The organism is Prevotella sp. RM4 (genome assembly GCF_000701965.1).
GTDB classification, from domain to species: Bacteria; Bacteroidota; Bacteroidia; order Bacteroidales; family Bacteroidaceae; genus Prevotella; species Prevotella ruminicola.
On record NZ_JNKG01000010.1, the window covers coordinates 1 to 57,671 of the forward strand.

49 protein-coding genes (1 of these 49 running past the window's edge) are annotated in these 57,671 nt (G+C 49.2%); 29 read left to right on the top strand and 20 right to left on the bottom strand.

Annotated elements, in window-relative coordinates:
* The coding region (locus T499_RS14865; RefSeq protein WP_033150820.1) for a restriction endonuclease at positions 1 to 2,576 on the top strand (2,576 nt) is incomplete at its 5' end.
* A 339-nt stretch (positions 2,577 to 2,915) separates the two neighbouring features.
* Here T499_RS14865 and T499_RS0109645 read toward each other — a convergent pair.
* Together T499_RS0109645 and T499_RS0109650 are read right to left on the bottom strand one after the other, a co-directional pair.
* A complete protein-coding gene (locus T499_RS0109645) occupies positions 2,916 to 3,323 on the bottom strand; it encodes a hypothetical protein (RefSeq protein WP_013064418.1) in 408 nt (135 codons plus the stop codon).
* 75 nt (positions 3,324 to 3,398) lie between these two features.
* Entirely contained in the window at positions 3,399 to 3,581 is a 183-nt protein-coding gene (locus T499_RS0109650; RefSeq protein WP_033150821.1) for a type II toxin-antitoxin system HicA family toxin, read from the bottom strand.
* Positions 3,582 to 4,032: 451 nt separating this feature from the next.
* Between T499_RS0109650 and T499_RS0109655 the strand changes: the two genes are divergently transcribed.
* From T499_RS0109655 to T499_RS0109685, 7 genes are all read left to right on the top strand, one after another.
* The gene (locus T499_RS0109655; RefSeq protein WP_033150822.1) at positions 4,033 to 4,896 is read left to right on the top strand and encodes a hypothetical protein; all 864 of its coding nucleotides are present in this window, start codon (positions 4,033 to 4,035) and stop codon (positions 4,894 to 4,896) included.
* Positions 4,897 to 5,078: 182 nt separating this feature from the next.
* Positions 5,079 to 5,558 (top strand): hypothetical protein, encoded by a 480-nt coding sequence (locus T499_RS0109660; RefSeq protein WP_033150823.1) that lies wholly within the window; start codon positions 5,079 to 5,081, stop codon positions 5,556 to 5,558.
* 222 nt (positions 5,559 to 5,780) lie between these two features.
* On the top strand, positions 5,781 to 6,128 hold the full coding sequence (locus tag T499_RS0109665) for a phage antirepressor KilAC domain-containing protein (RefSeq protein ID WP_084163070.1): 348 nt from the start codon (positions 5,781 to 5,783) through the stop codon (positions 6,126 to 6,128).
* A gap of 41 nt (positions 6,129 to 6,169) precedes the next feature.
* Complete coding sequence (locus T499_RS14690; RefSeq protein WP_198021282.1) at positions 6,170 to 6,481, top strand: hypothetical protein; 312 nt, start codon at positions 6,170 to 6,172, stop codon at positions 6,479 to 6,481.
* Positions 6,482 to 6,549: 68 nt separating this feature from the next.
* Positions 6,550 to 6,894: a hypothetical protein gene (locus T499_RS0109675; protein WP_157054587.1), complete on the top strand. Its 345-nt coding sequence runs from the start codon at positions 6,550 to 6,552 to the stop codon at positions 6,892 to 6,894.
* A gap of 74 nt (positions 6,895 to 6,968) precedes the next feature.
* Positions 6,969 to 9,413, top strand: a complete 2,445-nt coding sequence (locus T499_RS14485) for a BT4734/BF3469 family protein (protein ID WP_198021283.1) — start codon at positions 6,969 to 6,971, stop codon at positions 9,411 to 9,413.
* Between the two features lie 59 nt (positions 9,414 to 9,472).
* A complete protein-coding gene (locus T499_RS0109685) occupies positions 9,473 to 9,922 on the top strand; it encodes a YcbK family protein (RefSeq protein ID WP_033150828.1) in 450 nt (149 codons plus the stop codon).
* Positions 9,923 to 9,935: 13 nt separating this feature from the next.
* Here T499_RS0109685 and T499_RS14245 read toward each other — a convergent pair whose 3' ends face one another.
* Positions 9,936 to 11,126, bottom strand: a complete 1,191-nt coding sequence (locus T499_RS14245) for an STAS domain-containing protein (RefSeq protein ID WP_052173611.1) — start codon at positions 11,124 to 11,126, stop codon at positions 9,936 to 9,938.
* A 106-nt stretch (positions 11,127 to 11,232) separates the two neighbouring features.
* Here T499_RS14245 and T499_RS0109695 point away from each other — a divergent pair, with 106 nt between their 5' ends.
* The 5 genes from T499_RS0109695 to T499_RS0109715 all read left to right on the top strand — a co-directional run bounded on the left by T499_RS0109695 (position 11,233) and on the right by T499_RS0109715 (position 17,322).
* The gene (locus T499_RS0109695; protein WP_033150829.1) at positions 11,233 to 12,822 is read left to right on the top strand and encodes an NAD(P)/FAD-dependent oxidoreductase; all 1,590 of its coding nucleotides are present in this window, start codon (positions 11,233 to 11,235) and stop codon (positions 12,820 to 12,822) included.
* 149 nt (positions 12,823 to 12,971) lie between these two features.
* Complete coding sequence (locus tag T499_RS0109700; RefSeq protein WP_033150830.1) at positions 12,972 to 13,592, top strand: cytidylate kinase-like family protein; 621 nt, start codon at positions 12,972 to 12,974, stop codon at positions 13,590 to 13,592.
* Between the two features lie 91 nt (positions 13,593 to 13,683).
* On the top strand, positions 13,684 to 16,146 hold the full coding sequence (pheT, locus tag T499_RS0109705; RefSeq protein ID WP_033150831.1) for a phenylalanine--tRNA ligase subunit beta: 2,463 nt from the start codon (positions 13,684 to 13,686) through the stop codon (positions 16,144 to 16,146).
* 36 nt (positions 16,147 to 16,182) lie between these two features.
* On the top strand, positions 16,183 to 16,548 hold the full coding sequence (locus tag T499_RS0109710) for a four helix bundle protein (protein WP_013063777.1): 366 nt from the start codon (positions 16,183 to 16,185) through the stop codon (positions 16,546 to 16,548).
* A 36-nt stretch (positions 16,549 to 16,584) separates the two neighbouring features.
* Entirely contained in the window at positions 16,585 to 17,322 is a 738-nt protein-coding gene (locus tag T499_RS0109715) for a YebC/PmpR family DNA-binding transcriptional regulator (RefSeq protein WP_013065643.1), read from the top strand.
* Between the two features lie 39 nt (positions 17,323 to 17,361).
* Here the strand turns inward: T499_RS0109715 and T499_RS0109720 are convergent, their stop codons facing one another.
* Entirely contained in the window at positions 17,362 to 17,748 is a 387-nt protein-coding gene (locus T499_RS0109720; protein ID WP_033150832.1) for a hypothetical protein, read from the bottom strand.
* A 102-nt stretch (positions 17,749 to 17,850) separates the two neighbouring features.
* Between T499_RS0109720 and lepA the strand changes: the two genes are divergently transcribed.
* Both lepA and T499_RS0109730 read left to right on the top strand, forming a co-directional pair.
* Positions 17,851 to 19,632, top strand: a complete 1,782-nt coding sequence (gene lepA / locus T499_RS0109725; RefSeq protein WP_013064625.1) for a translation elongation factor 4 — start codon at positions 17,851 to 17,853, stop codon at positions 19,630 to 19,632.
* A gap of 16 nt (positions 19,633 to 19,648) precedes the next feature.
* A complete protein-coding gene (locus tag T499_RS0109730) occupies positions 19,649 to 20,248 on the top strand; it encodes a Crp/Fnr family transcriptional regulator (protein ID WP_033150833.1) in 600 nt (199 codons plus the stop codon).
* Positions 20,249 to 20,260: 12 nt separating this feature from the next.
* Here T499_RS0109730 and T499_RS0109735 read toward each other — a convergent pair whose 3' ends face one another.
* Positions 20,261 to 21,697, bottom strand: coding sequence for an ATP-binding cassette domain-containing protein (locus T499_RS0109735; RefSeq protein WP_033150834.1), 1,437 nt, complete (start codon positions 21,695 to 21,697; stop codon positions 20,261 to 20,263).
* Complete coding sequence (gene ruvC / locus T499_RS0109740) at positions 21,694 to 22,263, bottom strand: crossover junction endodeoxyribonuclease RuvC (RefSeq protein WP_013064900.1); 570 nt, start codon at positions 22,261 to 22,263, stop codon at positions 21,694 to 21,696. The genes T499_RS0109735 and ruvC overlap by 4 nt, the downstream gene beginning before the upstream one ends.
* Before the next feature lie 103 nt (positions 22,264 to 22,366).
* Here ruvC and T499_RS0109745 point away from each other — a divergent pair, with 103 nt between their 5' ends.
* Complete coding sequence (locus T499_RS0109745) at positions 22,367 to 23,311, top strand: D-alanyl-D-alanine carboxypeptidase family protein (protein WP_049769075.1); 945 nt, start codon at positions 22,367 to 22,369, stop codon at positions 23,309 to 23,311.
* Here the strand turns inward: T499_RS0109745 and T499_RS0109750 are convergent.
* Genes T499_RS0109750 through T499_RS13930 form a run of 3 tightly spaced genes read right to left on the bottom strand, consistent with a single transcriptional unit; the run spans position 23,298 to position 27,014 of the window.
* Complete coding sequence (locus T499_RS0109750) at positions 23,298 to 23,945, bottom strand: M15 family metallopeptidase (RefSeq protein ID WP_013065384.1); 648 nt, start codon at positions 23,943 to 23,945, stop codon at positions 23,298 to 23,300. The two genes, T499_RS0109745 and T499_RS0109750, sit on opposite strands and share 14 nt — an antisense overlap.
* A 9-nt stretch (positions 23,946 to 23,954) precedes the next feature.
* Positions 23,955 to 26,144, bottom strand: a complete 2,190-nt coding sequence (locus T499_RS0109755; protein ID WP_091858200.1) for a sodium-translocating pyrophosphatase — start codon at positions 26,142 to 26,144, stop codon at positions 23,955 to 23,957.
* Positions 26,145 to 26,189: 45 nt separating this feature from the next.
* Positions 26,190 to 27,014, bottom strand: coding sequence for a hypothetical protein (locus T499_RS13930; protein ID WP_049769076.1), 825 nt, complete (start codon positions 27,012 to 27,014; stop codon positions 26,190 to 26,192).
* Positions 27,015 to 27,123: 109 nt separating this feature from the next.
* On the opposite strand from T499_RS13930, the gene T499_RS0109765 reads away from it, so the two are divergent.
* The 3 genes from T499_RS0109765 to dnaB are packed head-to-tail and all read left to right on the top strand — an operon-like array spanning position 27,124 to position 30,565.
* Positions 27,124 to 28,398 carry a replication-associated recombination protein A gene (locus T499_RS0109765; protein ID WP_033150835.1) on the top strand — a complete coding sequence of 425 codons (1,275 nt, stop codon included), beginning with the start codon at positions 27,124 to 27,126 and terminating at the stop codon, positions 28,396 to 28,398.
* 7 nt (positions 28,399 to 28,405) lie between these two features.
* Entirely contained in the window at positions 28,406 to 29,020 is a 615-nt protein-coding gene (locus tag T499_RS0109770; protein WP_013063344.1) for a trimeric intracellular cation channel family protein, read from the top strand.
* Between the two features lie 36 nt (positions 29,021 to 29,056).
* Positions 29,057 to 30,565, top strand: a complete 1,509-nt coding sequence (gene dnaB / locus T499_RS0109775; protein WP_013065678.1) for a replicative DNA helicase — start codon at positions 29,057 to 29,059, stop codon at positions 30,563 to 30,565.
* A gap of 3 nt (positions 30,566 to 30,568) precedes the next feature.
* On the opposite strand, the gene T499_RS0109780 is transcribed toward dnaB, so the two are convergent.
* The 5 genes from T499_RS0109780 to dnaN are packed head-to-tail and all read right to left on the bottom strand — an operon-like array spanning position 30,569 to position 36,867.
* Positions 30,569 to 32,230: a hypothetical protein gene (locus T499_RS0109780; protein WP_033150837.1), complete on the bottom strand. Its 1,662-nt coding sequence runs from the start codon at positions 32,228 to 32,230 to the stop codon at positions 30,569 to 30,571.
* A 37-nt stretch (positions 32,231 to 32,267) separates the two neighbouring features.
* Entirely contained in the window at positions 32,268 to 33,926 is a 1,659-nt protein-coding gene (gene recN / locus T499_RS0109785) for a DNA repair protein RecN (RefSeq protein ID WP_033150838.1), read from the bottom strand.
* A gap of 38 nt (positions 33,927 to 33,964) precedes the next feature.
* Positions 33,965 to 34,870 (bottom strand): type IX secretion system protein PorD, encoded by a 906-nt coding sequence (locus T499_RS0109790; protein ID WP_033150839.1) that lies wholly within the window; start codon positions 34,868 to 34,870, stop codon positions 33,965 to 33,967.
* Positions 34,867 to 35,724, bottom strand: coding sequence for a 3'-5' exonuclease (locus T499_RS0109795; RefSeq protein WP_033150840.1), 858 nt, complete (start codon positions 35,722 to 35,724; stop codon positions 34,867 to 34,869). The genes T499_RS0109790 and T499_RS0109795 overlap by 4 nt, the downstream gene beginning before the upstream one ends.
* 18 nt (positions 35,725 to 35,742) lie before the next feature.
* Positions 35,743 to 36,867 (bottom strand): DNA polymerase III subunit beta, encoded by a 1,125-nt coding sequence (gene dnaN, locus T499_RS0109800; protein ID WP_013064994.1) that lies wholly within the window; start codon positions 36,865 to 36,867, stop codon positions 35,743 to 35,745.
* A gap of 167 nt (positions 36,868 to 37,034) precedes the next feature.
* Here dnaN and T499_RS0109805 point away from each other — a divergent pair, with 167 nt between their 5' ends.
* Positions 37,035 to 37,418 carry a DUF3127 domain-containing protein gene (locus T499_RS0109805; RefSeq protein WP_033150841.1) on the top strand — a complete coding sequence of 128 codons (384 nt, stop codon included), beginning with the start codon at positions 37,035 to 37,037 and terminating at the stop codon, positions 37,416 to 37,418.
* Between the two features lie 267 nt (positions 37,419 to 37,685).
* Here the strand turns inward: T499_RS0109805 and T499_RS0109810 are convergent, their stop codons facing one another.
* A complete protein-coding gene (locus T499_RS0109810; RefSeq protein ID WP_033150842.1) occupies positions 37,686 to 38,396 on the bottom strand; it encodes a tRNA1(Val) (adenine(37)-N6)-methyltransferase in 711 nt (236 codons plus the stop codon).
* Between the two features lie 102 nt (positions 38,397 to 38,498).
* On the opposite strand from T499_RS0109810, the gene lon reads away from it, so the two are divergent.
* The 8 genes from lon to T499_RS0109850 all read left to right on the top strand — a co-directional run bounded on the left by lon (position 38,499) and on the right by T499_RS0109850 (position 50,326).
* A complete protein-coding gene (lon, locus tag T499_RS0109815; RefSeq protein WP_033150843.1) occupies positions 38,499 to 40,955 on the top strand; it encodes an endopeptidase La in 2,457 nt (818 codons plus the stop codon).
* Positions 40,956 to 42,098 carry a tRNA guanosine(34) transglycosylase Tgt gene (tgt, locus tag T499_RS0109820; RefSeq protein WP_033150844.1) on the top strand — a complete coding sequence of 381 codons (1,143 nt, stop codon included), beginning with the start codon at positions 40,956 to 40,958 and terminating at the stop codon, positions 42,096 to 42,098.
* Entirely contained in the window at positions 42,095 to 43,276 is a 1,182-nt protein-coding gene (locus tag T499_RS0109825) for an LptF/LptG family permease (RefSeq protein WP_013063248.1), read from the top strand. Before tgt ends, T499_RS0109825 begins: the two co-directional genes overlap by 4 nt.
* Before the next feature lie 20 nt (positions 43,277 to 43,296).
* Positions 43,297 to 44,634, top strand: coding sequence for a DEAD/DEAH box helicase (locus T499_RS13935; RefSeq protein ID WP_232221088.1), 1,338 nt, complete (start codon positions 43,297 to 43,299; stop codon positions 44,632 to 44,634).
* Positions 44,635 to 44,654: 20 nt separating this feature from the next.
* Positions 44,655 to 45,488: a 4-(cytidine 5'-diphospho)-2-C-methyl-D-erythritol kinase gene (gene ispE, locus T499_RS0109835; RefSeq protein WP_033150845.1), complete on the top strand. Its 834-nt coding sequence runs from the start codon at positions 44,655 to 44,657 to the stop codon at positions 45,486 to 45,488.
* A gap of 11 nt (positions 45,489 to 45,499) precedes the next feature.
* A complete protein-coding gene (gene galE, locus T499_RS0109840) occupies positions 45,500 to 46,540 on the top strand; it encodes a UDP-glucose 4-epimerase GalE (protein WP_013063716.1) in 1,041 nt (346 codons plus the stop codon).
* A gap of 796 nt (positions 46,541 to 47,336) precedes the next feature.
* Positions 47,337 to 48,281 (top strand): ABC transporter substrate-binding protein, encoded by a 945-nt coding sequence (locus T499_RS0109845; protein WP_033150846.1) that lies wholly within the window; start codon positions 47,337 to 47,339, stop codon positions 48,279 to 48,281.
* Positions 48,278 to 50,326 (top strand): SpoIIE family protein phosphatase, encoded by a 2,049-nt coding sequence (locus T499_RS0109850; RefSeq protein ID WP_033150847.1) that lies wholly within the window; start codon positions 48,278 to 48,280, stop codon positions 50,324 to 50,326. The genes T499_RS0109845 and T499_RS0109850 overlap by 4 nt, the downstream gene beginning before the upstream one ends.
* Before the next feature lie 650 nt (positions 50,327 to 50,976).
* On the opposite strand, the gene T499_RS0109855 is transcribed toward T499_RS0109850, so the two are convergent.
* The 4 genes from T499_RS0109855 to T499_RS0109870 all read right to left on the bottom strand — a co-directional run bounded on the left by T499_RS0109855 (position 50,977) and on the right by T499_RS0109870 (position 54,058).
* Positions 50,977 to 52,254 (bottom strand): NCS2 family permease, encoded by a 1,278-nt coding sequence (locus T499_RS0109855; protein ID WP_033150848.1) that lies wholly within the window; start codon positions 52,252 to 52,254, stop codon positions 50,977 to 50,979.
* The gene (locus T499_RS0109860) at positions 52,251 to 53,357 is read right to left on the bottom strand and encodes a sensor histidine kinase (RefSeq protein ID WP_052173615.1); all 1,107 of its coding nucleotides are present in this window, start codon (positions 53,355 to 53,357) and stop codon (positions 52,251 to 52,253) included. Before T499_RS0109860 ends, T499_RS0109855 begins: the two co-directional genes overlap by 4 nt.
* A gap of 69 nt (positions 53,358 to 53,426) precedes the next feature.
* Positions 53,427 to 53,852, bottom strand: coding sequence for a hypothetical protein (locus T499_RS0109865; protein WP_013064964.1), 426 nt, complete (start codon positions 53,850 to 53,852; stop codon positions 53,427 to 53,429).
* Positions 53,849 to 54,058 carry a hypothetical protein gene (locus T499_RS0109870; RefSeq protein WP_033150849.1) on the bottom strand — a complete coding sequence of 70 codons (210 nt, stop codon included), beginning with the start codon at positions 54,056 to 54,058 and terminating at the stop codon, positions 53,849 to 53,851. The genes T499_RS0109865 and T499_RS0109870 overlap by 4 nt, the downstream gene beginning before the upstream one ends.
* A 413-nt stretch (positions 54,059 to 54,471) precedes the next feature.
* On the opposite strand from T499_RS0109870, the gene T499_RS0109875 reads away from it, so the two are divergent.
* On the top strand, positions 54,472 to 57,240 hold the full coding sequence (locus tag T499_RS0109875) for a toprim domain-containing protein (RefSeq protein WP_033150850.1): 2,769 nt from the start codon (positions 54,472 to 54,474) through the stop codon (positions 57,238 to 57,240).
* A gap of 384 nt (positions 57,241 to 57,624) precedes the next feature.
* On the opposite strand, the gene T499_RS0109880 is transcribed toward T499_RS0109875, so the two are convergent.
* A protein-coding gene (locus T499_RS0109880; protein WP_033150851.1) for a type II toxin-antitoxin system RelE/ParE family toxin crosses the window boundary here: on the bottom strand, positions 57,625 to 57,671 show its 3' portion. Its footprint extends 274 nt past the window's final position; only the last 47 of its 321 coding nucleotides appear in the window; its start codon lies off the right edge, out of view — the gene reads right to left on this strand; the stop codon is at positions 57,625 to 57,627.

Sequence of the window (57,671 nt, forward strand, 5' to 3'; positions counted from 1 at the left end):
CTCGCTTTTTTATCTATAACAGCTCGAACCTGACGCAGATAGATTCATTCAGTAGCGATGCTGCTATCAACGTGATGATTATCAATACCCAGGCCTTTGCACGCGACTTCAAGGAGGATGCGAAGAATAAGGTCAGTCTGATTATGTACACCAAGCGCGACGATTTCCAGAGTCGCCGACCTATTGATGTGATATCTGCCAACCGTCCTATTATCATTATGGACGAGCCACAAAAAATGGAAGGTGCTGCCACACAGCGAGCGCTGAAGAACTTCAAACCGCTGTTTGTGCTGAACTATTCGGCTACACACAAGACATCGCACAACTGCATCTATGCGCTGGATGCCTACGATGCCTATTGCCAACGACTGGTAAAGAAAATCCAGGTTAAGGGTATCACACTCCAGAACCTGATGGGCGCACAGGCGTATATCTATTTCGATAGTATCGTGCTCTCAAAGAATAAGGCACCAGAGGTGAAACTGGAGATTGAGGTACAAGGGGCCAGTCAGGCTCGCCGCCAGACCATGAAGTTCTCGCAGGGCGACTCGCTCTACGATGCTTCGAAGTTACCAGCCTATAAGGAATTCGTGATTACAGATATTAATCCCAGAACCAACACCGTTTATTTCCGTAATGGCGACAGAATCAGTGCTGGCGAGGTGATGGGTGATGTGAGCGAAAAGACCATTCAAAAGGTGCAGATTCGTGAGACCATCAAGAGTCATTTCGAGAAAGAACGCCAGCTGTTCCAGCAAGGCATCAAAACACTCTCGTTGTTCTTTATCGATGAGGTAAAAAACTATAAAGATTATGACGAGAGTGGGGAAGTGGTGAAAGGCGACTTGTGGAAGATGTTCGAAAAAGAGTATAACGACTATCTGAATGAAAAACTGTCGCTATTTGAAGATGACTATCAGAAGTATCTGAAGCGTTTCTCAGTAGAGCAAGTGCATAATGGTTACTTCTCTATCGACAAGAAAGGTAAGGTGAAAAATAGTGATGTGAAGCGTGGCAGCGATATTTCGGATGATATTTCGGCTTACGACCTGATTCTGAAAGACAAAGAGCGACTGTTGAGCTTCGATGAACCTACACGTTTCATCTTCTCGCACTCTGCACTGCGTGAGGGTTGGGATAATCCCAACGTGTTCCAGATTTGTACGCTTCGCCATGCTAATAGTGCTACAGCCAAGCGTCAGGAGGTAGGTCGTGGCTTGCGTATCTGTGTGGATCAGCAAGGAAACCGCATGGATGCAGAGCGCCTGGGTGATGCTGTGCACGACATCAACAAACTGACAGTGATTGCTAATGAGAGCTATTCATCGTTTGTAGATGACTTGCAGAAAGATACACGTGAGGCATTGCGTGAACGTCCTACGGTGGCTACGGTTGGCTACTTTGAGGGCAAGACCTTCAAGTTAGGCGCAGAGCACTATACCATCAGTAGTCAGGAAGCTGCCAGCATTGTAAGCTATCTCTTTGATAATGATTATACTGATGCAAAGGGAAACATCCTGCCTGCCTATCATGAGGATTTGGCGCAAGGCACATTGGCACCTCTTGGCAAGAAACTGCAGCCCATCAGCGAGCAGGTACACAGACTGATACAGGGAATCTTCGATCCGTCTGCTCTGGAGGGTATGATAGAGAATGGTAACGATAAGGCTGAAGTGGTGAATGACAAACTGAATGATAATGCCGCAAAGACTGAGTTCAAGCGTTTGTGGGCAGAAATCAATCACCGTTATGTCTATACCGTTCATTATGACAGCGAGGAACTAATCAAAAAGTCTATCGCCGCCATCGATAGAGACCTGACTGTTACCAAGATGAAGTATGTGGTGATAACAGGTGAACAGGGGGATGATGATTTGGAGTTTACGGGCAAGCAAACTACCAGCAGACAGGATTTGCGTGAGGTATCAACGTCAACTGTGCCTTACGATTTGGTGGGTGATATTGCTCGTGGCGCTACGCTGACCCGAAAGACTGTAGTGCGTATTCTGAAGGGTATCCTGCCAGCACGACTGCTGCTGTTCAAGAATAATCCTGAGGAGTTTATCCGTAATGTCGTCAAGCTCATCAAGGAGCAGAAAGCCACGATGATAGTAGAGCACATCAGTTATAATCGTACGGAGCAGACTTACGACACGGATATCTTCACACAGGAGAAGAACCGCCAGACTATCGACAAGGCTTATCCTGCTAAGAAGCACATTCTTGACTATGTGTTTACTGACAGCAAGGGTGAACGCCAGTTTGCAGAGGATTTGGATAAAGCAGAAGAGGTTTGCGTATATGCCCGCTTGCCTCGCTCATTCCAGATTCCGACGCCCGTTGGCAACTATGCGCCAGACTGGGCTATCGCCTTCAATGATAATGCTGGCGTGAAGCACATCTTCTTCATCGCAGAGACCAAGGGAAGTATGGACTCTATGCAACTGAAAGGCATCGAAAAAGCAAAGATCGATTGTGCTAAGAAACTTTTCAATGAGGTATCGACCAGTAAAGTGCGTTATCATGAAGTAGATAGTTACGATAATCTTCTGAAGGTAATGGAAAAGTTACAGTAGTTTAGAATATCCGCCTTTGCAAGATAAGACTGCAAAGGCGGATATTTTTTGAGAAAAGTTTGTATTTAACTAAAATAAGTCAAAGATAATGGTTGAGTAAGTATAATCTTTTTAAGGATATAAACAAAAATGAGGAGCGAACATCACTGTTGGCTCCTCTTGGAATGACGGATGCATATAATAATATGCATTTTTAGCTAGTGCAAAGATAATACTTTTTTTTGAACTATCGGTAATAAATTGGAGAAAAGTTTGATTTCTCGGAGATTATTTGTATTAACTGCATTATATTGTCCGATAAACAATGTGGTCGCAAATTGCGACCACATTATTTTGATTCTATAATGAAACGGCAGCTAGATCTGCGCTCATTTTTTGGATGGCTACCAAGATTTTTTCTTTGGTCTTTTCGCCTGCATAGGCAGCACCTATCTTGTATTGGCGCATTTTACTTTCGTTGATACCTGCAAACTTGGCAAATTTGCTGATGTTAATCCATTCGAAGTAATTGAAAAAGGACTGTAGATCGTATTTGTACTCAATCTTGATTTCCTGAAGATTCTTGGGAAGACTGCCGTGTTCTTTCACGTATTCTTCCTGAGCTTCCTTCACGATAGCTGCCATGTCGGCTTTGGCTTCGTCAACACTGTTTCCATACCCACCCAAACAGAAGTTTCCAATCTGGGCATCGCATGCAATGGAGTAATAACCATTGTCTGTTCTTTCCACAATTGCTTCAACCTTCATATTATTCATTGTTTTAAACCATCTAAAAGCCCTCCAACATTACTCCGCTTCTCCTTGAAAAGGGGCAAGGGGGAGTTATATCCCCGCTTGCCTCCGAATTGCCGCAAGGGTGTTTGGGCGCACTTCCTCTGAATCGTGCCTTCCAACGGGGAACTTGTTTCCTGTTTTGGGCGAATACCAGATTTCGTGATTGCCGCCTTCGTGGTCGCAGTAGCAACCTTCCTTACGAAGCCATCTTTTCAATTCTGAATACTTCATAATGTCAAAGAGCTTTTATGCGATGCAAAAGTAACGATTTTGTTGCTAACATACAAACAAAATAGTAACAATATTGTTATTGTTATACATATTTAACATAAAATGATCACTTGATGTCAATAATTTGCTGGTTAGTTTGTCTTTTAGGGTGATTTTGTAAGGTCGGAGTTTGCAATTTGGGATTTGGCTAAAAATATTTTTGTTTGGTGGATTTTCTACGTTTTATTTACAAAATGTGGGTGGTTTTTGGTGGGGTGCTGCGACTCGCAGCAGGTAACTGTAGTAAAATAGTGAATCTATTGGAAAAACCAAGGATTTGGGCTTGAAATTTTTGGAATTTGCAGATAAAAATAGATTGGTATGTTTGTTTATGTTTGAAAGAGAATCTATATATTTGCATCCAAAATTAGAATAAGAACTAAATAATAACTCAAAAATGAAACTATAAAGTATGGACATTAAGATTTTTTTTATCAGGTATGTACAAAGCTTACCTGACTTGTTTGGCAATACGGTGGCTACCGATGGCACCAAAATGCTTAGGACAATAATTAAGAACGACTTTAATAACCGTAAAACGCTTACGTTTGTAAACCCACGAAATGGTAAACGCTACTCGCGACATTATGGAATGATGGCGCAGGGTGGTATGACCGTTATCAATGTGGGAGAGTTTGTGGATGGTAATTTTAACTATGCCATTGTGGGAATTAATCTGAGCTGCAGAAAGTATCCGCCTTATGTTGCAATCTTCTGCCATAATAAGGCTATGCGCAATGTGGATATGATTGCAGATATGGTAAGGCAATCAATGAACTGGGCATTGAGCGAGAATAATATCTCGGTATTGTTTGAACCGTGTACAGCGCAAATAGATTGGGAGAAAGATTTTGTTCACTCGTATCTGAAAGGGATGACCGATCGCCCTTTTAACCCGATGAACGATTTTGGATTTGAGATGCTTGAGGAAAAATTCGAAGCTGTGGGGAGAGAGGTGATGAATAATAATCGAAAATCGGATGACTTGATGGATTATATTCGTCCTGGCGTTAATAATAAGGAAAAGCTTGTGCACTGGCTTGTTATCCAGGAGAAAGGAAAGGTGACTCCTAAGGATATTATGCGCCCGGTTAGGTTCTTACAGGATAAAAAGATGTTGTATCGCCCCACAATGATTGCGTTTAATAAAGTTTGCCATAAGGAGGGGCTTATCTCGGTATCGTCGTTTAACGAATACACTAATATGGCTAAGGACTATTTTGTAAACGACGAGGTATATAAAGGCTTGGTTGAACAATATAGCAACGCATTCTAACTTCACGAAAAGCAGTTACTAGCTGTTGGTTACTGGTGTTTTCCGGTTTTCTTTTTTGCCAGATAACACCAGTATTTTTATTGTACATTGATTTGGATAATTAGTATTTTTGCGGTCGATAATTTTAGTGTTGAACCTGAGACAGGTATGGGCCCATTCTGTTTCGCAAACGTGAAGCAAGAATGAAACAAATTGTGATTGAAATTGAGGATGAGGCTTACGAGCCTTTTATGGGAATGTTGCGTCTTTGTCCTGCTGTAAAGGTGGTGGGGACTTGCATGGTGGTTGAGACGCGCGATGTGATAGACAGATGTGTGGCGTTGGCTATCAAGAAACTGCGAGAGGATAGGGTGTTTAAGCATCCTGGCGACTATACCTATATTATGAGAGGTGCAAACGAGGGGGTGATAAAGGGCATGGGCTTTTTCTATTATCCATCGGAGTTCCTGGCTTATTTAAGAGAGATTGGTATAGATAAGCTGCCTGGAAGAAATACGCTGTACGATGGTATTACCCGCACGTTTGGCAAATTCCCAGAGTGGACGTTTAGCGATCATCCTTCAGCTGATGAGGTGATGCGCCGTAAGAACGTGCTAAAACGTTTTTTGAGTGCTTATACCAAGATAAAATTGAACGTTTCGGACGCTTTTTCGGACTATTGAGGATTTTTCGGACGCTTTTTCGGACGCTACGTTTTTAAGCGCTGGCTGCACCAGAAAGTATGCATACCTTTGCACCGTCGGAAAGAAAAAACCGACGGTGTTCTTAAACTTACTGATACAAAGAACCTTCAGGAAGGCCTGAAGAAAAAGAGAGAAAGAAAATTAACAAAGAAACAGAATTAAAGGTCGCTTAAAAGGAGGCGACGTAAAATAAAAACAAATATGAAAATAACAGTAACTTGCGAAGAGGATTTGCTGAATGCGGCAGAGCAAATTTTAGCCAGTAAGATGGCCTTCGAAAACAGAATAACCGCAGGGTGTTGCACCATAGCCGAGATAGCTAAGCTACACCATATGAAACCCGACGATATGTACTCGTTTTTGTGTGATATACATATTCTACAGAAGAAGGGACGGCGTTACCAGCTGGCACCTAAGTATCGCAATCAGGGGTATGCCGTGGAGTATCGTAAGCCCCACATAACGTATCACGGACAGCTGAAGTACAAAGTGAAATTGCTGTGGACGGAGAAGGGGAGGGAGATGATTAATGAGTTGATTAAACATTAAACATTAAACATTAAACATTAAAGATTAAACATTAAAGATTGATGATGAAAAAGTTTGAAAAAAGAACGATGCGGCATATTGCTGAGGGTGATCGCATTTACAGGGAGATGAAACAGGCGATGCTATCGGTAAGACCTACGATTGGTTGTGCGGTGGCGATGAACTATGCACTGAGCAAACTGATAGCCAATTACAAATTGGCCATGCAGAAACTGGATATCGACATAGATACGTTTATGCGTGACATGGTGAGATTCTGGGAGCAGCAGTTGGAGCGTGGTGATGACGACGACCAGTTGGACTTTGATGCTTTTGCCTATACCGTAGAACGCCTAACCGAGAGCCAGGGTTAATACCTGATTTGATGCTTTGATTTACACACACGAAACACACACACACATAATTTAGACACATGAATAGAATGAGAAAGAAATTTATTAACATCTTGAACGTTATTGAAGTGATGAACCGCTTGGAGAAAGGCCTTACTGTAGAGGGTGCACTGTTTATCGATAGCGATACGCATCAGCTCTCGTTTAAACCTTACCATAAGGCAAAATATCAGCCAGGCTACTACAAGCGACCTAAACCTAAACTGATAAAAAAGCTGCCATGGGGGTGGCTCAAGCAGAGTGTTCGGAATAACATATTGCACCTGAGCGTACCAATAGATCTGGGCACTGCGCATACCATGAACATTTTTAAACAGAGCGCCAATGAGGCAAATAATGCGCTGATAGACATGGAGCTGAAAGAGTTCTGCTAGACATTGACCATTCTTGCCTTGCAAGCCAGCAGAGCTGGAGCGGACCATTGAACATTGAATATTGAAAATTAATTATGGGATTTTGTTATCAGAAAAACTTTAGTAATCCTACGTTGCCAGTTGACGAGGCCCAGTTTTGGGCGCTCGTCAAGGCAAGCGAATGGAACGAGAAAATTGATAAGTATCGTGAAACTCACGATGCTGCGTTGAAAAGAAAACTGCCTGCCTTTATCTTCCAGGCTACGTTCGATGAAACCACATCTCCAAAAGGCAAAACAGGGGCCTGGCGCAAACAGAGTGCCACGCAATTAACGGGATTGGTGGTGATGGACATAGACCATATTGAAGACCCCAAAGGGGTGTTCGAACAATGGGGATTAGGCACGGATGAACACGGCTTTATAAATAAAGACGCGGCTGGGAGAATACTTTTGGTGTATATAACGCCTAGCGGAAAAGGGTTGAAAGTTGTGTTTAAGGCTGATGTGGCAGTAGGCAATCTCATTGACAATCAACATGCCATGGCCAAGGTGCTTGGGGTGGAGGTTGACGAGAGTTGCAAGGATGCCAGCAGAATGAGTTTTATTTGTAAAGAATCTGACATTTTGTATTTAAACAAAGAACTTTTTGCGTATGAGAACAAGGAATTTTCTGAGCGATATACTGCTCTATATCGAGACGGTTGTAGCCAGGCTACGAGAGAGGATTTAGCAATGGAGGACACGACTGATGCCAACGAAAGGCGTGACAAGGGACAGGGCCCAGTCACATCCTGTGACAGGTACCAGTCCCCAGTCACACCGTCCCCAGTCACAGTCACAGAAAAATCTTTTAAAGGGGTTGCGTACTCGGAGATTATTGATGAGTGGTGGCGGCAGAATGGAGGGGTGCCACAGGAGGGCGAGAGGAATGTAAAACTGTACCAGTTGGCGGTGAGCTTGAGGGCGATTTGCGATAACAACCGACAGTTGTTGATGGAGATAATGCCACGCCTGGGACTAAGCGAAGAGGAGGTTCGCAGTATTGTGGAGAGCGCCTGCAAGGAAACGCCAAAAGGTCTTTCAAAAGCCATGCGGAGTGTGCTGGAGGGGAATAAGAATCCGTCTGAACAATCAGAACACGATATCGACCAATGGCTGTGGGATTGGGGCGAGCAGATTGAGGGGCTGTTTGACGACTTCCCGATACTGCGCGACATTTGCAAGGGATTGAAACGCAACCAGTATGCCTCGGCCTTGTTTGTGAGTGGCGGGTTTATGATGACGCTGATGACGCGATGCCGATACCGTTTTTATCATCGACCTGAGGAGCTGCGACGCCTGAACTGCGAGGTGATGGTGATTGGTGATCCTGCCAGCGGTAAGAGTTTTGCCACACGCTTGTACAAACTGCTGATAGCCCCGATTATTGCCGCCGATCGCATAGGTAAGGATGCCATCAACGCCTATCGCGAACAGATGAAGACCAAGGGGGCTAACAAGGAGAAACCTAAGAAGCCCAAGGTGGTGGTACGCGTACACCCAGCCCGCACCAGTAATGCCCAGTTTATTCAGGATATGGTGAACGCTGTGGAAGAGGTGGATGGCGAGCCCATGCAGTTGCACATGTTCACCTTTGATACCGAATTGGATAATACCCTGAGCATTCAGAAAGGTGGCTCGTGGATTGATAAGCAATCGTTGGAGTTGAAAGCTTTCCACAACGAGGAGGACGGTCAGGCTTATTCGAACATGGACTCGGTGATTGAGAACTTTGTGGTGACGTGGAATTATATTTACACCGGTACACCATTGGCCTTGAGGGCAAAGATTAACGAGCGTAACTTTGGAAGCGGACTGGCCACACGATTAACCTGTATACCCTTGCCACCCACTAACTTTGAGATGATGACCCGTGAAAGCGTGGTTGACAGTGAGAGCGACAACCGCCTAAAGGAATGGGGTGAGAAGCTGGACCGTATGAAGGGTGTGCTGAGTGTGGAGAAGATTGTGGATGAGCTGTACGACTGGACGGCACGTCGCATGGCTGATGCTAAGGAGAACAACTCGAAAGCCGAGGAGATGCTGCTGAAACGTTGTGCCTACCACGGACTGAACTTTGCCGCGCCGTTTATTGTGATGCGCCACTGGGATAAGATGCATCAGGATGGTGCCTACTACTGCGGAGAGTTTGGAACCGACGAGGTTGATTGGAAGTTGGCTGAGCTAATCGTCAACATACAGTACGCCTGTCAGCGCCACTACTTTCTGACTATGGCTGAGAAATATTTTGACGACCAGATGCGCGATAATGCGGCAAATGTTCGTCATAACAGCAAGATTATTGAGTGCTTTAACCGTTTGCCCGATGAGTTTTCGGTAGAGGATATGATGCTGTGTTTCTCGATTGCTAAGGATAATATAGCCAGGGCACGTATCAGCCGTTTGGTGAAGGATCACTTTGTGGAGAAGGTGGGCGACTACGTAGAGAATGGTACTACCAAGGCGATTTATCAGAAAACGGGTAAAGCCATGTGTTAGCACGCCGCACGCCGCAACTTTTGGAAAATGTAAAAATGTAATAATGAGAAAATGTAAAAATGGAAATAGTACAGTTGAATAATGACGCGAAGATTTCCCCGAATTTTAAATTGGGGGAATTTACCAGGAGTAAGTATCCTGAGGTGTATAATATCCCTAGTCATGAGGCGATTGCTAATATGAAGCGATTGTGTGTTTGGCTGGAAGTTTTAAGAGAACGAGTAGGGCACTCGATTATTATCAACTCTGGTTATCGATCGCCGCAGTTGAATCGCAAGGTTGGGGGAGCGGCGAATAGTAATCACTTAACGGGGTGTGCGGTGGATATCCGAACCAATGGTATGGAACAGGCAATAGAATATGCAGCCATATTGATAGCCTATGCCAATGAATCGGCACAGGACTATGACGAACTGCTGATAGAAAAGAATCGCTATGGTGCCATCTGGCTGCATTTTGCAGTGCGACCTAAAGATAACAGAAGGAAGGTAGCATTTATACAAGCGTAGATAAGTAACGTTATCAGCACCATTCTTTTAGGGTGCTGATGACGTTGAGGATGTGATCGCGGTGGGGGATGACGCGCTCGTTGAAGAGCTGCTGGCACTGCTGGATAACAGCCTCGGGGAAGGAGTCGCTGAGGGCAAGCCAACTGTAGTTGCGGACGTTTGCCACAGCGGCTATCTGCTGCTTGCGAAGGGAAATGATGTCAGCAGGCTGGCCCTCGAAATAATAGTCGATAGCCAGATCGAACAACTGTTCGCCTAACTCGCGGGGCATACCGATGACGGCCTCGTAATCGCCAACAAACAGAATCAGCGACGAATAGGCGTGTGCCAGGTCGAGCACAGGATGGCCGTAGCCTACTTCGCCCATATCGATGAGCATGAGTTCGTGGCCCTGTACCATGGCATTCTTGGCCTGCAGGTCGAGATGCAGCAAACGATTGCCAGCGGGCACGGCATCGAGAATCTGGAGTAACAGGTCGATGTTTTCTTGCGAAAAATACCGACGGATATGCAGTACTTGTTTGCGTTCGTGCTCGAGGGCATTGGGCACACAGCTATCGGCTGGCACCTGGATGGCGTGCAGTTGGCGGAACAGATTGGCATACATGCGGGCATACTCGTGGATACGCTCGGGATGGTGCATGATGAGCGAACTGAGGGTGTCGGCATGGAGCAGCTCGTAAACCAGACCGTACTGCGCGCCCACCTTGACAATATCGAACGAAATGGCGGTAGGCATACCCATCACAAAGGCCTCTTTCGACATGGTAATCTCGTTGCGCACCTCGTCGATGGTGGTGCCATCGCGGAACACTTTGATGATGGTGTCGTCGTTGTAACGATAAACGGTGCCTACACCGCCCACACCGAGGATCTCACAACCCTCGATACTCATCTGGCGCAGGGCGCGTTCTACGCACATTATCTTTACAAAACCAGTCATGTTAAGCACGTCGTAAACGTCGGCATTAACCTCAACGAGTTTGAAATTCTTATATTGTTTGGTTAGCGAAAGCAGGATGCGCAAGCCCGAACTCGACACGTATTCGAGCTCCGCGGCATTAACTGTAACACTAAGGATGGGGCTTTGGGCTGACAAAAACTGATTGATTTCGGTTTGTGTCTGCATGGCACTCGAGGTGTCGAGTCGTCCACAAAGTGTAATGATGGCGTGACCTTCGTTATTGGTAAATTGTAGCGTCATATTGCTTATGTTTTTAGTTATCACTTTGCAAAGATAGAAAAAAAAGTATAAACATCCAAGCATTTTCGAAAAAAGTGAGTACCTTTGCACCCAAATACATTATATAATGATTAACGAATATCAGATTAGAGTAAAGCCGGAGGTAGCGGCGCAGGAGGATAGACTGAAAGCGTATCTGGGCGATGAGTATGGACTGAACCCAGGCGATATTAAGGGTGTACGCATACTGAAACGCAGCATTGATGCGCGCCAGCGACAGATATACGTGAACCTGAAGGTGCGCACATATGTGAACGAACTGCCTACCGACGACGAATACCAGCACACGGAATATCCAAACGTTGAGGGTAAGCCACAGGTAATAGTGGTTGGAGCAGGTCCTGGAGGACTGTTTGCTGCCCTGCGCCTGATAGAGTTGGGTTTGCGCCCGATTGTATTGGAGCGCGGTAAGAACGTGCACGACCGTAAGAAGGATTTGGCCAACATCAGCCGCACGCAGCAGGTTGACGGTGAGAGTAACTACTGCTTTGGTGAGGGGGGCGCCGGTGCCTATAGCGACGGTAAACTGTACACACGCAGCAAAAAGCGTGGTAATATCGAGAAGATTCTGAATGTGTTCTGTCAGCATGGTGCCTCGACGGCTATCCTGGCCGATGCGCATCCGCATATTGGTACCGACCGATTACCAAAAGTGATCGAAGCGATGCGTAACACCATCATTAACTGCGGTGGCGAAGTGCACTTCCAGACCAAGATGACTCAGTTGATACTGCAAGGCGATACCATCGTGGGCTGTATAGCCGATAAAGAGTATCGCGGACCGGTTATCCTGGCTACGGGACACTCGGCACGCGATGTTTACCGCTATCTGGCTGAAGCAAAGATTGAGATTGAGGCCAAGGGTATTGCGGTGGGCGTGCGACTGGAGCACCCAAGTCAGCTGATTGACCAGATACAGTATCATAATAAACAAGGTAGGGGCCGATGGTTGCCTGCTGCCGAGTACTCGATGGTGACACAGGTGGATGGGCGAGGCGTTTACTCGTTCTGCATGTGCCCCGGTGGATTCGTGATTCCTGCAGCTACCGACAAGGAGCAGATTGTGGTAAACGGTATGAGTCCTGCCAACCGAGGAACAGCCTGGAGTAACTCTGGTATGGTAGTGGAAGTGCGTCCGGAAGATCTGGAAAATGTAAAAATGGAAGAATTTAATAATGTAAAAATTGAAAATAAGGCATTACAGGTGATGGCGTTTCAGGAGCAGCTGGAGAAGATGTGCTGGCAGCAGGGCAATATGAAGCAGACGGCACCGGCACAGCGTATGGCCGACTTTGTGAACGGCAAGCTGAGCTACGATCTGCCAAAATCGTCGTACGCGCCAGGATTGATATCGAGTCCGCTGCACTTCTGGTTGCCTAAGATGATTTCGCACCGACTGCAGCAGGGCTTTAAGGCATTCGGAAAGAGTGCGCACGGATTCCTGACCAACGAGGCGGTGATGATTGCTGTTGAGACACGTACATCGAGTCCGGTGCGAATTGTTCGCGATAAGGAAACGCTGCAACATGTTCAGATTCAGGGACTTTTCCCATGTGGCGAAGGTGCCGGTTATGCAGGCGGTATTGTGAGCGCCGGTGTGGATGGCGAGCGCTGCGCCGAAGCTGCTGCTCAATATATTTCCAGCAACGGACAATAGGACTGAAGGAGATGATTGAGGGAAAACATCCTTAAGTCGTGTAATCCGTTGCAAAAAAAAACGTAAAAAGGTTTGGAAGTTCCAAATCTTTTTTTTATATTTGCAGCATAAAATACGAATGAATCTATTAACTAAAAATTTGGAACGATATGAATAAGGATGAGAAATTTGTGATTACGATCAGTCGCCAGTTTGGTACCGGCGGACACGAGATCGGAGCTGAGATTGCCCGTAGGTTAGGTGTTAAGCTGCTCGATAAGCAGATTTTGAACGAGGTGGCTAAACGCATACCTGTAGTAGAGGATGCCATGGAAAAGATTGAGGCACGCAATCCCTTGTGGCGCGACGATTTTACCAATTTTTATCGCAACTACATGGCTAAGGCCGAGTACGACGGAGCTGAGCAGGATCAGACCAGTCATGAGCTGTTTGAGGCCCAGTGCGCCGCCATTAAGCAGATAGCCCAGAAAGAGAGTTGTGTGATTGTGGGTCGCTGCGGATTCTACATCTTCAAGGATCACCCCAATGCACTCAAGATTTTTGTGCACAGCTCGGAGGATTGTCGTAAGCGCCGCATAGCCGAAAAATACGGACTTGACCTGCGCGATGCCGCCGCCATGGTGGTGGATAACGACTATAGTCGTGAGTTATATACTAAGACATATACAGGCTGCGAATGGTTCGACGCGCGCAACTACGACATCAGCCTGGATGTGCGAAAATTCGGTATAAACGGCGCTGTAGATTTTTTAATGAAGTGTATTGAGTAGATTTTGCAGGAAAAATTTGTGTAAATACCAATTTTTTACTACCTTTGCACCTTGAAATTTCGAAGATAGTAATTACTAAAGAATTGGTATAATGAATATTTCCTACAAATGGTTGAAGGAATACGTTGATTTCGACCTGACTGCACAGCAGGTGGCCGATGCTCTGACATCGACAGGTTTGGAAGTCGACGCATTGGAAGAAGTACAGAGTATTAAAGGCGGTCTGAAGGGCCTGTACGTGGGTAAGGTGCTTACCTGCGAGGCTCATCCTAACTCAGACCATCTGCATGTAACAACGGTTGACCTGGGCAAGGGTGAGCCATCGCAGATTGTGTGCGGTGCGCCTAACGTAGCCGCTGGTCAGAAGGTGATTGTGGCCGATTTGGGCTGCGTGCTTTACGATGGCGATAAGGAGTTTGTGATTAAGAAGAGCAAGCTGCGCGGCGTAGAGAGCAACGGTATGATCTGTGCCGAGGACGAGATTGGCGTAGGTACCAGTCACGACGGTATTATCGTATTGCCCGAGGATGCTGTAGTGGGCACACCTGCTGCAGAGTACTACAACCTGGAGAGCGACTGGCTGATTGAGGTTGATATCACCGCCAACCGCGCTGATGGACTGAGCCACTGGGGTGTGGCACGCGACTTGTATGCCTGGCTGAAGAGCAATGGCTACGAGACCAAGATGCACCGTCCCGACTGCTCGAAGTTTACTGTTGACAATCACGACCTGCCCATCGAGGTAAAAATTGAGAACACTGAGGCCTGCAAGCGTTATGCTTGTGTGAGCGTGAGCGACTGTGAGGTAAAGGAGAGTCCCGACTGGCTGAAGAACAAGCTGAACACCATCGGACTGCGCCCCATCAACAATATCGTGGATATCACCAACTACGTGATGATGGCTTACGGACAGCCTCTGCACTGTTTTGATGCCGACATGGTAAAGGGTCATCAGATAGTAGTAAAGACCATGCCCGAGGGCACTCCATTCCAGACACTGGATGGCGAGGAGCACAAGCTGAGCGACCGCGATCTGGCTATCTGCAATGCCGAGGACCCCATGTGTATTGCTGGTGTATTCGGCGGTAAGGGTAGCGGTACTTACGAGACCACCAAGAACGTAGTGCTTGAGAGTGCCTACTTCCACCCAACATGGATCCGTAAGAGCGCACGCCGCCACGGACTGAGCACCGATGCCAGCTTCCGTTTTGAGCGTGGTGTTGATCCCAATGGTACCATCTACGCCCTGCAGCAGGCTGCTATCCTGTGTAAGGAGCTGGCTGGCGGTAAGGTGAGCATGGAGATTGTGGACGTATATCCCGAGAAGATGGAGAACGCCGTAGTAGATCTCTCATATCAGTATGTTCACGGCCTGGTTGGTAAGGAGATTCCTACCGATAAGATTAAGGCCATTTGCGAGAGCCTGGAGATGAAGGTACTTGAGGAGACTGCCGAGGGCCTGAAGCTGGAGATTCCTGCTTACCGTGTAGATGTTACCCGTCCTTGCGATGTAGTAGAGGATATCCTGCGTATCTACGGATATAATAATGTAGAGATTCCAACCCAGCTGAAGGGAAGCCTCGTGATTAAGGGCGATGAGGACCAGAAGCACAAGCTGGCTAACATCGTTAGCGAGCAGCTGGTAGGCGAAGGATTCAACGAAATCCTGAACAACTCGCTCACCAAGGGTGCTTACTACGAGGGACGTAATGCCTACGCTGCCGAGAACTGCGTAAAGATTATGAATCCACTGAGTACCGACCTGAACGTGATGCGCCAGACACTGCTGTTCGGTGGACTGGAGAGCGTACAGCACAATGTGAACCGCAAGCGTGCTAACCTGCGTTTCTTCGAGTTCGGTAACGTATATACATTTGATCCCGAGAAGGCTAACCTCGACGATCCTATGCAGGCTTACAAGGAGCAGTATCATGCTGCCCTGTGGCTCACAGGTAAGCGCGTAGAGGGCAGCTGGGCTCACGCTAACGAGGAAAGCAGCTTCTACGAGTTGAGCGCCTACGTTGAGAACATTCTGCGCCGTATCGGTGTTAAGCCCGGTATGATTGTTCGCAAGAAGAGCGAGAACGATATCTTCTCTGCCGGTCTCACCATCGAGAACCGTGGTGGTAAGAAGCTCATCGAGATGGGTATCATTACCAAGAAGCTGCTGAAGCAGTTCGGACTGGATGCACCTGTATTCTATGCCGAGCTGAACTGGACCGCGCTGATGAAGGTGATTAAGAAGAACGAGGTACTTTACACTGAGGTGCCCAAGTTCCCAGCCGTTAGTCGCGACCTGGCCCTGTTGGTTGACAACAGCGTAGAGTTTGCCCAGATTGAGCAGATTGCCCGCGCAACAGAGAAGAAGCTGCTGAAGAAGGTTGAGTTGTTTGACGTTTACGAGGGCGACAAGCTGCCTGCTGGCAAGAAGAGCTACGCCGTGAACTTTATCCTTCAGGATGAGGAGAAGACCATGGGCGACAAACAGATCGAGGCCATCATGAACAAGCTCATCGCACAGCTGAAAAAGCAGCTGAATGCAGAACTGCGCTAATTTGACTATTTGACCATTTACTATTTGACTATTGGTATGACAGAGCTCGAGTTGAAAGAAAGATTCAAGAAATTCTCGATAAGGATTATCAAAATGGTCGATAGTATGCCCGATACAATTTCAGGAAGGGCAATTGGTTCGCAAGTGGTCAGATCAGGCACTTCGCCTGCAGCAAATTATCGTGCTGCATGTTTGGGAAAGTCTGAGAAAGACTTCCTGAATAAGTTGAAGATGGTTGAGGAAGAACTTGACGAGACGAGTCATTGGTTAGAGGTGATCATGGAAACTGGAATGCTACCAGAGAATAGGGTGAAACCTCTATATACAGAATGCCTGGAACTGCTTAAGATAATTATCAGTTCAATTGTGAGTACTCGCAAGCATCTTGATTGTATTAAATAGTAAAATTGTGAAATAGTAAAATAGTAAAATTAAACAATGGGAAGAGCATTTGAATATCGTAAAGCTACAAAGCTGAAGCGATGGGGCCACATGGCCAAGACATTTACAAAGATTGGTAAGCAGATTGCTATTGCCGTGAAGGCAGGCGGTCCAGAGCCAGAGAACAACCCCGCGCTGCGTGCTATCATTGCCAACGCTAAGCGCGAGAACATGCCAAAGGACAACATTGAGCGTGCTATCAAGAACGCTATGGGTAAGGACCAGAGCGATTACAAGGAAGTAACTTACGAGGGATACGGACCTCACGGAATCGCTATCTTTGTTGAGACACTGACCGATAACACCACACGTACTGTAGGTGACGTTCGTTCGGTATTCAACAAGTTCAACGGTAACCTGGGTACACAGGGTTCGCTCTCATTCCTGTTCGACCACAAGAGCGTATTTACCTTTAAGAAGAAGGACGGTCTGGATATGGACGAGATGATCCTGGACCTGATCGACTACGGCGTAGAGGATGAGTACGACGAGGACGAGGAGGAGAACAGCATCACGATCTATGCCGATCCTTCAAGCTTCAGCGCTGTGCAGAAGCACCTTGAGGAGAACGGTTTCGAGGTTACTGGTGCTGAGTTCACCCGCATTCCTAACGACCTGAAGGACGTTACAGCCGAGCAGCGTGAGACTATCGACAAGATGGTTGAGAAGCTGGAGGACTTTGACGACGTTCAGACCGTTTACACAAACATGAAACCTGAAGAGGTTGCTGAATAAAAAAAGAATTCCCTCGCCAACCGGCGGGGGAATTTTATTTTAATAATCCTTTTCTGTGAAAACCACATCAAGTAGAATCTTCTTAGGATCCTTGCTGGAGCGGTAGGTGTAAGCAAAGCGGTACTTGGCATCTTTATACACCTTAACGGCTGTAGCGTTCTTAAGGCCCTGCTTAAGCACATTAACGGCATCAACATCCTTCAATGCCTGCTCCTCGTCGGCCACGCCCGTAAGCTTATAATAATAATGTATGGTGTGCGTAGCGCGTTCGAAAACCAGACTGTCGATCACTGTGTTCTCATCGATGGCTGTGGGGCAATGCTTGCGCGTGTACTCCTTGGCATCGCGCTCGCAGCGGTCCTCCAAACTCTCCTGACAAGCGCTAAATAACAGGGCTATCATACCCAATATCCAAAACTTTTTCATAACGAATGCTATTTTTTGCCTGCAAAGATACAAAAAAAAGCAAAATTATGTGATTTCTGAGAGTTTTTTTGTAATTTTGCAGTCTAAAGCATAGAATCTACAATGAATCATATAAGAAATTTCTGCATCATCGCCCACATCGATCACGGCAAATCTACTCTGGCTGACAGACTGCTGGAGTACACTAAGACTATACAGGTGACCGAGGGACAGATGCTCGACGATATGGACTTGGAGCGTGAACGTGGTATTACGATTAAGAGTCACGCTATCCAGATGGAATACACTTACAAGGGAGAGAAATACATACTGAACCTGATTGACACTCCGGGACACGTCGACTTTTCGTACGAGGTGAGCCGTTCTATCGCTGCCTGCGAGGGCGCGCTGCTGGTGGTGGATGCCACACAGGGTGTACAGGCACAGACCATCTCGAATCTCTATATGGCCATCGACCATAACCTGGAGATTATCCCTGTAATCAATAAGATTGATATGCCCAGCGCCATGCCCGATGAGGTGGAAGATGAGATTATCGACCTGATTGGCTGCGATCGCGAGGATATTATCCGTGCTTCGGGTAAGACCGGCGAAGGCGTTGAAGAGATACTGAACGCTGTAGTTGAGAAGATTCCGCACCCAGTGGGCGACGAGAAGGCTCCGCTGCAGGCGCTCATTTTCGACTCGGTATTCAACTCGTTCCGCGGTATCATCGCTTACTTCAAGATTGTGAACGGCTCTATCAAGAGCGGCGATCACGTGAAGTTCTTTAATACCGGTATGGAGTACGATGCCGACGAGATTGGTGTGCTGAAGATGGATATGATTCCCCGCAAAGAGCTGAAGACAGGCGATGTGGGTTACATCATCAGCGGTATCAAGAACTCGAGAGAGGTAAAGGTGGGTGATACCATCACACACGTGGCTACCCCTTGCGACAAGGCCATCGAGGGCTTCCAGGAGGTTAAACCTATGGTGTTTGCTGGTGTTTATCCTATCGATCCTACCGATTACGAGAACCTGCGTGCATCGCTCGAAAAGCTGCAGCTTAACGATGCATCGCTCACATTCATGCCCGAGAGCTCGGTAGCCTTGGGATTCGGTTTCCGTTGCGGATTCCTCGGACTGTTGCACATGGAGATTATCCAGGAGCGACTGGACCGCGAGTTTGATATGGACGTGATTACCACCGTGCCCAACGTAAGCTATATGTGCTACACCAAGCAGGGAGAGGTGAAAGAGGTTCACAACCCAAGCGGACTGCCCGATCAGACGATGATCGACCATATTGAGGAGCCTTATATCCGTGCATCGATCATTACCGCTGCCGATTATATCGGTCCGATCATGACGCTGTGTCTGGATAAGCGCGGCGAGCTGCTGGATCAGCAGTACGTGAGCGGTAACCGCATTGAGCTGCACTTTATGCTGCCTCTGGGCGAAATCGTGATCGACTTCTATGATAAACTTAAGTCGGTATCAAAGGGATACGCTTCGTTCGATTACCACATCGACGGTTTCCGTCCCTCGAAACTGGCTAAGCTCGATATTCTGTTGAATGGTGAGCCTGTGGATGCCCTGAGTACCCTGACACACCAGGACAACGCTGTGACCTTTGGTCGCCGTATGTGTGAGAAACTGAAAGAGCTGATTCCACGTCAGCAGTTCGACATCGCCATCCAGGCTGCCATCGGTGCTAAGATTATTGCCCGCGAAACCGTTAAGCAGGTGCGTAAGGATGTTACCGCTAAGTGTTATGGTGGCGACGTGAGTCGTAAGCGTAAACTGCTGGAGAAACAGAAGCGAGGCAAGAAGCGTATGAAGCAGATTGGTAACGTGGAGGTGCCACAGAAGGCCTTCCTCGCAGTATTGAAATTGGACTAAAAACAAACAATAATCTATGGCAAATGTTAGCTTGACAACCCGAGACGTGGCACGAGAACTGGCCCGTCGATACAGTACAATGACGCACGAAGAGCTCGACCTGCTGGAGAGCATTCTCGTACCGATGAAGTTCGCTAAGAACGAACTCATCCTGAAGGAGGGCGAGGTATGTACCAATATCTACTGGGTGGTACGTGGACTGGTGCGCCAGTTTTATTTCAAGAATGACAAGGAACTGACCGAATATATGGCCACCGAGAACTCGATCGTGATGTGTATCGAGAGCTTGTTCCGCGAGCAGCCTTCGCAGTTGCAGATCAAGGCCCTGGAGCCTACTATCCTGATTGCGCTGCCTAAGGCTGACCTGGAGGCTGTGGCTATGAAGAGCGTGAACATCCAGATTCTGTATCGTAAGATTCTGGAGGAGAGCCTTATCCTGAGTCAGCACCACGCCGATATGCTGCGCTTTGAGAGTGCACAGGACCGCTACCAGAAGCTGGTAAAGAATCAGCCACAGCTGGTACTGCGTGCACCGCTGGTATATATCGCCAGCTACCTGCAGATGACACCAGAGACACTGTCGCGTGTGCGTACAGCGGCTCTGATGGAAAAATAAGTAAGTTATAAATTAATGCTTAGTTAAATACAATGAGTTATCAATACATTTTGGTAACTCATTTTCGTAATGTGTTACGTAGATGAGCGTGCGCTCGGGATCCTCGAACATATAACGGTCCACAATCGTCTTAACCAGATTGCGGTTGCACAGATCCAAACCGTGTAGGGGCTCGTCGAGAATCAATAGGTCGGGACTCTTTACAAAGGCACGTGCCAGCAGTACCAGGCGCTGTTCGCCGCTCGACATCTCAAGGAACTTGCGGTCGGCCAGATGCTTAATGCCAAACAGGTTCATCCACTCAATACACAAATCCTTTTCCTGCTTGGTGGGGCGGGCATACAGGCCTACGGTATCTTTCAGGCCGCTGGCCACAATCTGTATGGCGGGGATGTTCTGCTTATAGCTGCGGTGCATCTCGGGCGAAATGTAACCGATATGTTTCTTGATATCCCAGATACTCTCGCCGCTGCCACGCCTGTGGCCAAACAGTGAGATATCATTGGCATAAGCCTGAGGATTATCGGCACAAACCAGCGAGAGTAGGGTAGATTTACCGGCACCGTTCTGACCCGACAGCGACCAGTGCTCGCCTTTGAGCACCACCCAGTTCAAATCCTTCAGGATGGTACGCTCGCCGTATTGGATGGTAACGTTGTTGAACTTGATAATTTCCTGTGGCATTGGGGGAATTACCTCAGGCTTTTTCAGGAGAATGGCGTGCGGACAGTGCTCGATGGGGAAGCTGGTCTTTACCTGGATGTCCTGCACAAAGCGCAGATCAACCATTTTAATTACACGGTTTACAAACTCGGGTATCTCGTCCATCTTCGAGAGCACTAAAATCATCTGCATGTCCTGTTCGGCAGCCAGCGTGGTGAGCAGCTGTTTTACCTGGTCGCGGGTCTCGGCATCAAGACCGATAAACGGGTTCTCGATAATCAGCACCTTGGGTTTGGTAAACAGGTTTGATGCCAACTTGTATTTGCGCAGTTCGCCGCTACTCAGCAGGATAATATATTTGTCGAGCAGTTCGTTAAGGTGGAACAAATCGTACAGATGCTTCTGGAAGTCACGACGCTCTGGGGTGTCGGGGCCCGACAGCAGGAAAGCCTCTTCGAGCTTGCTGCCAACGGTAGGTGTTTCCTCGTCGATCTCCATCTGGTTCCAACGCTGCTGCAGAAAGTATGTACGATCGTTGTCACCACCGTAGGTATCACGGAACGTGATGTGTTTCAAGTTGTTATATGGTTCGGTGAACGAATAGCTTATCTGGTCGGGGTATACGGGATGCTTGCCGGTAATCATATCTACCAACATACTCTTACCGCCGCCGTTACGGCCCACAATAGCCACGTGCTCGCCCTTGTCGAGGTGGAAGTTTACAGGCTCGGCCAAACGCCATTCTGGCTTACGTGCGGTTGCATTCTTTAGTTCAATCGTCTTCATGCTTTCTCTTTTCTCTTAGATACTTTGTCCTGGTTCTTGTTGATGAAATCCTTCCAGCCACGGTATTTTACGTCGCTTTCGGGGCGCCCCATCTGCAGGAAATGGCAATAGGCAGCAGCAAGCGCATCAGTAGCGTCCATATACTTACCCATCTCGTCGTTAGGAATCTTCAGCAGGCGCTGTAACATACCAGCCACCTGTTCTTTCGAGGCACCACCATTACCGGTAAGCGCCATCTTGATTTTCATGGGGGCATACTCGTGTATGGGAACGCCGTGGTGCACAGCAGCAGCTATCGCAGTGCCCTGAGCACGTCCCAGCTTCAGCATCGACTGCACGTTCTTACCAAAGAACGGGGCCTCGATAGCCATCTCGTCGGGTAGGAACCCATCGATGATGCCGGTAACACGTTCGAAGATATGACCCAGCTTGAGATAGGCATCAGGAAACTTGCGCAAATCGATAACACCCATCGTCATCATCTGCGCCTTTCCATCCACCACCTTTAGCAGTCCGTAACCCATTAAATTGGTTCCGGGGTCAATCCCAAGTATGATCTTTTCCATTTCCGAGTGCAAAGTTAACTAAAATTGTTCGGAAAATGGCTATTTTATCGAAAAAATGTGTACCTTTGCGGGCAAAAATAGTAAAAACTGTAAGAATATACCAATGAAAAAGAGATATATCACTATAACAATGATGCTGGCAGTGGTGCTGGCATCGTGTCGTTTTGGTAGGGGCGACGAGAAAATAGAGCTCACACCAGAGCAGATGCGATTGGAAAAAATAAGCAGAATCGATACCACTTCGCTGCGTGCGGTACTGAATCCCGACTCGATTGAGGGTAGCACCAAGCTGGATTCGCTCACCGCTGATGCGTGGATGCTGGTAGATGACTCTACGGGCATTGTGATTAGCGAGAAATGTGGTTTTGAGCGTCGCTATATGGCCTCGATCACCAAGATGATGACCGCCCTGATTGCGCTTGAGAAGGGTAATCTGAGCGACAGTATCGATATCACTGAGGATGTGTTTATCAACCGCGATTCGCGTGTACGATTGGGACAGGGCTACGTGATGTTAGACCTGATTTACGAGATGATGATGATAAGCGATAACGATGCAGCCTACGCGCTGGCCAAGCATGTGGGTGGCGACACGCTGCGATTCTACGACCTGATGAACCAGAAGGCGCAGTATTTAGGGATGGACAGCACGCACTTTGCCAACCCTAACGGTATGCCTAACGATAATAACTTCAGTAGCGCTGCCGACTTGGTAAAGCTGGCCCGTTACGCCATGCGCGACACCATGTTTGCCAGCATTGTGGGCACCGCCGAGAAAGCCGTCCCGCTGACCGATGGGCGCCATATGGACTGTAGGAACTCAAATGCCCTGCTGCACACTTACGAGGGCTGTATCGGCATTAAAACGGGTTATACGCGTCAGGCTGGTTACTGTCTGGCCTCATCGGCTACCCGCAACGGACACACGCTGTATCTGGTGTTGCTGAACAGCAGACGACATGCGACACGATTCACCGAATCGGCCGCATTACTGGATTATGGGTTCCGTGTGATGGATGCTTACACCCAGCGCATCAACGCCCAATAAACTCAAAGTGCTGGTAATCCTTTTTGTTTTTCCATGCACCGCCCCAGCTAAAGCCGTATTTTGTGAATAGTTTGTAGCACAAATCGTTACGGGTAATCTTGTACGGGAAATCAGCCGCGCGGTTAACATACTTCTTGGCAGTTGCAGGTTCTACAATCTGGCTGCCATCTTTTTTGCTATAGCGTACGTAGGGGTTGTATAGCGTATTGATATCTACGGCCAAGCCACGGGCATGTTTCGACAGGTTCTTGGAACCTGAGATGTTGCGATAACAGAAACAGCTGGTGTTGTTGGCACGCATCTGGCGCTCGTCGTCGGCATCGTACACATCGGGCAGGCGCATCTGCTGGATGGGGTAGTGGGCCTTGTACAGCTCGCGGAATATGGTCAACAGCTTATCGGCTATCAACTTGTTACAAATCATCTCGCCCACATGGGTGCGTCCTTCCAAATCTACATGCGAAATCCTCAGGTAGCGCAAGTCGCTACGCTTGATGTAAGGATTATCGTGCCAGGTTTTGCCCTGCATGGTTTGCCATACGCTATCGGGAATAGCTGTAGAGGTAAAAATCTGGCTTTGCGCACCTAAAGTGCAGCAAAGCCAGAGTACGAATGTTGTGAGTAGTTGCTTCATTTTTACGTGTTACATAAATGCTACGGTGAGTCCCGCCATCACAATGCTGACCATCGACATAAGCTTGATCAGGATGTTGAGCGACGGACCACTGGTATCCTTGAAGGGATCGCCAACGGTATCGCCTACGATACAGGCCTTATGGGCAAACGAGCCCTTACCGCCAAAGGCACCCTCTTCGATATTCTTCTTAGCATTATCCCAAGCGCCACCGGCATTAGCCATGAATACGGCCAAGGTAAAGCCGCCAGCCAGTCCGCCTACCAGCAGTCCGAGCACGCCGGCAACACCCAGCACGCAGCCTACGATGATAGGGATAAGGATGGCCAGAACGGATGGGATAACCATCTCGTGCTGAGCAGCACGGGTAGAGATTTCAACACAACGACCGTAATCGGGCGTGCCTGTACCTTCGAGGATACCTGCTATCTCGCGGAACTGACGACGAACTTCCTGCACCATTTTCTCGGCAGCACGACCCACAGCCTCCATCGTCATACCGCAGAACAGAAAGGCGGCCATCGCACCAACAAAGGCGCCCACAATCACCTTGGGGTTCATCAGGTTTACCTGGAAGAAGTTCATGAAGTCGGGGATATTGGCATCGGCAGCCGAAATCAGCTCGCCCTTTACGTTCTCCATCATCACGCCAGCGCGGGTCATCGCAATCTTTATTTCTTCGATATAAGATGCCAGCAGCGCCAAAGCGGTGAGTGCAGCCGAACCGATGGCAAAGCCCTTACCGGTGGCAGCAGTGGTGTTACCCAGTGCATCGAGCGCGTCGGTACGGTGACGAACCTCTTCGCCTAAGCTCGACATCTCTGCGTTTCCGCCTGCGTTATCGGCAATAGGTCCGTAAGCGTCGGTAGCCAGGGTGATGCCCAGTGTAGAGAGCATACCCACGGCAGCGATACCGATACCGTAAAGACCATGAGCCAGTGATTCTGACGACATAGAGAGGTCGAATCCGTTAGCGCACAGATAGCTGAGCATGATGGCTACACCAATGGTGATAACGGGGATGCAGGTAGAAATCATACCTGTACCGATACCCTTGATGATAACCGTTGCGGCACCTGTCTGTCCGGCTTCCGAAATCTTCTGGGTAGGCTTGTAGCTGTGCGAGGTGTAATACTCGGTAGCCTGACCGATGATAACGCCTGCTGCCAAACCTGCGATAACCGAGAACGAAAGGCCCAGCCAGTTCTGGATATCCAGCAGATACAGGATGCAGAAGGTAGCGGCGGCAATCAGGATGGCACTTACGTTGGTGCCCACCGAGAGCGAACGTAACAGATCCTTCATGGTAGCGCCCTCCTTGGTACGAACCAGGAAGATGCCCAGCAGCGAGAGAAACACGCCTACGGCAGCAATCAGCATAGGAGCGATAACCGCCTTGAGCTGAATCTCCAAGCCAGCCACACCAAAGGCAGCTGCACCCAGTGCGGCAGTAGAGAGTACCGAGCCGCAATAGCTCTCGTACAGGTCGGCACCCATACCAGCCACGTCGCCCACGTTGTCGCCTACGTTATCGGCAATGGTAGCGGGGTTGCGCGGATCGTCCTCAGGGATATCGGCCTCAACCTTACCTACGATATCGGCACCTACGTCGGCAGCCTTGGTGTAGATACCACCGCCCACACGCGCAAACAGCGCCTGGGTTGAAGCACCCATACCAAAGGTAAGCATCGTTGTGGTGATAGAAATTAAGCCATCGGCATCGAAGTGGTTAAGCACTACGAACCAGATGGCTATATCAAGCAAACCAAGACCAACTACGGTGAGTCCCATAACAGCTCCCGAACGGAAGGCAATCTTTAAACCAGCATCCAGACTCTCGCGGGCGGCATTTGCGGTGCGCGCCGAAGCATAGGTTGCTGTCTTCATGCCAAAGAAACCAGCCAGACCCGAGAAGAAGCCGCCTGTAAGGAAGGCAAACGGTACCCAGGGGTTCTGGACATTCAGTCCGTAGGCCATAAAGGCAAACAGCACGCAGAGCACCGCAAACACAATGCCTACTACCTTGTACTGCTGCTTTAGATAGGCCATAGCACCTTTGCGCACATAGAGCGCAATTTCTTTCATTCGTGGCGTACCCTCATCGGCTTTCATCATCTGAGTGAAGAAATAGTACGCCATGCCTAATGCCACGATCGATGCGATGGGCACCAGCCAGAATACTTGAGGAATCATCATAATTAGGTTTTAGTTTTATTGGGTTGTTGTTAAGTGAACGCGCACTTATTATTCCTCAGAGAAATCGATGAGCTCAGAGCTCTCCTCGTCAGAGTCGTCGCCAAGGTCCATCATTGTTGAGTAGTTGTCCTCGGTGATATCCTCGTCGTTTGGTCCATCTACCTCCTCATCTTCCTCGTCATGTGAGCTGTAGTTGTCCTCAACGATTACGTCAGAGTCGTCGTCCTCATCAAAGTCGTCGTCCTCGCCGTTACGCAACTGCATGCGCAGCTTGATCTCCTCGGGCTTCAACTTAGCAAAGATAGCCTCAACCCAGCCACCTTTAGGCACCTCGAGTACCTCGTAGCCATCCTCAACCTTCTTGTCGTACATGCCGCCTTTCTTGTGCAAGCGGTCCTTAGGCAGGGTAGTGGTAGAGATATCGAAACCGCTCTGGATAATGTCCTGAATCGACTGTGAGAGCGAATCCCAACCGCCACCAAAGTTGCGGTCGATAACCTCGAGCAACTGGGTTGCTGAGATGTGACGGATATTCTCGTAAGTTAAATCGGTGACACGACTGATGGGGCGCTTCTTGATGGCCCAGATGAATTTCATGTTATCGTCGAACTTAATAGTGGCCACTTTATAACCACGACCTTCGTAGCTCTTGCGGATAGGGGCAGAATCGTCGCGAAGATCCTCGATAAAGAAGGCACTCTTAAAGATCTGGATGTAGTGCTTTACGTTTTCCTTTACTTCGGCATCCTTGCAAGCGGCCTCCCACATACGGAAGACATCATTCTCCTGGATGTCCCAAACACTACTCTTGGTTACACTCTTAATTGATAATGACGGATTACTTTCCGGTTGTTGTTGTTTTGTTCTTGCCATATTATTCTACTAATTTTTGTGCAAATGTAACCACTTTATTTTTTATTCGCAAGTTTTTGGCCATAATTTTTTGTAATTATCGCAATTTAGCGTAACTTTGTGCCCGAATATGGCACAACCATTAGCTGAAAGACTGCGTCCACGCACTTTAGATGAGTATATCGGACAAGAACATCTGGTGGGTGAGGGAGCTGTTCTGCGTAAAATGATCGACGCAGGACGCATACCTTCGTTTATCCTTTGGGGCCCTCCTGGAGTGGGTAAAACCACCCTGGCCCAGATTATCGCCCACAAGTTAGAAACACCCTTCTACACGCTCTCGGCTGTAACGAGTGGTGTGAAGGATGTGCGCGAGGTGATTGAGCGCGCCCAGAAGGGCAGGTTCTTCAACGAGGCATCACCTATATTATTTATAGACGAGATACACCGTTTCTCAAAGTCGCAGCAGGACTCGCTGCTGGGGGCTGTAGAGAAGGGTATCGTAACCCTGATTGGTGCCACCACCGAGAACCCGTCGTTCGAGGTGATACGTCCGTTGCTGTCGCGTTGTCAGCTCTATGTGCTCAAGTCGTTACAGAAGGACGATTTGCAGAAACTGCTGGAGCGCGCCATCCATACCGATGCGATTCTGAAGGAGCGAAACATCGTACTACAGGAAACCAGCGCGATGCTGAGATATAGCGGAGGTGATGCTCGTAAGTTGTTGAATATCTTAGAGTTGGTGGTTGAAGCTGAAGCAGGAGATGAAGTGGTGATTACCGACGAGAAGGTGGTGAACCGACTGCAGCAGAATCCGTTGGCTTACGATAAGGATGGCGAGATGCACTACGATATCATCTCGGCGTTTATCAAGAGTATCCGAGGCTCCGATCCTGATGCCGCCTTGTATTGGCTGGCACGTATGATTGAGGGCGGCGAGGACCCGCAGTTTATCGCCCGTCGACTGGTGATCAGCGCTTCTGAAGATATAGGTTTGGCCAATCCAAATGCCTTGTTGCTGGCTAATGCCGCGTTTGATGCGGTGATGAAGATAGGTTGGCCCGAGGGTAGGATTCCTTTAGCCGAGGCTACTGTTTATCTGGCCACATCACCAAAGAGCAACAGCGCCTACTTAGGCGTTGATGCAGCGCTCGACTTGGTGCGCCGTACAGGTAATCAGCCTGTGCCGCTGCCCATCCGTAATGCGCCCACACAGTTGATGAAGGATCTGGGCTATCACGACGGCTATAAGTATCCGCACGACTATGCAGGTCATTTCACACCGCAGCAGTATATGCCCGATGCACTGCAAGACGAGCGTATCTGGCACGGACAGCATAATCCGTCGGAGGAGAAAATGTACCAACGCATGGTGAACTATTGGGGAAAAAGATACGAAGACTAAAATGAATATGGATCAGGAATTGATTATCAAGTTAATAGAGTTATTAGGCACATTTGCCTTTGCAATATCCGGCATCAGGCATGCTGCTGCTAAGCGCTTCGACTGGTTTGGCGGTTATGTGTGTGGTGTGGCTGTGGCTATTGGTGGAGGTACCATCCGCGATGTCATGTTAGGCACCACACCATTCTGGATGACCAACGCTATCTATCTGATTTGTACGGCAGTAGCACTGCTTACGGTGGTGCTCTTCGGCAAATGGATGGAGCCCTTGAAGAACGCTTGGTTTGTGTTCGATACCTTGGGTTTGGCACTCTTTACGATTGCCGGTATCCAGAAGAGTTTAGCCTTCGATCAGCCTTTCTGGGTGGCTATCATCATGGGCTGTATCACCGGTTCGGCTGGTGGTGTGATTCGTGATGTGTTGCTGAACAACGAGCCCGTGATATTCCATAAGGAGATATATGCGATGGCGTGTGTGATAGGCGGTGTGGCCTATTGGGGACTTGCCGAACTGGGTGTAGCAGCCGAAATAAGCGCAGTGGTAAGCTTTATCGTTACCTGCCTGATTCGCTTCCTGGCTGTACGCTATCACCTTTCACTCCCCGTATTAAAGGAAAAATAGAAAAATAGTAAATAGTCAAATTGTCAAATAAATAAGATGGCAGAACAAACAAATAGACGAAGAAAGAGTAGTAACCAGCCCGTAGATCCTACCTACGGACACCTTCAGCCACAGGCTCTGGAGATTGAGAAGGCTGTGCTGGGTGCGCTGATGATTGATAAGGATGCCTACGCGGTAGTGTGCGAGATCCTGCGTCCTGAGAGCTTCTACGAGCCTCGTAACCAGATGGTTTATGCCGCCATACGCGACTTGAGTATGGAGGAGAAACCAGTTGATATCCTGACGGTTACCGATCAGTTGGCTAAGTCGGGAAATCTGGAGCAGGTGGGCGGTCCCGGTTATGTGGCCGAACTGAGCTCTAACGTGGTATCATCAGCCAATATCGAGTATCACGCCAATATCATCGCACAGAAGTCGCTGGCCCGTCAGCTCATCTCGTTCTCGAGCATGATTCAGACCAAGGCTTTCGACGAGACGATTGATGTTGAGGACCTGATGCAGGAGGCCGAGGGTTCTCTCTTCGAGTTGTCGCAGCACAACATGAAGAAGGACTATACCTCGATCGACCCCGTTATCTCGCTGGCTGTAAAGGGTATCCAGGATGCCGCTAAGAACACCGACGGTTTGACGGGTGTTTCAACCGGTTACTTTAAGCTCGATGACCTGACCAGTGGTTGGCAGGCTTCCGACTTGGTGATTATCGCCGGACGTCCTGCGATGGGTAAGACATCGTTCGCCCTCTCGATGGCCAAGAATATTGCCGCCGATATCCGTACACCTATGGCTTTCTTCTCGTTAGAGATGTCGAACGTTCAGCTGGTTAACCGATTGATCTCGAATGCCTGTGAGATTCAGGGTTCGAAGATTCTGAACGGACAGCTGCAACGTGACGAGTGGGAGCGACTGGATAAGAACATCAATAAGCTGCTGGGCGCACCGCTGTATATCGACGATACCCCAGGTCTTTCGGTATTCGAGTTGCGTACCAAGGCCCGTCGACTGGTTCGTGAGCATGGTGTGAAGCTGATTATGATCGACTACCTGCAGCTGATGAATGCCAACGGTATGCGATTCAGCAGCCGACAGGAAGAGGTGTCAACCATCTCTCGTTCGCTCAAGGGTTTGGCTAAGGAGTTGAATATTCCCATCCTGGCACTGAGTCAGCTGAACCGTGGTGTTGAGAGCCGTGAGGGATTGGAAGGAAAGCGCCCACAGCTGAGCGACCTGCGTGAGTCGGGAGCCATCGAGCAGGATGCCGACATGGTACTGTTCGTACACCGTCCTGAGTACTATCATATCTATCAGGATGATAACGGACGCGACCTGCATGGTATGGCGCAGATTATTATTGCTAAACACCGTAAGGGTGCTACGGGCGACGTGCTGCTTACCTTCCGTGGTGAGTACACCCGTTTCGAGAATCCCGAGGATAAAGCTATCGAGAACCGTGCCCCAATGGGAGGCGGCGAGATATTGGGATCAAAAATAAACGGAGACAACCCACCGTTGCCTCCGTCAGATCCAAACGAACCGTTACCTTTCTAACGGTTATTTGTATTTCTCAATCAAGTTATCTGCCTGCAGATTGCCCATTTCCTTGGCTTTCTGCAGGTTTTGTATTCCCTCTTTCTTGTTGCCCTTCAGGCACTGGGCCACACCTAAGAACAGGTAACCGTCGCTGTCGTTAGCATCAACGCTCAGGCTCTCCTTGGCGGTGGCAATCGCATTGTCGTAAAGACCCACACGGATTTCGAGCGAGGCCTTCTCGGCGTAATAAAGTGTCTCCTTAGGATTCATTACGATGGCGCGGGTGATATCGTTGAGTGCCTGCTGATACAAACGACCTTCGATTTCGGCCTGGTGACGGATGTAGTAGAAGTTATCGTTGACGTTGGCCTTCATCAGCTCCTCGTAATCGTTCATATCGGCGATAGCCTCGCGGAACTTCTTAGCCTGCAAACGGGCTTGGGCACGCGACCACAGATAAGGAGCGGCCTCTTTCAGATAGGGTTTGCTGTACATGTTCATAGCGCTATCCATCAGAGCCAGCATCGAGGTGGTATCCTTCAGCATCTCCTTGCAACGGGCAGCGCTGAAGTACAGCTCGGCACTCTTCATGTTGGTGCTCGAGAGCTCGTTGTAGATATCGTAGGCCTCGGCATATTTCTTCTGGGCAAACAGGATGTTAGCCTCAGTCTGACGATACATCAGCTGTGGGTTAACGGCGTTGGCGGTACGAACCTCTTCGAGAGCCTTATCCAGTGTCCACTTATCGTAAGGCGCATCAGTCTGGAAAATATTCTTGTTGTAGATCAGTCGGGCATAGTTGTAATGCGCATCATCCTTCTGCTGAGCGTTCTTGATGGCCATCTCCATATCGCGGTCGGCAGCGGCAAAATCGTTGGCACCAGCCTCAAGCTGGGCACGGTACATATAACCATCGGCAGCGTTGGGGAACTTATGGATAAAGTCCTCGATCAGGGCTGCATAAGCGGCAGAATCCTGCTGTGTCTGGGCCATGTAGAGTGCCAGAACAGCCTCCTTGATGTTATCGGGCAGCTCCTTCTTAATCTTGGTCTCCTGCAGACTAGCCTCGTTCATACCAAAGCCCGAAATCTTCAGCGAATCGGCAAAGCGGGCGCTTACGGCATAGTTGAGAGTATCCTTATCGGTAGCGGGCTGCTGCATAATACCGATTACTTCGCCCATCTGGTTAATCAGCGGACAGCTAACGGTGTTGGCGGGCATGGTGAGTGCTACGGTATAGTAATTGTACTCGCCCTGGAAGGTCTCAGCCTTACGAACGGTACCTGCTGGCACGTTCTTTACCTCGTGATAAGGCAACAGCCAAGCCTGACTGCCTACAGTGGCCGAAGCGCTGCTGATGGCCAGAGGCTGGGTTTTTCCGCTTACACGGAACTTTACTACATCGTACATATCGTTTACACCTACGATGCTTACTACGGGCATTTCTTTACCGGCAGCATCAATCACTACAGCTCTTGTGGCACCCTTGAATGGGGTGTAGTTACTGACTGCGTCGCCATTGGCGCTGGTAAAGAAACCGTTACTGCTGCCGATGAGCGAACCGTCAGCGGCAAAGGTTTTCAGGGTGAATACCGACTTGGTGGCTTTCTTTACCCAGCTAGGCTGAGCACCTGCCAGCAATGGCATCACCGCCAGTAATATCAATAAAACTTTCTTTTTCATATCTAATGTTTAATGTTTAATCTTTAATCTTTAATGTTTAATGTCCAAGCAGTGCTTTCGCATTCTGTATCGCTGCTTCCGATACGTCGCTACCACTCAGCATCTGAGCAATCTCGCGTACACGTTCGTCGGTATCAAGCTGGCGCATCTTACTGGTGGTACCATTGGCGGTCTCGTTCTTCTCAACCTTATAATGTACCGAACCTAAGGCTGCAATCTGTGGCAGGTGCGTAATGCTGATAACCTGGCGACCATGACCGCCCATCTCTTTCATAATCTGGGCCATCATCTCGGCAGTCTTTCCGCTCACACCGGTATCAATCTCGTCGAAGATGATTGTTGGCAGCTTCACGGCACCGCTGATCATCGCCTTGAGCGACAGCATCACACGGGCAATCTCACCCCCCGAAGCCACCTGAGAGACAGGCTGGAGTGGGGTAGATGTGTTGGCGCTGAACAGGAACGAAACCCTGTCGCAACCATTTACGCCCAGCTCGATAGTGGTAAGTTGGATGCTGAACCTTACGTGTGGCATACCCAGTGGTACCAGGCGCTTCTGCATCTCGTCCTCAATCTTCTTGGCAGCCTTGGTGCGCAGTTTGGTAAGTGCCTCGGCCTCCTTACGGGCCTGGGCTTCCAACTGGCTGACGCGTGCCTTTACCTCGTCGAGCGATTCGTCGCCGTTCTCGATGGCCTGCAGCTGCTGGTGCAACATTTCGCGTTTCTCAATCAGCGCCTCGATAGCGTCAACGTGGTATTTCTTCTCTAACTCGTAGATGCGGTCCAAGCGGTTGTTAACCTGATCCAGTTCGGCAGGATCGAAATCAACCGACTCTAACAGGCTGCTGATTTCGTGAGCCACATCCTTCAGATCGATATAACTGCTGTCGATACGCTGAATCAAATCGCCCACCTCGGGATAAACAGCCTCGATGCTGCGTAAGGCCGAGAGCGACGAGCGCAACTGTTCTATCACACCGTTCTGATCGGCCGATAGGGCATTGTCGGTGGTATAGAGGGCGCTCTTGATATCCTCGGAGTGCTCCATCGTGTCGCTGCGCTGTTCCAGCTCTTCCTGCTCGCCTTCAACCAGGTGCGCATTCTCCAGCTCCTCATACTGGAACTGCAGGAAATCGCGGTTCTCGCGGTTACGCTCGATAGCTGCCTGCAGCTCTGCCAGTTCCTTTTCGGCAGCCTGATAAGCAGTGTATGTCTGCTGGTATTTGGCCAACTGGGCGGCATCGTCGGCAATGATATCTACCACCTCTAACTGGAAGTCCTGCTTGTTAAGCAACAGGTTCTGGTGCTGCGAGTGAACATCCATCAGCTGGTCGCCTAACTCCTTGAGCATCGAGAGTGCCACGGGCGTGTCGTTGATAAACGCACGACTCTTACCGGCTGCTGTCAGTTCGCGACGGATGATACAGTCGTCGGCATCGTACTCGATATCGTTCTCATCAAAGAAAGCCTGCATGTTGTAACGCGACAAATCAAAATGCGCCTCAATCACACATTTCTCGGCTCCCTGTTTGATGGTCTTCGAGTCGGCACGCTGTCCTAATAGCAAGGCGATGGCGCCCAGGATAATACTCTTTCCGGCTCCGGTCTCACCGGTAATCACCGAGAAACCTTCGTAGAGCGAGATATCCAGCTCGTCGATCAGCGTAAAGTTCTTGATATATAAATGCTTAAGCATAGCCTTTTTTTACTATTTGACAATTTACGATTTGACAGTTATTGTTTGATGGCTTCCCAACTATTGTTCTGGGATGCATTCAATCCCATCAGAATATCGTAGATACGTTGTTTCTCTTTTTGTGTACCTTTACCTTTGTAGATATTGGCCAGCTCATCTTTCTTGTAGTCGGTCCATATCTGCGGCAACAAACTCAGCGGTTTGTTTTCGTGGGCCTGCTTCAGGTCGTTCTCGAGTGCAGCCGATATTTCTGTTCGGCCACGTTCGGCGTTATTGGTCATCTCGTCCAGTCCCTTGCGATAATAATCGTATTGCAACTGGCGGAAGGGCTTCATGCCTTCGTCCATATAGTCGTTGATAACGGCAAAGCGGTTACGGTTGTCCTCGAACGATTTCCAACCCGTAAAGCCCAGGTTCTGAGCGTTGTTTACCAGCACCAGGCAGCGCTGCAGCACATCGGTTCCACCCATGGGCGCAAAGCTGTCGAGGTCTAAACCAATCATCAGCAGGGCGTAGTAGGCTAGGAGAGCGGTCAGTTGGTTGTCGATGTTCTCTTCGGCAAAGTTCAACTGGTCGAACTGCTGGAACACGAAGTTAAAGTTGGCATCCCTATTATTATATAATGTAGTGTTATAGGCTGCATTATAAACAGGGCGGTTGGCTTGTATAAGGGCGGTACACTCAAAGCGGTTCTCTTCGCGAAGATACTTGTTTACGGTCAGGTTCAGGTTGCACTGGATACGCTCGTTTTTCTGAAACTGCAGGTCGGTCCATGCGCGCTCGTTCATAAACTGCTCGATGGTTTGCTGCAGGTTCTCAAACACGCTGTTATCGGTGCCTTGTATCTGACTGTGGTTCACACTAACCTTAACTTGCAGCTCTTGGGCATGTACGCCAAGAACTGCAAGTAGCGCTAGTATGGTTAAACAAGTATTCCTGATCATCCGTTAAGTTTTGACTCGCGAAGACGAATTCTTGTAAGTACTTGCTTGGTGTTATACGTGAAGTCGCCCGACAGAATCCAGCTGTAGTAGCCTGGGTCGATATGCAGCACGTCGGCTACAGGAATGCCCTTGTGCTTACCGAAGTTGAACACCTCGGTGAGGCGTGGGTTGCCCTGTTCGTCGAGTAGGGTGTTACCGTTGCGGTCCTTCATCTCGCCCCAAACGATACGACCGGCAAAATCCACGTTGTTGTTTACACGTGAGAATTCGGCCAACTTGTTCATATCGTTCTCAAGCACCTTCTCGGGATCCTCGTTAGCACCTGGTGCATACTTGTCCAGCTCGCCCATCAGCACACGGTAGGTGGCTTCGGTATCCTGGTCGGCACGGTGTGCTTCGAAGTCTTCCTCCATCTTGCGTCCGCAGTAGAACTTGTAGGCAGCAGCCAGATTGCGACGCTCCATCTTATGGAAGATGGTCTGTGCGTCGATCATCTTGCACTTGCTGAAATCAAAATCTACGCCAGCACGCAGGAATTCCTCAGCGAGTAGGGGAATATCAAAGTGGTTTGAGTTAAAGCCTGCAAAGTCGCAGCCGGTAAACTTCTCGGCCAGCACGGCGCCCAACTGCTTGAATGTGGGCTTGTCCTTTACATCGTCGTTCGAGATACCCGTAAGCTGGGTAATCATCGGCTCGATGGGCTTTTCGGGGTTTACCAACTCGTTGCCACGCTCTTCGTGTCCGTCGGGATATACTTTTATATACGAGATCTGGATAATACGGTCCTTAACCAAGTCAAGGCCCGTAGTTTCCAGATCAAATATTACCAGAGGTTTAGTTAAATTCAGTTTCACCTTTACTTCTCCCGCTTTTTAGTCGTTAATAAGCATAGGCATCATCAGCATCACAACCTCCTGATTCTCAGGCTGCTCTGAAGGCAGAACCAAACCGGCACGACTTGAGTCGGCCAACTGGATAATCACGTCAGAACACTCGATGTTGCCCAGGATCTCGATAAAGGCGTTACCCTTGAAACCAATGCTCATTGGTGTACCGTTATACTCACAGGTCATGCGCTCTGTAGCGGTCTTCGAGAAGTCGTAGTCCTCAGCATCCAGCTGGAATGTAGAGCCTTCAACGTGGAAGCGTACCAGATTGCTCGAATCGTTAGCAAATGGCTGTACGCGGCGCAGGGCAGCCAGCAATGACAGACGATCCAGACGAACCTCGTTAGGATTGTTCTGTGGGATTACTGAGTTATAGTTGGGGTAGCGACCCTCGATCAGGCGGCACAGCAGCACACCATCGCCGTAGTTAACCTCGGCGTTGCGCTCGTCGAAGCGGATGGTAACATCGCCACCATCTTTACCCAGCAGGTTCTTCAGCAGGTTAGCGGGCTTCTTAGGCAGGATAAATGCCGATGGCTCCTCGCTCTTAATGGTGAATATCTTGTTGCGAACCAGCTTGTGTCCGTCAGAAGCAACTACTGCCAGGTGATCGGGAGTAAGATCGAAGTAGATACCGTTCATTACAGGGCGAAGCTCGTCCTGAGCGGTAGCAAAGATGCTGCGGTTGATATTCTCGGCCAGGATGGCATTAGGCAGAACGATGCTCTTAGCAAAGTCGCTAACTGGCTGTGCCACAGGGAATTCGTCGGCGTTGTCGACAGGCAGAGAGAACAAACCGTTCTGGTAAGTGATCTTTACCAGATTCTGCTCCAGATCCACGTCGAATGTGATGGGCTGCTCAGAGAAGCCTTTTACGGCCTCAAGCAGGTCGTGGTTGCCGATAGCAAAGCGGAAGTTTCCATCGCTTTCGGTCAGCTCCAGCTGTGTCTTCATCACGTTCTCTGAATCTGATGCAGTCAGATGCAGAACATTGTTTTCGATCTCGAATAAAAAGTCACCCAGAATGGGTAGAGCATTTTTACTGTTAATCACTCTCGAGAGTGCAACGAGCTTAGAGCTCAGTGCTGTGCTTGATAATGTAAAACGCATAGTTTATAGTTATTTTATTATTCTACATATTATATTATTGGTTACAAAATTACAAAAAAAAGTTGTAATGAGCAAAAAAAAGAGCAGAAATGTGCGTTATTCAAACTATTTTTAGTAATTTCGCACTCTGAAAACGATAAATTCAACAAAATAAAACAAAAAAGATAATGGAATTAACAGGTAAAATCATTGCGGTAATGGAAGCCCGCGGAGGTGTTTCGGCCCGTACAGGCAACTCATGGAAGACTCAGGAGTACGTTTTGGAGGTTCCTGGTCAGTATCCTAAGCGTTGCGTATTTAACGTATTTGGTGAGGACAGAATCAATCAGTTCAATATTCAGAATGGTGACGAGCTTACCATCCAGTTTGATATTGATGCTCGCGAATATAACGGTCGTTGGTATAACGATGTACGTGCTTACAACGTTATTCGTGGTCAGCAGCCTGTAGCCGGTGCTCCTGTAGCAGCAGCTCCTTCAGCAGCTACATCGCCATTCCCACCAGCACAGGAGCCCGCTAGCGAGGGTTCGTCTGACGATCTGCCATTCTAAGAGATTTATTCCAAGAAATAAGGCGATAGTCCTCACGTTTGTGGGGACTATCTTTATTTTACGAGAATCGGCATTATGATAAATAGGGATTTAAGAGAGGGATTGATGGCTTGAATTGGATGCCCTATTTGGACGAATGTTTGAGGCCTGAATGAGGCGCCTTATTTGAAAGATGATTTAGGGCACGAAATGGCGCTTTATTTTTGCGATATTTCGGGCCGATGGCCAGGTTGGTTCAAAATATCGAAGTTTTGAAGCATTGTTAGATTATTTGATGTAGAAATCCTTGGTAAGATTATGATACCAATCGCTGCGCTGACCTGGGCATGATTCTAATACTTGCTCCTCGAAATTTACTTGTTCTACGGGATGCTTTCTGAATTCTACGAGATGACGTTTCGGGAGTTTATTGGGCGTAGTTTTAATCAGACAGATTCTAGTTATGAATAATCCCTCGAAAGCTGCGGCAGACTCTACGTTATCCTGATTATCGGTAGGAATAACCAGCGACAGAATGCCGTCTGGTTTCAGCAGTTTGCTGGCAGCGTGCATCAAGCTCTCGTACGTTAAACTTACAGCGTGACGGGCCAGTGTGCGCTGATCCTGCGGACACGTGAGAGAATCAACGAAATATGGCGGATTACACACGATGGCATCATACCCTGCTTTGTCGTCTATTTTTGTAGCATCTTCTCTATTTATCATAATCCGGTCGGAAAATGGAGAACCTACTACATTTTCCTGGGCTTGCTGGGCGGCATCTTCGTCGATGTCAATGCCTGTAACCTGCGCCTCGGGAAAGCGCTGAGCCATCATCAGGGCTACCAGTCCGGTGCCCGTTCCAATGTCAAGAAAACGTGCTGCTGCAACGGGTGCATTTGCCCATGCGCCAAGCAGTGTGCCATCAGTACCCACCTTCATGGCGCAACGGTCCTGATAAACAGTGAATTGTTTGAATTGAAAGCTGTTTTTTGCCATAATCGCGGCAAAGTTACTAATAATTTGTTAATTCTTGCCCCTTTCGTACGTATTTCTTAATTTTTATTAGTAACTTTGCACCCCGATTTAATAAATTTGAAAATGAGTAATCAGAATAACAATTCAGCATTTCAGATGATTGCTGATGTAGATGGAGATTTGAAGGATTTTTTGAATGTTCACACGCCCGACCGTGTGCCCATTCTGGCTTTGCGCAATATGGTTCTGTTCCCCGGTGTGGTAACGCCGATTCTTATTGGTCGTCAGGCCAGCAAAGCCTTGGTTGAAAAAGCTGAGAAGAAAGGTTTGATAATTGGCGTTGTGGCCCAGCGCGATCCTGATGTGGACTATCCCGATAAGCACGACCTGTATGAGGTGGGTGTTTATGCCAAGGTGATGAAGCTCCTCACCCTACCCAATGGCAATATTACCGCCATTCTGCAGGGCCTGGGACGTTTTGAGTTGAACGAGATTGTATCTACCTCGCCTTATCTTGAGGGTGACGTAACTGCACTCGAGGAGGACCTGCCCGACCCAAAGGATCGTGAGTTTAATACAGCTGTGGCCGATCTTCGCGATATGGTTAGCAAATACGTTACGGTATCGGATGAGATCCCCGACGAGGCCAGCTTTGCTATCAAGAATATCTCGAACACGGTGATGATGCTCAACTTTGTATGCACCAACATGCCGTTCAACTACAAGGAGAAGCAGAAACTGCTGGAAATCGGTCTCGTAAAGGAGCGCCTGTTTACCACCATGAAGATGCTGAACCGCGAGATTAACCTGCAGAACCTGAAGGCTGATATCCGTAACAAGACCCGTGAGGATATCGACGAGCAGCAGCGTAACTACTTCCTGCAGCAGCAGATTAAGAATATGCAGGCCGAGATGGGTAACGGTGAGTCGCCCGAGAAGCACGAACTGCTTACCAAAGGCCGCTACAAGATGTGGAAGTACGAGATGGCCAAGTATTTCCGTAAGGAGTGCGATAAGCTGGATAACCTGAATCCACAGAGTCCTGAGTATAACGTGCAGCTTACTTACCTGCAGACGCTGGTAAACCTGCCTTGGGGCGAATATACCGTTGACGACCTGAACCTGAAGCGTGCCAAGCGTATTCTGGATAAGGACCACTACGGTATGGAGAAGGTTAAGGAGCGTATCCTTGAGTACATGGCTGTGCTGGCCCTGCGTGGCGATCTTAAGTCGCCTATCCTGTGCCTCTATGGCCCTCCAGGCGTTGGTAAGACATCGCTGGGTAAGTCGATTGCCGCTGCCATGAAGCGTAAGTACGTACGTGTTTCGCTTGGTGGTGTACACGACGAGGCTGAGATTCGCGGTCACCGTCGTACCTACATCGGCGCCATGCCCGGCCGTATCATCAAGAGCATACAGAAGGCTGGCTCTAGCAACCCTGTGTTTATTCTCGACGAGATCGACAAGGTAACACAGAATACCCATAATGGCGACCCTGCATCGGCCCTGCTCGAGGTGCTCGATCCTGAGCAGAACAATGCCTTCCACGATAACTATCTGGATGTGGATTACGACCTCTCTAAGGTGCTGTTCATCGCCACGGCCAACAACCTGAGCACTATTCCTCGTCCCCTACTCGACCGTATGGAGGTTATCGACGTAAGTGGTTATATTACAGAGGAAAAGATTGAAATCGCAAAGCGTCACTTGATACCACGCGAGCTGGATAATACCGGTTTGAATATCAATTCAAGCCTGAAGCCTTCGTTCAATAAGGCTGCCATCGAGATGATTATTGAGCGTTATACCCGTGAGAGCGGTGTGCGCCAGCTCGAGAAGCAGATTAACAAGGCCCTGCGTAAAATTGCCTTCAAGCGTCAGATTGAGGACGGTGCCGAGTACAAGAAGATTACCCCCAACGAGTTGGAGGGACTGCTTGGCAAGCCACCATTCTATCGCGATATCTACCAGGGCAACGATTATGCCGGTGTGGTAACTGGTCTGGCCTGGACTGCGGTTGGCGGCGAAATCCTGTTTATCGAAACCTCGCTCTCAAAGGGCAAGGGCTCTAAGCTTACACTTACCGGTAACCTGGGCGATGTGATGAAGGAGTCGGCCATCCTGGCTGTTGAGTACGTAAAGGCTCATGCCGAGACGCTCAACATCGACTACCGTGTGTTCGACAACTGGAACATCCACATCCATGTACCCGAGGGTGCTACACCTAAGGACGGTCCTTCGGCAGGTATCACCATCGCCACTTCTATCGCCTCTGCCCTCACCCAGCGTAAGGTGCGTAAGAACACCGCTATGACCGGTGAGATTACCCTGCGCGGAAAAGTGCTGCCCGTGGGTGGTATTAAGGAGAAGATTCTGGCCGCTAAGCGTGCCGGTATCACCGATATTGTGATGTGCCAGGAGAACGAGAAGGATATCCTGGAGATTCCTGATATCTACCTGAAGGGCGTTAACTTCCACTATGTGGAGAACGTGCAGGATGTATGGGATTTTGCCCTCACCGATGAGGTTGTAAAGAATCCGCTTGATTTCACCATTCCCGAAGAAAAAGAAAAGAAATAAATGAAGTTTGAAGTACAATATACCGATGCAGCCAGCGACGCCCGTGCGGGATTGATTACCACCGATCACGGACAGATCCAGACCCCTATCTTCATGCCTGTGGGCACAGTAGGTAGCGTAAAGGGTGTGCACTTTAGCGAACTGCGCGAGCAGGTTAAGGCACAGATTATCCTTGGTAACACCTATCACCTGTATCTGCGTCCCGGTCTCGACATTCTGCGCCAGGCTGGCGGTTTGCATAAGTTTAATACTTGGGATCGCCCTATCCTTACCGATTCGGGTGGTTTCCAGGTGTTTTCATTGACAGGCATTCGTAAGCTTCGTGAGGAAGGTTGTGAGTTCCGTAGTCATATCGATGGTTCTAAGCATATTTTTACCCCCGAGAACGTGATGGACACCGAGCGTGTGATTGGTGCCGATATCATGATGGCGTTCGACGAGTGTCCACCGGGACAGAGCGACTATAAGTATGCTGAGAACAGCTTGCGACTCACCCAGCGATGGCTGGAGCGCTGCGTAAAGCGTTTTAACGAAACCGAGCCCCTGTATGGCTACAACCAGACGTTGTTCCCCATTGTGCAGGGCTGTACCTATAAGGACCTGCGTCAGGATGCTGCCAAGCACGTGTGCGATGTGCTGGCCAAGCTGAACGACGGCGGTGGTGCTTCGATTGGTGGACTGGCCGTAGGCGAGCCTACCGAGGTGATGTACGAGATGATCGAGGTGGTTAACGAGATTCTGCCTAAGGATCGTCCACGTTACCTGATGGGTGTTGGTACACCTCAGAACATTCTGGAGGGTATCGAGCGCGGTGTGGATATGTTCGACTGCGTAATGCCTACCCGTAACGGTCGTAACGCCATGCTCTTTACCTACGAGGGTACGATGAACATGCGTAACAAGAAATGGGAGAACGACTTCTCGCCTATCGATCCAGATGGCTGCGAGATCGACCGCATACATAGCAAGGCCTACCTGCACCACCTGTTCAAGGCCCAGGAGCTGCTGGCCATGCAGATAGCCTCGATTCATAACCTGGCATTCTATCTGCGCTTGGTGGGCGACGCCCGACAGCACATCATTGCAGGCGACTTTGTACAGTGGAAACGTTCGGTTATCGATCAATTAGGAAGAAGACGATGAAAGAAGCATTTCGTAAGATAAAACATTGGCTGCGATGGCTGCGCTGGCTTAAATGCCTGAGATGCCTGAAGGTGCTGAATCCGTTCAGATACCTTAAAAGGCTCGACCGCTACATCATAGCCAAGTTTATTGGTACTTACATCTTCTCGATTATCCTCATCATCTCTATCTCGATAGTGTTTGATGTGAACGAGAACCTGGCTAAGTTCTCTACCTATAACGCACCGCTCAAGGCGATTGTATTTGATTACTACGCCAACTTTGTGCCCTACTTCGCTAACCTGTTCTCACCGTTGTTTGTGTTTATTGCCGTCATCTTCTTTACCAGTAAGCTGGCGGGCAATAGCGAGATTATAGCCATGCTGGCAGCCGGTGTAAGCTTTAAGCGCCTGCTGCGCCCTTATATGATATCGGCGGCATTGATTGCTGCCGTTAACTTTTATCTGGGCGGCTATGTGATTCCTAAGGGCAACCAGGTTAAGATGGATTTCGAGGCCAAGTACAAGAACAAGGAGCGTAACCTTTCGGCCAGCAACGTGCAGCTGATGGTGCAGCCGGGTGTGATTGCCTATCTACAGCAGTACGACGATGTGACCAAGACGGGTTACGGTTTCTCGCTCGATAAGTTCGAGAACAAGAAGCTGGTGAGCCACATGACGGCTTCGGTTATCCGCTACGATTCTATCAGCGACAGCCGTTACCACTGGAAGGCTCAGAGCTATAAGATACGTACGCTGAAGGGCCTGCGCGAGGAGATCGAATCGGGTGCCGTTATCGATACCCTGATACAGATGGAGCCTATGGACCTGGTGTTCTCGAAAGGTCAGCAGGAAACCCTTACCTCTACCGAACTGAGCGATTATATCTCGAAGCAGGTTGAGCGCGGATCGGTTAACGTGGTGCAGTACGAGGTTGAGTACCACAAGCGCATAGCCACCTCGTTTGCATCGTTCATCCTCACCATGATTGGTGTGTCGCTGTCGAGTCGCAAGCGTAAGGGCGGCATGGGTATGTACCTGGGTATAGGTCTGGCCCTGTCGTTCGGTTACATCCTGCTGCAGACTATCAGTGCCACCTTTGCCATCAATGCCGACACGCCTGCGCTGTTGGCTGCATGGATACCTAACTTATTATATGTAATCATAGCATACTTCTGCTACAGACAAGCCCCTAATTAATGAAATTTGAAGAAACATATTTGAACGATAATATTCTCGATGCGCTGTACGACATGCACTTCGAAGATATGACACCCATCCAGGAGCAGTGCATACCTGAGATTCTGGATGGATACGATGTACTGGGTGTGGCCCAGACTGGTACCGGAAAAACTGCAGCCTACCTGCTGCCAATCCTTTCAGAACTCGACGATGGCGACTATCCCAAGGATGCCATCAACGCCGTCATCATGTCGCCAACCCGCGAGCTGGCACAGCAGATCGACCAGGCCATGCAGGGCTTTGGTTATTATCTCGACGATGTGAGCAGCGTGGCTGTTTACGGTGGTAACGATGGTAACCGCTACGATCAGGAGCTGCGCTCGATGCGTATGGGTGCCGATGTGCTGATTGCCACACCAGGCCGATTGCTCAGTCACCTCAAGGTGGGTAATCTCGACCTCTCTCGTTGTTCGTTCTTTGTGCTCGATGAGGCCGACCGCATGCTGGACATGGGCTTTATCGAGGATATCATGAAGATTGTAAAGGAGTTGCCTGCCAGCTGTCAGCGCATCATGTTTTCGGCCACCATGCCAAAGAAGATACGTGAGCTGGCCGTACAGCTGCTGCACAACCCCGTTGAGATACAGATTGCCGTATCAAAGCCCGCCGAGAAGATTCGCCAGATGGCTTACGTGTGCTACGAGCCACAGAAGCTGAAGATTATACAGGACATCTTTAAGAAAGGCGACCTGCAGCGCGTCATCATCTTCTCAGGTAAGAAGGAGCGTGTAAAGGAGGTTACCCGCAAACTGAAGTCGATGCACATTAACTGCGACCAGATGCACTCTGACCTCTCGCAGGCCGAGCGCGACGAGGTGATGTACCGCTTTAAGGCCGGACAGACCGATGTGCTGGTGGCTACCGATATTGTGGCCCGTGGTATCGATATCGACGATATCCGACTGGTTATCAACTACGATGTGCCTTCTGATAGCGAGGATTACGTACACCGTATCGGTCGTACCGCCCGTGCCGATCGCGATGGCGAGGCCATCACCTTTGTGAGCGACGATGACATGTACCGCTTCCAGAGTATCGAGCACTTCTTAGGTAAGGAAGTAGAGAAGCTGCCCCTGCCCGAAGGCTTAGGCGAGGCTCCCGAATATAAGAAACGCGAAAAGAAACCCACCAGTCGCCGCAACGGTCGCTGGCACTCCAAGGGCCACGGCGGTCACGGAGGTGGTGGCAAAGGCCACGGCACTGGCAAAGGCAAGGGCCAAGGCAAGCAGGGCCAAGGCAAGCCCCAAGGCCAAGGTAAACCCCAAGGCCAAGGCAAACCACAAGGTAAGCCCAAAGCCCCTAAAAATAATGTTTAATCTTTAATGTTTAATCTTTAATGATAACATTTCCTATAGCAAAGATCAATCTCGGTCTGAACGTTGTCGAGAAGCGTGCTGATGGTTATCACAACCTGCAGACGGTGTTCTTCCCCGTGCCCCTGCTCGATGCACTCGATGTGCAGGAGATGGGCGCCGAGTTCCCCTCGCAGTACGATTGCGACCTGAAGGTGTCGAACATCCATATCGACGGCGACGAGCAGCGCAACCTGGTGGTTCGTGCTTACAACCTGTTGAAGCAGGATTTTCCTGATATGCCTCGCGTGCACGCGCACCTGTATAAAGGTATCCCCACGCAGGCTGGTATGGGTGGTGGATCGAGCGATTGTGGCTTTATGATTACGCTGCTTAACAAGATGTTTAACCTGGGGCTGAGCGATGAGCAGATGATACAGTATGCCGCCCGTCTGGGTGCCGACTGTGCCTTCTTTATCCTCAACAAGCCTTGCTATGCCGAGGGTATCGGCGAAAAGCTGCAACCCATACAGCTCTCATTATCAGGCTGGTATCTCTCGTTGGTTCGACCAGACATTCCGGTTTCTACCCGCGAGGCCTTTGCGCTCATAAAACCCCACTACCCCGAGTTTAACTGTAAGGAGGTAGTACAGTTGCCCGTTGAAGAGTGGCGTGGCAAACTAACTAACGATTTCGAGGACAGCGTGTTTGCTGTGCATCCCGAGTTAGGTGCCGTTAAGGATCGCCTGTACGAGCTGGGTGCCACCTATGCTGCCATGTCGGGTTCGGGCTCTACCCTGTTTGCCCTGTCAAAGCAGCCGCTTCATCTCGATGAGTTCGCTCAGGAGGGAACATTTATTACAACTATATCAATATAATTTAAAACATTATGAAACAAACAATCCTTGTTACTGGTGGAACCGGTTTTATCGGCAGTCACACCACTGTAGAGCTGCAGGAAGCAGGCTACGAAGTTGTTATCATCGACAACCTGTCGAACTCAAACGCAAATGTAGTGGATGGTATCGAGAAGATTACCGGCATTCGTCCTGCTTTTGAGAAGGTTGACTGCTGCGACATGGAGGCCCTCGAGGGCGTGTTCAAGAAGTACCCTAAGATCGAGGGTATCATCCACTTTGCAGCCTCGAAGGCTGTGGGTGAGAGCGTTGAGAAGCCACTGATGTACTATCGCAATAACCTCACATCGCTCATCAACCTGCTGGAGCTCATGCCTAAGTACGATGTCAAGGGTATCATCTTCTCATCAAGCTGCACCGTTTACGGTCAGCCTTCACCCGAGAACCTGCCTGTTACCGAGAACGCTCCTATCCAGAAGGCCATGAGTCCTTACGGCAACACCAAGCAGGTAAACGAAGAGATTATACAGGATTACATCCACTCTGGTGCACCTATCAAGAGCATTATCCTGCGTTACTTCAACCCCATCGGTGCCCACCCATCAGCACTCATCGGCGAGCTGCCTAACGGTGTGCCCATGAACCTCATTCCTTTCGTTACACAGACTGCCATGGGCATCCGCGAGCAGCTGAAGATCTTCGGTAACGACTACAACACACCTGATAAGACCTGTATCCGCGACTATATCTATGTAGTTGACCTGGCTAAGGCTCACGTAAAGGCTATGGAGCGCGTGCTCGATAAGCCAGAGTGCGAGGCTGTCGAGGTATTCAACATCGGTACCGGTAAGGGTCTTTCAACCCTCGAGGTTGTAGAGGGCTTCGAGAAGGCCACTGGCGTAAAGGTTAACTGGACCTACGCTCCACGTCGCGAGGGCGATATCGAGCAGGTTTGGGGTAATGTCGACAAGGCCAACAAGGTACTTGGCTGGAAGGCCGAGACGCCTACCGAGGAAATCCTGCGCACCGCATGGCGCTGGCAGCAGCAGCTCCGCGAGCGCGGCATCCAGTAACTTCAAGATTCAAAGGAAGAACATCAGTGTTCTTCCTTTTTTTTATCCTTTTCCAAATTTTCCTTCAATAACCATTACCTTTCTTCTTCAACCACTCATTTTTCTTCATAACCATTACCTTCTTTTTTCACAACCACCCAACCCTCCTTATCCTAAGGAGGGCCTCAAACCACTCCTAAATCCTCGCCAATCTTTGGCAAGGACTTAGTTGACTACGAGGGAAAACCCTCTCCGTCAAAGTTTTGGTATGGCTCTCGAGCCTTTGTCCTCAGCTACGCTTCGGATTCGCCATATATTGCTTAATGGGGGCAAGCCCCCACCCCCCCTCTCGAAAACATTCCGCACGAGGAGGTCTTTAGAGGAATGCAAATTCTTTGAATCGATATTGAGTCTCGGATTGCGGTACGCAATCTGAGCAACGAAATACGAAATGCTGTTTGAGCGGAGCGAGTTCATTGAGTGATTTGAAGAATTTGTGTTCCGGCCTCCGAGCTCAGGACGTTTTCGCACTCTTTCTTTTGTTTCGTTTCTTTCAGTGATGAAAGAAATGAAAAGCCGAACTTGGGGAAGGTGGATGTTTCTTTTAGTTCTTTTCTTTGCGCCAAAGAAAAGGACAGACTGATTGGACGCTCGAAAACGAAAGATTGTGACAGAAAGAAAATGAAAGAACGAGCTTGAGGAAGGTGATGTTTCTAATTGAAAATGAAAAAGACAGGGTTATTTAAAAAAACACCATAAATTTTCATTATATTTAAAATAATTTGTATATTTGCAGCAAAATATATAAGTATTACCGATGAAACGATTTATCTATACCTTACTGCTAAGCCTTATTGGCACTTGCAGCATACAAGCACAAAAACAGTTGGTGTTCACACCTACGTGGACAGCTCAGGCACAGTTTGCCGGGTTCTACGTGGCTGATGCCCTTGGATTCTTCAGGGACGAGGGACTGGATGTGATTATCAAGCATCCGTCGGCTTCGAACACCAGTCTTAACCGTCTGAAGAGCGGCGAGAGTCATTATGTGGCCCTGCATCTGGTGTCGGCACTCGATATGATTGATAAAGGCGACGAGCTGATTAACGTGATGCAGTGCTTTCAGCAGAGCGGCGAGATGATAGTATCACACAAGCCCCTGCGAGGTCTGAAGAGTCTCGATCGCAAGCGTGTGGGCTGCTTTAAGTCGGGCATCTCCAAGCTGCCCATTGCCCTGGCACGCCGCGAGAAGGTTAACATCGAGTGGATACCGTTTATCTCTCACACCAACCTGTATGTCTCGGGGGCCATCGATGCTACGCTGGCCATGAACTACAACGAGTATTACCAGCTGATTATGGCCGGACAGCGCCTGAATAGGAATCAGATTATATACATGCGCGACATCGGTTGCAACGTGCCCGAGGACGGCGTCTATGTTACCAGGGAGTACTTCACCAAGCACAAGGGCGAAATAGATAAGTTTGTGAAGGCCTCGAAACGCGGTTGGGAGTATGCCATCAGTCATCCCAAGGAAACGCTGGATATCGTGATGCTGTACATGCGACAGGCAGGCATTTCGGGCAATGAGGACGCACAGAAGTGGATGCTGAAAGAGTGCCTGCGCCTGCTGGTAAGTCCCAGAACCGGCAAACGCACCTATAAGCTTGAGCCCGAAGGTCTGAACCAGGCCAACAGCATTCTGCTGCAAGGCGGCGAGATAACTAAACCTATCACTTACAAACAAATCACCGAACCATGAAGTACAACAGTTATATCAAACCTTTCCGGACCCTCTACTCCCGCATCACCATGTGGATCATGTTAACGGTGCTGGTGGTGTTCGTCATCATCACCTATCTGGTAACCTACTTTGGTGCCAAGGGTGTGCTGTTAGGCTCAACCGAGAATGCCAAGAGCCGCATGGAGATCACTAACCAGCGCATCAACACCGTGATGCATGCTGTAGAAGTGGCCGTTTACAACACCATTCCCGAGGTGGAGCTGTCGTTGAACAAACCCGACGATATGTATCGCATCGTGCGCCGATTGCTCGAAATCAATCCTTATATCGTGGGCTCAACAGTGGCGTTCGAACCCTACTACTACAAGGAGAAGGGCGAGCAGTTCTCGCCTTATGCCTACAGGAGCGTCGACAACAATATCCAAACCAAACAGTTGGGTACGTCCGACTACGAGTACCACTATATGGACTGGTATCAGATACCCAAACTGCTGAAGAAGAACTACTGGAGCGAGCCTTACTACGATCGCGGTGGCGGCGAGCAGATGATGACCACCTTCTCGCATCCGCTCTACGACAAGAAGGGCAACCTGTATGCCATCATCACGGCCGACATATCGCTTGAGTGGGTTTCCGACCTGCTCCGTAAGAGCGATATCGATTTCAACAATAAAGCCCTGGAGCTGAATATCAATAGCGATGCTGAACTGCAGGCCGAATTGGAGAACGACAGCGATTTCTTCTATCACTACGCCTACTCGTATATCATCGGCAAGGGTGGCACCTATATCGCCCACCCCATGCGCGAACGCATTCTGAACGATACGTATTTCAACCACTCGATGAAATACAATGACAGTATCGACAACCTGATAGGCTACGAGATGATCGACGGTAAGAGCGGCATGCGCACCATCAATCGCGACGGCACCGAATTCATCGTCAGCTACAGTCCGATAGAACGTACAGGCTGGTCGATGGCTACGGTCATCCCCAACAACCTGATTACCAACCGTTCCATCAAGTATGCTACTATCATCGTGGGCGTCATGCTGCTTGGTTTACTGGTGCTGTTCATCATCTGTCGCAGCATCCTCAAGCGTGCTACCCGTCCGCTGGCCTTGTTTGCACACTCGGCCGACAATATCGCCAAGGGTAACCTGAACGCCTCGCTGCCGGTGATACGCACACACGACGAGATGAAGCAGCTGCACGACTCGTTTGCCATGATGCAGACGTCGCTGAAACAGCAGATCGAGGAGTTGAAGACGGTGAACGCCCAGAAGGGACGTATCGAAGGCGAGCTGAAGGTGGCGAGCGACATCCAGATGTCGATGCTGCCCAAGATATATCCGCCTTATCCCGACCGCCAGGATATCGATATCTTCGGCAGTCTGACCCCCGCCAAGGCCGTGGGCGGCGACCTGTTCGATTTCTATATCCGCGACGAGAAGCTGTTCTTTGTCATCGGCGACGTGTCGGGTAAGGGTGTGCCGGCATCACTGGTAATGGCGGTATCGCGCACGCTGTTCCGCATCGTGTCGTCGCACCTCGAAGAGCCTAGTGGGATCATGCATCAGATGAACGAGGCGCTGTCCGACCAGAACGACTCGAACATGTTCGTCACCCTGTTCATCGGTTCGCTCGATTTGAGAAACGGTCATTTGCAATACTGTAATGGTGGTCACGATGCCCCGTTGCTGGTGAACCTGAAGGAGCACACGCACCAGCTGTTGGATTGTAAGTCGAACCTGCCTGTAGGTGTAATGCCAGGTTTCGACTTCGAGTCGCAGGAAACAGATATCGATACCGACACGCTGATATTCCTGTATACCGACGGACTTACCGAAGCCGAGAACATCCAGCATCAGCTGTTTACCGAGGCCCGCATCTTCGAAGTGGCCCAGCAGCTGCTGACCGACGGAACGGCATCGGCTGATGGCGAACCCGTTTCGGCTCAATCGGTTGTTGAGCGCATGGCGCGGGCTGTGCATCAGTTTGTCGGCGATGCCGAGCAAAGTGATGATCTCACCATGCTGGCAATCAAAAGGAAGAACATCTAACGTTCTTCCTTTTTTAAATCCATTTCCCAATTTTCCTTCAATAACCATTACCTTCTTTTTTCACAACCACCCAACCCTCCTTATCCTAAGGAGGGCCTCAAACCACTCCTAAATCCTCGCCAATCTTTGGCAAGGACTTAGTTGACTACGAGGGAAAACCCTCTCCGTCAAAGTTTTGGTATGGCTCTCGAGCCTTTGTCCTCAGCTACGCTTCGGATTCGCCATATATTGCTTAATGGGGGCTCGCCCCCATACCCCGCACTTCGTGCTTCATGCTTTCTCGTGATAAATCACTCGAAAACATTCTTCGACAAGCGAAGCGAGCAGAGCTCGTAACCGCACTTCGTGCTTCATGCTTTCTCGTGATAAATCACTCGAAAACATTCCGCACGAGGAGGTCTTTAGAGGAATGCAAATTCTTTGAATCGATATTGAGTCTCGGATTGCGGTACACAATCTGAGCAACGAAATGCGAAATGCTGTTTGAGCGTAGCGAGTTCATTGAGCGATTTGAAGAATTTGTGTTCCGGCCTCCGAGCTCAGGACGTTTTCGCACTCTTTCTTTTGTTTCGGTTTTCTTTCTGGTGACAGAAAGAAAATGAAAAACCCTCCTTAAGACTAAGGAGGGTAAGGGTGGATTTGAAAAAGAATTATTGACTATTTCTTCTAGCTTTCTTGAACTTCGCCATGTACCCGTAGGTGTACGACAGAATGATATACGATATTAATCCTGTCAGGATTCCGTCACAGATACTGCCCGTAATCGACATGAGCAGGATGGTGAGGAACGCCGGCATCGACTCGAGGTAGAACGTTACCTTGATGTGTCGTACCACGGCAAACATAAAGAATCCCGCTACTACCATGGCTGGTGCTGTGGCCGATGTGGGGATGGCCAGGAAGATGGGCGAGAATACCAGACTGACGGCAAAGCACAGGGCTGTTACCAGTGCCGATACACCAGTGCGACCGCCCTCGGCAAAACCCGTTGAGCTCTCAACAAACGTGGTTACCGGACTGCAACCTAAGCAGGCACCTGATACGGTGGCCAGGGCATCGCTCAGCATAATGCTACGCATATGGGGAATTCGTCCGTTCTTACGGATGATACCCGCACTGGCCATCACACCTACTACGGTGCCCAGGGTGTCGAACACATCGAAAAACAGCATCGTTGTTACACATACCCAGAAGTCGGGCCACATCAGATACTCAAAGTCGAACTGACATAACAGTGGTAGTGGCGATGCAGGCATCGAAATCAGCTCGTCGGGTATCACGGTAACGCCAGCGGGCAGTCCTACCACGGTTACAATCAGGATGCTCAACAGCAGTCCGCCTTTGATGTGCATCACGGTAAACAGTCCCGTCAGCAGCAGTCCCAGCAGGAACAGCAGCGATGTGGGTGTGGTCAGCGTCTCCATATGGTTAAAGATGGTACCCTCGGCCAGGATGCCGCTGTTCTTAAAACCAATCATCGCTACAAAGAAGCCTATACCGGTGGCAAAGGCATATTTCAGCGTGGTGGGCACCATCTCGAAGATAATCTGTCGCAGGTTGCTTACGCATATCAGCACAAACAGCAGTCCCTCTACCAGTACCGCCGTCAGTGCAAACTGCCACGAGTAGCCCATGGTCAGGCATACCGTCTCAACAAAAAAGGTGTTCAGTGTCAGTCCAGGAGCCAGTCCGAAGGGGCGCTTGGCGATAAACGCCATGAACAGCGTGCCTACGATGGCCGAGAGGGCTGTGGCGGTAAACAGCGACTGTATGGGGAATCCCTGTTCGCTCAGGGGGGCAAAAATCACCGGCATCAGTGCCAGGATGTAAACCATGGTGACAAACGTGGTGATGCCCGATATGATTTCGGTCTTCATACTATCTCTCTGCTGAGAGAATCCTAAGAGGGTGAAGAATTTTTCTTTCATGCTTTGGGTATGTAGGGGATAATCAGGTCGAACTTAGCGCCCTGGGTATATGTGGTATCGAGTGTGAGCGTGCCGCCCATGTGCTGGGCCACCATGCGGGCTATCGACAGACCGAGACCGGCACCCTGACTAAAGCTATCCAGCTTGGTGAAACGCTCAAATATCAGCTCGCTCTTGTCGGCTGGAATACCGCAGCCGGTATCGGTAACGGCAAAATGCATCTTGTCGGCCTCGTGGTCCAGACTCAGTGTGATGCTGCCCTGCTTGGTAAACTTGGCGGCATTGTCTAACAGTTTGGCCAGGATGATGCCTACCAATCGTGGGTGGCACATCACCTTCTCCTCGGCGGGGATGTTACATTGGCTGTCTACCTTTACGCCCTTCTCTACAACCGTTGCGATAGCATCTACGGCACCTGCCATCGTCATCAGTGGCATGCACTCCTCGGCTGGTGGCAGCTCGGTGTCGCCCTCCATGTGCGATATCAGTATCAGGTCGTCAAGAATGTTTGTCAGCAGTCGGGTGTTCACCTGTATGCGCGTGCTGTAATCCTGTCGGTCCTGTTCGGGCAGCTCCATGCCGGGCATGGTAAGTATCTGCGTAAAACCGCTGATGGCGTTAAGTGGCGTGCGTATCTCGTGTGTCATGCTCTGCAGGAATGCCGTTTTGGCTTTCGATGCCGCCTCGGCACGGTCGCGCTCGATAGACAGCTGCTTGTTTTGTGCCACCACCACGTTACGTTCGCGCTCCAGCTGTCGGTTTTTTATCTCCAGGGTGTGGCGCCAACGGTTGTTGGCCGACAGGAACAGCAGGAAACCGATAATGCCCAGAATCATCACCACGCCACCCGATGTGAATCGTGATCGCTGCTGCAGCTGTTGGTTCTGTCGGCGCATCGCCTCCATCTCTTCGTGCGAAATCTGCTCCTTTATAGGCGCTTGTTGTATGTTGTTGGCAGGTGCCTTTTGGGGCACACTATAAGTCTGAGGTTGAACATTCGGTGCTTGATGTTCAAACTTACATGCCGATAAAGCGATGATAATCAACAGCATAGCTGTAACAGCCTTTGTTGTCGTTAGTAATTTCTTAAGTAATTGTTCCATTGGTCTGACTCTTTTCGAGTGCAAAGGTACAAAAAAAAGATGGCACGAACAAATATCCGTGCCACTTTTTTAAGCGTTATTTTGGCTTAGATTCCAGCCTTGTAACATGGGGATGGGGTTGATGTCGGTAGTGCCGTTTTCGTGGATGGCCATGGCTGCGGCGACGGTTATCCAGCGCAGTGGTTGCTCTGCTGGGTTGCCCAGGCACTCCAGGGCGCCGATACCCGATAGCTGTGCCACATGATCGATATACGCGCGGGTGTTGTTTTCGGCCACCGGTGCCCATTTATGGATGATGTCGCGGATGTTGTACAATCGGTATTTATGATAGTACGTGCGCGTAAGCAGTCTGAAGGCGGCGCGCCACCCCCACTCCATACTCTCAAACTGGCAGAAGTCGCCATCCTGTTGCTGTGCCTTCATGCCCTTCCACTTATCGCCGCTAAGTCGGATGTTAAGTGGGTTGCAATTACGTAGTCCTCGTGGTGTGCTCATGATGGTAGTCGTTTGCTGATGATGTTTACATAGTGGTTAAGCCCGAAGATAGAGGCGGCAAACAGGAATGCCTGTGCCACGTAGAATAGCAGTCCGGTGGCCACATCGTTGATGCTCACCACCTGATACGTCACCAGCCCGATGCTGCTCACAATGAGCAGCACGGCACTGGCATACTGAGAGGTTTTAAAACTTGTGTTTTCCATGGTACTTAGATTTAGTAAGTGCTGCAATGACATAGATCACAACCCTGACGATTACTTTTACTGTTTTGTTCATAATTTTGTGTGTTTAATGAGTATCTATTTACGTTACAAAGGTACGAAAAATAATTGAAACGGCCAAGGGTTTTATGATAAATTTTTGTGCAAAAACTTTGTTTAAAGTAACACTATAGTTTACATATAATAAAATATTGTTATCTATGTGTTTACAATGTTTATATTTTTGTTTCTTTTGTACATATTGATACACCAAACACTTGTACATATCAATATTTTTTAGTACCTTTGTTGCTGGTTGGGATTTAAGCCTGAGCACGGGCCCCAGCAATCGCTGAAAAAACGTCTATGGCGATTGTAGTGCAAGACACAAAACTAAACCAAATGTAACAATCATTATGACCCAAAACTTATTAGAGAAAATCTACGACCATTCAAATAATGGTCTAGATATCATTTTCGACGTATGCCCTCAGGCCGTCGATGCAGTAGCCAACAAGCGTAAGTTCCGTTTGCGCAGTAGCGAACACACCCCATCGGCTTGTGTATATCCGCCTAAGGATGCTAACGATTGCTGGCACGTAAAGGACTTTGGCATGGGCGAAGGCGAAGGTTACTTCTCGCCTATCGACCTGTACATGTGGGATCGCGGCTACACGCAAGCCCAGTTTGCAATAGCTGTTCAGGAGTTGGCCGAGCAGTATGGTGTACAGGACGAACTGAAGCAGGGTGCTAACAAGCCCGAGGTGATTAAGCGCCCCGCCCTGCCCTGCGAAATTGGCAAGCCCGTTAGGGTTACCTATGGCGATGGTTTTACTGCTGCCGACCTGAGTGTTTGGGGACCTTGTGTAAAGGCCGAGCACCTCATGGAATTGGATTGGAATACAGTGGCGACCATTACCCGTACCAGCGATGGCACTACCACCATTAAGAAACCAACCGATACTTATCCAATATATGCGCAGGTATGCATGTATCAGGATGACGATGGCAATATGCAGTCGTTTATCAAGGTTTACGAACCCAAGAACTTCAACAAGTCGTTCCGTTTCAGTATCATCGGGCATAAGCCCCAGCACTATCTCTTCGGACTGGCAGCCCTGCGCCGCAAGTACGAGGAACGTGGCGAAGTTAAGCTCGACGAGGTGGTGATAGTTTCGGGTGGCAGCGATGCCGCAAACTGCTTAAGCATGGGCTATCAGCCCGTATGGCTGAGCAGCGAGACCGAGACACTGCAGGAGGCCGATCTGAAGTTGCTAATGAAATACGCCAAGCGCGTGGTTAACATCCCCGACATCGATGACACCGGCATGAAGGCAGGTCGCCGACTGGCACTTAGCCTGCCCACAATTCATACCGCTTGGATGACTGCCAGCGACATGCACCTACTGCACGACAACCGTGGTCGCTATCGCAAGGACCTGAAGGATTATATCCAGCTTAATCCCCATCGTGCTGCTATGCGACGCCTGATTAGTCGTGCCCAATGTGCACAGTATTGGATAGAGCGCCACGATAAAGATGGCAACATCTCCTATTCCATCTCAGCTGCCCGGCTTAACTATTATCTGGCACTTAACGGCTACTACACGTTGAAGGACGACGCGCACAAGGACCCCGTTTACATTCATATAGATGGTATTAAGGTTACGCGCGTGATGGCCAAAACGATTACCAACTTCCTGTTCACTCAGGCGCAGCGCGAGGGATTAGACGAGGCATTACAGAATCGACTGCTGCGCAGCCACGATTTGCCAACAAACAGCGTGAGCCATCTAATAGAGTGCGACAACCTCGACTTTAATAATTCCACACCCACATCACAGCGATTTTATTTCCGTAATGGTTGGGTTGAGGTAACGGGCAGTGACATCACACGTCATCCCTACTCTAATCTGTGCGACTGTTATGTGTGGGCCGATAACATCGTGGAGCATGATTATCGTAACATGCCGGCGATGTTCACGGTTGATAAGAATAGTGAGGGGCAGCTTGTGGTAGCTATTACCGAAAATCAACCTAGCAAACTGTTTCAGTTTGTGATAAATGCCTCCAGGCTGTACTGGCGCAAGGTTGATGAGGGCCATCAATCACTTACCCTCCAGGAGCGCAACGACGAGAATCAATGCCTGCTGGCCAAGCTGGTTAATATCGGTTATCTGCTGCATGGCTATAAGTCGGAGTCGGCTGCATGGGCCACATTCTGTATAGACTCTACGATGGGCGAAACCGAGGACGAGTGCAATGGGCGTAGCGGCAAGTCGTTCTATCTCAAGGCACTAGGCCAACTGCTTAACACTTTTAGCATCGAGGCGCGTGTAAAGTCGGTGGTCGAGAACCGATTCTTGTTTGATGGTGTGAGCGAGAAAACCGATCTTATCATTGTAGATGAGTGTCACAAGGCCCTGAACTTTGATTATTTCTTTGGCAGGATCACCGGCACCTTCCGTGGCGAGGCCAAAGGCGATCACCCGTTCGAGATTCCATTCTCCAAGAGTCCTAAGTTTGCCTTTGGTACCAATTATACCATCCGCAAGAACGATCCCAGCACCATGGGACGTGTTTGGCCGCAGATATTCTCCGATTACTATCACGAGAAAACCAAGCAAAACGACTATCTGCAAACACGTAAGATTAGCGACGACTTTGGTTGCAACCTGATGGGCTCAGAATATCCCGAGAACGACTGGCAGGCCGATATCGCTTTCCTCATGCAGTGCGTAAAGCTTTACCTGTCGTTGCCCGCAGCTGAGCGCAAGATAATGCCACCAATGCAGCAGGTTGAGCGCCGTGCTGAGCGTGCCGCTGTGGGTAAGGATTTCGAGGAGTGGGCCGAGGTGTATTTTGCGCCTGATGGTGGCAATCTCGATCGCGAAATTAAGCAAGACGAGATGTATGCCAACTTTAGTCGCGAGATAACATATCGTGTATCCAAGAACGTGTTCACCAAGCGCCTCAAAGCCTACTGCGATTATGCCTCGCACATCCATTGCCTTAATCCCGCATCAATTACTGGTAAACCTAAGGATGGCGAACGCATTCTGCGCCGCGCCGATGGAGTGCTTTCGTACTTTTACTATGTGCAGTCGACTGAGGAATATGAGGCTAAACTAGCCGAGAGAGCGCAGAGAGGATCCGAGTCCGAAGAGCAGGTCATCATATTCTAACGGTACTGTTTTTGTGCTTTTTTGTTTCAGGCCTGCCCCGTTTGGGGCGGGCTTTTTTATGGGGTGTTGCAAATATTGCAGTTGCAATAGCAAATATACTATCTTCATACTCATTTTTAGAATACTATATATACCCTGTTTTTTAGATTTTAATTGCAACACCGCAACAGATAGTCATTCTAGAAATCTATCTATTTGTTAATCAGACGCATATGCACTCGTCTTGGTATTGCAAATAGGTGTTACAATTGTGTTGCAGATAAAAACCGCCGCATATTTGCAACACCCAGTCCCCCCCTTCAGCGCCTCTGCGCATCCCCTTTTACCCCAACACTAACCCCGCTCTACCATGATAGTAAAGCGGGGTTAGTGTTAGTGGGGATGTTATTTTATCCTTTTGGAAAGTTTTGAGGGTTCACGCCTTGTATCCC

Bases quoted from the DNA above. Each gene is read 5' to 3' on its own strand.
- T499_RS0109735 (WP_033150834.1), bottom strand. From the start codon at position 21,697: ATGAAGACGATTGAACTAAAGAATGCAACCGCACGTAAGCCAGAATGG.
- T499_RS0109865 (WP_013064964.1), bottom strand. From the start codon at position 53,852: ATGAGCACACCACGAGGACTACGTAATTGCAACCCACTTAACATCCGA.
- T499_RS0109655 (WP_033150822.1), top strand. From the start codon at position 4,033: ATGGACATTAAGATTTTTTTTATCAGGTATGTACAAAGCTTACCTGAC.
- T499_RS0109750 (WP_013065384.1), bottom strand. From the start codon at position 23,945: ATGAAGCAACTACTCACAACATTCGTACTCTGGCTTTGCTGCACTTTA.
- T499_RS0109855 (WP_033150848.1), bottom strand. From the start codon at position 52,254: ATGAAAGAAAAATTCTTCACCCTCTTAGGATTCTCTCAGCAGAGAGAT.
- T499_RS13930 (WP_049769076.1), bottom strand. From the start codon at position 27,014: ATGGCAAGAACAAAACAACAACAACCGGAAAGTAATCCGTCATTATCA.
- T499_RS0109810 (WP_033150842.1), bottom strand. From the start codon at position 38,396: ATGGCAAAAAACAGCTTTCAATTCAAACAATTCACTGTTTATCAGGAC.
- T499_RS0109650 (WP_033150821.1), bottom strand. From the start codon at position 3,581: ATGAAGTATTCAGAATTGAAAAGATGGCTTCGTAAGGAAGGTTGCTAC.
- dnaN (WP_013064994.1), bottom strand. From the start codon at position 36,867: ATGCGTTTTACATTATCAAGCACAGCACTGAGCTCTAAGCTCGTTGCA.
- T499_RS0109845 (WP_033150846.1), top strand. From the start codon at position 47,337: ATGAAACGATTTATCTATACCTTACTGCTAAGCCTTATTGGCACTTGC.
- T499_RS0109720 (WP_033150832.1), bottom strand. From the start codon at position 17,748: ATGAAAAAGTTTTGGATATTGGGTATGATAGCCCTGTTATTTAGCGCT.
- T499_RS0109870 (WP_033150849.1), bottom strand. From the start codon at position 54,058: ATGGAAAACACAAGTTTTAAAACCTCTCAGTATGCCAGTGCCGTGCTG.
- lepA (WP_013064625.1), top strand. From the start codon at position 17,851: ATGAATCATATAAGAAATTTCTGCATCATCGCCCACATCGATCACGGC.
- T499_RS0109860 (WP_052173615.1), bottom strand. From the start codon at position 53,357: ATGGAACAATTACTTAAGAAATTACTAACGACAACAAAGGCTGTTACA.
- T499_RS0109665 (WP_084163070.1), top strand. From the start codon at position 5,781: ATGAAAATAACAGTAACTTGCGAAGAGGATTTGCTGAATGCGGCAGAG.
- T499_RS0109790 (WP_033150839.1), bottom strand. From the start codon at position 34,870: ATGATCAGGAATACTTGTTTAACCATACTAGCGCTACTTGCAGTTCTT.
- T499_RS0109805 (WP_033150841.1), top strand. From the start codon at position 37,035: ATGGAATTAACAGGTAAAATCATTGCGGTAATGGAAGCCCGCGGAGGT.
- T499_RS0109700 (WP_033150830.1), top strand. From the start codon at position 12,972: ATGAATAAGGATGAGAAATTTGTGATTACGATCAGTCGCCAGTTTGGT.
- ruvC (WP_013064900.1), bottom strand. From the start codon at position 22,263: ATGGAAAAGATCATACTTGGGATTGACCCCGGAACCAATTTAATGGGT.
- galE (WP_013063716.1), top strand. From the start codon at position 45,500: ATGAAACAAACAATCCTTGTTACTGGTGGAACCGGTTTTATCGGCAGT.
- T499_RS0109730 (WP_033150833.1), top strand. From the start codon at position 19,649: ATGGCAAATGTTAGCTTGACAACCCGAGACGTGGCACGAGAACTGGCC.
- T499_RS0109745 (WP_049769075.1), top strand. From the start codon at position 22,367: ATGAAAAAGAGATATATCACTATAACAATGATGCTGGCAGTGGTGCTG.
- dnaB (WP_013065678.1), top strand. From the start codon at position 29,057: ATGGCAGAACAAACAAATAGACGAAGAAAGAGTAGTAACCAGCCCGTA.
- tgt (WP_033150844.1), top strand. From the start codon at position 40,956: ATGAAGTTTGAAGTACAATATACCGATGCAGCCAGCGACGCCCGTGCG.
- T499_RS0109675 (WP_157054587.1), top strand. From the start codon at position 6,550: ATGAGAAAGAAATTTATTAACATCTTGAACGTTATTGAAGTGATGAAC.
- lon (WP_033150843.1), top strand. From the start codon at position 38,499: ATGAGTAATCAGAATAACAATTCAGCATTTCAGATGATTGCTGATGTA.
- T499_RS0109825 (WP_013063248.1), top strand. From the start codon at position 42,095: ATGAAAGAAGCATTTCGTAAGATAAAACATTGGCTGCGATGGCTGCGC.
- T499_RS0109645 (WP_013064418.1), bottom strand. From the start codon at position 3,323: ATGAAGGTTGAAGCAATTGTGGAAAGAACAGACAATGGTTATTACTCC.
- T499_RS0109850 (WP_033150847.1), top strand. From the start codon at position 48,278: ATGAAGTACAACAGTTATATCAAACCTTTCCGGACCCTCTACTCCCGC.
- T499_RS14485 (WP_198021283.1), top strand. From the start codon at position 6,969: ATGGGATTTTGTTATCAGAAAAACTTTAGTAATCCTACGTTGCCAGTT.
- recN (WP_033150838.1), bottom strand. From the start codon at position 33,926: ATGCTTAAGCATTTATATATCAAGAACTTTACGCTGATCGACGAGCTG.
- T499_RS14245 (WP_052173611.1), bottom strand. From the start codon at position 11,126: ATGACGCTACAATTTACCAATAACGAAGGTCACGCCATCATTACACTT.
- T499_RS0109695 (WP_033150829.1), top strand. From the start codon at position 11,233: ATGATTAACGAATATCAGATTAGAGTAAAGCCGGAGGTAGCGGCGCAG.
- T499_RS0109715 (WP_013065643.1), top strand. From the start codon at position 16,585: ATGGGAAGAGCATTTGAATATCGTAAAGCTACAAAGCTGAAGCGATGG.
- T499_RS0109780 (WP_033150837.1), bottom strand. From the start codon at position 32,230: ATGAAAAAGAAAGTTTTATTGATATTACTGGCGGTGATGCCATTGCTG.
- T499_RS0109710 (WP_013063777.1), top strand. From the start codon at position 16,183: ATGACAGAGCTCGAGTTGAAAGAAAGATTCAAGAAATTCTCGATAAGG.
- ispE (WP_033150845.1), top strand. From the start codon at position 44,655: ATGATAACATTTCCTATAGCAAAGATCAATCTCGGTCTGAACGTTGTC.
- T499_RS0109770 (WP_013063344.1), top strand. From the start codon at position 28,406: ATGGATCAGGAATTGATTATCAAGTTAATAGAGTTATTAGGCACATTT.
- T499_RS0109875 (WP_033150850.1), top strand. From the start codon at position 54,472: ATGACCCAAAACTTATTAGAGAAAATCTACGACCATTCAAATAATGGT.
- T499_RS14690 (WP_198021282.1), top strand. From the start codon at position 6,170: ATGATGAAAAAGTTTGAAAAAAGAACGATGCGGCATATTGCTGAGGGT.
- T499_RS0109685 (WP_033150828.1), top strand. From the start codon at position 9,473: ATGGAAATAGTACAGTTGAATAATGACGCGAAGATTTCCCCGAATTTT.
- T499_RS0109660 (WP_033150823.1), top strand. From the start codon at position 5,079: ATGAAACAAATTGTGATTGAAATTGAGGATGAGGCTTACGAGCCTTTT.
- T499_RS0109765 (WP_033150835.1), top strand. From the start codon at position 27,124: ATGGCACAACCATTAGCTGAAAGACTGCGTCCACGCACTTTAGATGAG.
- pheT (WP_033150831.1), top strand. From the start codon at position 13,684: ATGAATATTTCCTACAAATGGTTGAAGGAATACGTTGATTTCGACCTG.